Genomic DNA, 57,671 nt, shown 5'->3' with positions numbered 1-57,671 from the left:
ACAGAGGGGCAATGACAATGGCGCACGACATGCGGTGACACGCGTCTTGGCCAGTCGCCTCGTGCTCATCTGATCGCGGCTCACCGATAACTGACAAATATCAAGTCGGCTGAATGTGACGCGCTCATTCTGAAGGCCTGTTCCATGCCATTGTCCGCATGCCGAGGTGTTCCATGTCGCAACTCCAGCGCTTACTGTTGATTGCTCCCCAAGCCATGACCCGTACACCGGCATTCGACCGGGCTGCCGCATTGGCGCATGCCCTGCAATTGCCCTTGCACATTGTGGCGTTTGATTATGTCCAGGCCCTGGCGGTGGCCGGCTTCTTTGCCCCCGAGCAGATCAGCCAGGCCCTTGAAGGCTACCTGCAAGCCCATCGGCAATGGTTGACGGAGCAAACCGGGTCGATGAGTAAACTCGGCATCCAGGTCACCAGCGAAGTGGTGTGGGTCCAGCACCCCTACGAGGAGATTGTGCAATTCGTCAATGAGATGCCGCTGGCGCTGATCATCAAGGATGCGCAGGAAGAACCGGCCTTGAAACGGGTATTTTTCACGCCGCTGGATTGGCAACTGTTGCGCGACTGTCCGGTACCGGTGCATCTGGTGACCCATGCGCTCAACCCGCGTCCACGCAATGTGTTGGCGATCATCGATGTGCTGCGCAGTGAAGAGCAGGATCATGAATTCAATGACCAGATCATCGACGCCGCCGTGAAGTTGGCCGAGGTCTGCGAAGCCCGGCTGGAACTGCTGCACGTGTTTGACTGGACGTCCTTGTATACCCAGGACATGGGCTTTGGCGCACTGCCGCTGGCCACCGGAATTCATGAAGCGTTGGGAGTGGCTCAGAATGAGGCGTTTGCGGCCATCGCCGAACGCCATGGCGTGCCACCCGAATGTCGCCACTTCATGGAGGGCATGCCGGTACCGAGCATTTGTGAGTTCGCCGCCGAGCACCACTGCGATGTGATTGTCATGGGCACGGTTCAGAACAAGGGCCTGGACAAGTTACTGGGGACCACGGCCGAACAGTTGTTGCATCGGGCGCCGTGCAGCGTGTTGGCGATCAAGCCGGGCCAGATGTTGCAATCCTGAGCAATGGGGCACAAAGACGTCTATCAGTGGTTGGGCCGCGGCGGAGAAGGACATGAGCGACTTTCTGAATGCTGAGCAACTGGAGGGTCTGGATGCCTATTGGCGGGCCTCCAATTATCTGGCCGTGGGGCAGATTTACCTCAAGGACAACCCGCTGCTGAAGCTGCCGTTGTCCCTGGAGCACATCAAGCCGCGCCTGCTTGGCCATTGGGGCACGACACCCGGGTTGAACCTGATCTATACCCACCTCAATCGCTTGATCAAACAGCACGATCTGAACATGATTTTCATCGCCGGTCCCGGTCATGGCGGCCCTGCGGTGGTCGCCCAGACCTACCTTGAAGGCACGTACACCGAGTTCTGTCCGTCGGTGGAGTGCAACAGCAACGGCCTGGTTCGCCTGTTTCGGCAGTTTTCGTGGCCTTATGGCATTTCCAGCCATGTATCGGCTCAAATTCCCGGATCGATCCATGAAGGTGGCGAACTTGGCTACAGCCTGGCCCATGCCTACGGTGCCGCGTTTGATAATCCGGAGCTGATCGTCGCCTGCGTCATCGGTGACGGTGAGGCGGAAACAGGCACGCTGGCCGCCAGCTGGCATTCCAACAAGTTCCTCAATCCGGTGCGTGACGGCGCCGTTTTGCCGATTCTGCACCTTAACGGCTACAAGATCGCCAACCCCACCGTACTGTCCAGAATCAGCGAGGATGAGCTGTCAGCCCTGCTGTATGGCTATGGCTACGATCCCTATTTCGTCGAAGGCGACGACCCGATGCAAGTGCATCAGGCCCTGGCCCAGACGCTGGACACCATGGTCCTGAAGATTCGAGGCATCCAGCTCGACGCGCGCCGCTCCTCGCGATCCGCACCGCCGGAACGGCCCCTGTGGCCAATGCTGGTGTTACGAACCCCCAAAGGTTGGACCGGTCGAAGTTCGTCGATGGCCATCGAGTCGAGGGCACCTGGCGCGCGCATCAGGTGCCGCTGGCCGATTTCCAGCAACCGGCTCATCTGTGCCAGCTGGAAGAATGGCTCAACAGCTATCGCCCAGACGAACTGTTCGATGCCAACGGTGCGTTGTTGCCTGAACTGGCGGCGCTGGCACCGACCGGTCATCGTCGCATGAGCGCCAACCCCCATGCCAACGGTGGCGTACTGTTGCGAGCGCTCGATCTACCGCGCTTTACCGACTATGCCGTGCCGTGCGAAGTGCCGGGTAGCCTGCGTGCGGAGGCCACACGTGTCATGGGCACCTATTTGCGCGACGTGATGAAAAACAACCTGAGCGCCAGCAATTTTCGCCTGTTCGGTCCGGATGAAACCGCCTCGAACCGGCTGGATGCCGTCTATGAAGTCAGCGCCAAGGCCTGGATGGAGCCGCTGGAGCCGGACGACCTCAATCTGGCAGCCGATGGCCGGGTGATGGAGATCCTCAGTGAACAAGTGTGCGAAGGCTGGCTGGAGGGCTATTTGCTGACCGGACGCCATGGTCTGCTGTCCTGTTACGAGGCCTTCATCCATATCGTCGATTCGATGGTCAACCAGCATGCCAAATGGCTGAAGACCGCCGCCGAGGTGCCATGGCGCAAACCGGTCGCTTCGCTCAATTACTTGCTGACCTCCCATGTCTGGCGTCAGGACCATAACGGGTTCTCCCACCAGGACCCGGGGTTCATCGATCTGGTGGCCAATAAAAAGGCGGACGTGGTACGCATCTACCTGCCACCCGATGCCAACTGCCTGCTGTCCGTGACCGACCACTGCCTGCGAAGCCGCAACTACATCAATGTCATCGTCGCCGGCAAGCAACCGGAATGGCAATGGCTGGATATCGATGCCGCCATCCGCCACTGCCAGACGGGTATCGGTCGCTGGAGCTGGGCGTGTCGTGATGATGGCGACCCGGACGTGGTGATGGCCTGCGCTGGTGACGTGCCGACCCTGGAAACACTGGCCGCCGTGACCCTGTTGCGCGAGTACGTGCCGGACTTGCGGGTGCGGGTGGTCAATGTCGTGGACCTGATGGTTTTGCAATCGTCGTTCCAGCACCCCCATGGTCTGCCGGACAGCACTTTCGATGAGTTGTTTACGTGCGACAAACCGGTGATTTTTGCCTTCCACGGCTACCCGGCGCTGATCCATCGACTGATCTACAAACGCACCAATCACGAGAATTTCCACGTGCGCGGGTTCAACGAGGAGGGCGCGACCACCACGCCGTTCGATATGGCGGTGCTCAACAACCTGGATCGTTATCAGTTGGCACTGGACGTCATCGAACGCGTACCCCGGCTGCACGATCAGGTGCAAAGCGCGCGGTCGCGCTACTGGTCGACCATGGAGAAACACAAGCTCTACCTCATTGAACATGGGCAGGACATGCCGGAAGTACTGAACTGGCAATGGACGCCCGTGGCAGCCGCCGCAATCGAACACTCACCCGAGTAGAGGCAGATCATGAGCCAGTACCGAAAGCTGTTATTGATCATCGACCCGGCCTTGCGTCATTCCCCGGCAGTCAATCATGCAGCCGCGCTGGCCAAGGCCAGCGGCGCCAGTTTGCATATCGCAGGGTTGATAGGGCCACTGGACCTTTTGTCCTTGCTTGAACAGGGTGACCGGGAAACGGCGCGTGAGGCCTACCTGCAGGATCACCGCGACTGGCTCAAGGCGCAGACCGACAATTTGCGTACACGGGGACTGGAGGTGACGATCGAGGTGGCATGGGCCGACGACCTGCGGCAAGACATCCTGACGCATGTCGCGGAAATGCAGCCCGACCTGCTGATCAAGGAGGTTCAGCATGAATCCTTGTTCAAGCGCGCCTTTTTCACGCCCCTGGACTGGTACCTGCTGCGCCACTGCCCGATACCTGTATACCTAGTGGGCGCGAGCAGCTTCGTATTGCCGAGCAAGATTGTCGCCGCGGTGGAGGTGTCCGATAAGGAGTCGCCCGACAACGAACTCAATGAGCGAATCATTCAGCAAGCCACTGGCCTGGCCATGCAATGTGGTGCCGATCTGCATTTGCTCTACGCCTGCAACATTTCGGCGGGTTACCTGGCGGACATGGACGGTCTGACCCTTGCGGAGCTGACCAAGGCGTTGCGCAAGGACCTGGAAAAAAACTTCCTCAAGTTGGCGAGCCATTACGGAGTGGCCGCCGATCATCGACACTTCGTGATTGGACACCCCGTTTCCGCGCTGAGCGAGTTTGCCAATGAGCAGAATGTCGATGTGATCGTGATGGGAAAGGTCCAGTCCGGCGGAATGGACAAGCTATTGGGCAGTACGACCGAACACATTCTGTATCAGGTCCCTTGCTGCGTCATGGCGGTCTAGAAGCGTCGAGGAGGTGACAGAACCTCAGGGTGAGGTCTCTGTTACCTGGGTGAATACCGCAACGGGTTTGAGTGGCAGGAGCGCGGGAAACTCTTCAGGCGTCAGGGTTTCCCTTTCCAGCAGCAGCCGCGCACCAGCGTCGAGATCGGCGCGTCGGCTTTCAAGCAAAGCCTTGGCCCGTCCATAGGCCTCCTCGATCAAGGCACGAATACCGATGTCGACTTCCCTGGCCGTTTGTTCCGAGTAGTCTTTCTCACCGACACCCTGCATGCGCTCACCCAGGTAGGTTGCGCTTTGCCGCTCCAGTACCGATTGACCGAGTACGGGACTCATGCCAAACCGGGTGATAAATTGCCGGGCGATGTCCGTCGCGCGGGCCAGGTCATCGGCCGCGCCGGTGGAAATCTGGCCATAGGCAAGGTATTCGGCAGCACGCCCGGCCATCAGGACCACGATCCGGTCCTTGAGCATTTGGCAACTGATGAGAAAGTGATCTTCGGTCGGCCGTTGCAGGGTATAGCCCAGCGAGCCGATGGCACGCGGCACGATCGAGACTTTGTGCACCGGGTCCATGGCCGGCAGGCTGCTGGCGGCCAGGGCATGCCCCATCTCGTGATAGGCCACCACTTGGCGCTCTTCCGGGCGCAGCACGCTGCTCTTGCGTTCAACGCCGGCGACAATGCGTTCCACGGCGGCGGTGAAATCGTCGAGACTGACCGCGACGGCGCCACGACGGGTGGCCACGATGGCCGCTTCGTTGACCAGGTTGGCCAGGTCGGCGCCGGTGAAGCCCGTGGTAATGTCGGCTATACGCTCGCCATTGAGGCCTGGTTCCACGGTGATCTTTTGAAGGTGGACCTTGAGGATCGCCTGGCGGCCCTTGCGGTCAGGACGATCGACCAGAATCTGCCGGTCGATGCGACCGGCCCTGAGCAGTGCAGGGTCCAGCACTTCCGGCCGGTTGGTCGCGGCCAGCAGTACCGCGTGCGTTTTCGGTCAATGTAGACCGCTTGGCTCCGGCGCGATTGACATTGATCAATAGCGATCAAATCAAACGTCGGTCGCTTTAACGAACGCGAATCACCGACCACTTCTGATGTGCATGAGTCGGAACTGCCCGGGTGTATGTCTCGCGCAAGCAATTGACATAAATCAACGCAAAGGCCGTCTCGACAGAGGATTCTGAATTTGCAACGAAGGTGCCTGATCCAGCGGCGAACACGACAGTGGCCCGCGGACAGCGGCAAGCGTGCAAACCCCATGGAGTCCGATCATGAGCCAGTATCGACGGTTATTGCTGATCATCAACCCGGCCCTGCGCCAATCTCAAGCCATGAACCATGCTGCCGCCCTGGCCAAGGCCAGCGGTGCCAGCTTGCACGTCGCCGCCTTGATCCCTTCCTGGAAACTGTTGTCGCTGCTCGAAGAGGGCGATAGGGAAAAGGCTCGCGAAGGTTACCTGCAAGACCATCGCGATTGGTTGAAGTATCAGGCGAGTCAACTGCGCGATAGCGGCATCGAGGTGACTTCAGAAGTCACCTGGACCGACGACATCCAGCACGACATCCTCGATCACGTCGCAGAAATGCAGCCCGATTTGCTGATCAAGCAAGTGCAGCACGCGTCAGCGCTGCAGCGCGCGTTCTTCACCCCGCTGGACTGGCGCTTGCTGCGTCATTGCCCGATACCGGTCTATCTGCTTGGCGAAGGTGACCATGCCTTGCCGCGCAAGGTCGTGGCGGCGGTCGACGCTTCCAATACCCTGGCACAGGACAGCGAGCTCAATGAGCGGATCATCCAGCAGGCTTACAGCCTCGCCATACAGTGTGAGGCCGAGTTGCACTTGCTGTACGCCTGCGACATTTCCACCCTGTATCTGGGAGATCCGGGAGGCGGAGGCCTGACGCTTTCGGACCTCGACAGGCAGTTACGTAAAGGACATGAAAAAACCTTCCTCATGCTCGCCGACCGTTATGGCGTGCCTGCTGACCGGCGGCACTTCATTGAGGGACACCCTGTCGCGGTGTTGAATGCGTTCGCCGATGAGCAGCATGTGGATGTGATTGTAATGGGCAGGGTCCAGTCGCACGGCCTGGACAAGTTCCTTGGCAGCACGACCGAACATATCCTGTATCAGGTGGCGTGCAGCGTTTTGGCTGTCTAGCAGCGGTCGTTCGAGCCCGGGAACTGCGTCACGATATCCCCCGGTTGGCCAGGCGACTTGTCCTGCACGTTGACTTACACGCCAAACGGATAGGTTTCGTCTTCCGGCTCCAGCTGCTGGTTTTTCGGCAGGGGCAGCGCGGTGACCGGCGTGGTTTGCTCGATCCAGATCATGGCATCGAATTGTTCGGCCAGCATCGACTCGAAGTAGTGACTGAACCGCTCGCTTTCGGGGCGGTAAATCACTCCGATGGCCCGTTCCAGCAAGGGCGCGGACAGAACGCTGCGCAGCACTTTGCGCTGCGGGTCTCGCCAGTCGGTCAGAGACGCCGCCACCCCGGCCTTGAGAAACTGATGCTCCCAGCTGTCCGGTCGGGAAGGGCGGACGTCTTTGATCAACATCTCGCCGTCCCAGTCATCGGCGGCAGCGACCTGGCCTCGGTCGGTGGCCATGCCAATCAGCACGACATCGCGCCCAAGGGCGCTTCGGCACAGTTGACCGATATTGAACTGACCCTTCCAGCCCATTTCCGTGGCGGCCGCATTGCCGATATGGGAGTTGTGGGCCCAGACCACAGCCTTGGCTTGGGAGCCCCGGTGATCGAGCAACGCACGCAAGGTATCGAACATGTGCCGATCACGCAGGTTCCAGGAAGCCGTCGACCCTCGATAAATCGCCCGGTAATACTGTTCCGCCGCCATCACCACCCGTGCATTCTGCGTCGCATTGAAGAACGCTTCGTCGTCGCGGATGAGCCCGGCCAATTGTTCAGTCAGCATGGCATTGAGCTGCTCGACCACCGGCTGTTCGCAGGGCATCACACCGCCACGTTCGACGAAGTGGCCGTACAGCGCCGGATCATCCTGCCACGGCGTCAAACAGCCATAGCGTCGCCGGGCTTCATGGGCCAGACGCGGGTCGACCCGGTCCAGATAGCCCAGCACTTCATGAATGGAGTTGCGCAAGCTGTAGACGTCCAGGCCGCGAAACTCGACGCGCTGGTCAGGGACCTGTTGGTGATTGTACTGATGCAGCCAGTGGGCGAATGCCTTAACCTCGCTGTTGCGCCACATCCAGGTCGGGAAGCGGCTGAAGATGTGGCGCTTCCAGGCTGAATGCGCCACCCCCCGGACATACTGGTCGACATGACCGGCGTCCGGCCAGTCGGCTTCCACTGCCACGATATTGAAACCGTGCCGCTCGATCAGCCCCTGGGTGATCGCCGCCCGGGTTCGATAGAAATCGCGGGTTCCATGGCTCGCTTCGCCGATCATCACCACACGTGCATCGGCGTAGCGATCGAACAGGTTGGCAAAAGCGGGGGAGTCCAGCTCTGGCAGGGGTTCAGCGTATTGGCGTAACACTGGGGTTATGTGTGCCGTGTCTACGTGATGTTGCTGGCCGCGGGGCTTATCCGGCCATTTCTGCGAAGGTGAGTTCATGAGTTCATCCCCCAAGGGTGGGTTGCTGACGGCGGCAGGGCGCTCGGGGCGTACCAGACACTCACCCGTTCAAGATCGTTGCGCAGGTTCTGACACCGGGCGCCAACGCTACCAACCCTCTGTGTCCTTCTGCCTGATTATGTCTACACCGCGACCCAGGGGATTGGTTGAGATTTATCAATAAAGAGCGCAATCCCCCAGGCGAAGATAGTGATCCGCCAACGCCAGAGGTAACAGCCATGAACGTATCCAGCCTGCGGCATATGGATCGGGCACCTCATGTTCTGGCCCTTTGCCTGGCTACGCTCATGGGTTGTACGGGTACACGCGAAGAGGCGCTCCAGCAAACGTCCACTCTGTCGGGGATCGCCATGGCGGACAGCGTTTGTTCGCTGTGCCATGGGCTGACGGGGGAGTCTGTCTCGCCCATGTTTCCCAAGTTGGCGGGCCAGCAAAACGAGTATATGCAGTTGCAACTGACCGATTTCAAAAACCATGGACGTAGCGCTGCAACTGACAGCCGGTACATGGGGGGATTGTCCCATTTGACCAAGACTCAGATTGCCGAACTGGCCGACTATTTTGCGAGCCAGCGAGCCATGCAGGCTGACACCGGGACGCCAGATGCGCGAGGTGAAGTGATCTTTCGCCAGGGCTTGCCTGAGAGGGGCATCCCACCGTGCAGCGCTTGCCACGGGAAGGACGGCGGGGGCAATGGAGTGATTCCACGGGTGGCGGGCCAGCATGCCAGCTATATGAGCCATCAGATCATGGTGCTGCAGCAGACCGGGCAACGCCCCAACGGTGCTCCGATGTTGCCGGTGGATCATGCACTTTTCCAGGCCGATGCCGAATCCGTCGCCCGATACATGGCGGCACTCGGGACAAAGCAATGATTGCCCTGCGGGGGCTCCGTGATGGGCATTCAGTCACCTGAACGAGCACCGTCATCAGCGCCAGCCGGTAGGTCGCGTGTCACGGAACAAGCACGATCGCACCGTTGAACTGACCACTACGCAACAGCGTCAGTGCCTGATTGGCATCGTCAAGGGAAAACTGGGTGGTGTCGCAGTGTACGGGTGTGTGTTGCAGTTCTTTAAAAAACGCTGTGCCATCGTCGCGGGTCAGATTAGCCACAGATCGTACGCTGCGCTCGCCCCATAGCAGCCGATAAGGAAAGGCCGGGATGTCACTCATGTGAATGCCGGCGCAAATCACGCAGCCCCCCTTGACCGTGACGGCCAGCGCCAGCGGTACCAGCGCCCCGACCGGAGCGAAAATCAGGCTGGCATCGAGCAGGTGCGGAGGAGGCTGGTCCGACGAACCGGACCATTTCGCACCCAAGGATCGGGCATATGCCTGTCCTGCTGTGTCATCCGGTCGAGTGAAAGCGTACACCTGCTGGCCTCGTCCCCGTGCGACTTGAATGGCCAGATGCGCTGCGGCCCCAAAACCATAAAACCCAAGGTGGTGTGCGCCTTGTGCCATTTGCAAGGCACGAAAGCCGATCAGCCCGGCACACAGCAACGGTGCGGCCTCGGTATTGGAGAGGGACCCAGGGATAGGAAAACAAAAGCGTTGGTCAGCCACGGTGTATTCGGCGTAACCACCGTCCAGATGACATCCAGTGAACATGGCCTGATCGCAGAGGTTTTCCCGACCGGTCTGACAGAATGCGCACTGACCACACGTCCAGCCTAGCCAGGGAACCCCCACCCGCTGGCCGATGCGCCCGGGGTCTGCATGGGTGCCGACCGCCATGACTTCACCGACGATTTCATGCCCCGGCACCCGGGGCAGCACCGCTTGAGGCAATTCACCGTCCACCAGATGTAAATCGGTACGGCAGACACCGCAGGCCAGGACTTTTATCAATAGTTGATTGGCACTGGGTGCCGGAATGGGCCGGTCTTCCCGTTGCAGCGGCTGACCGGGTGCGTGTAAAACCATGACGCGCATCATGATGTCCGGTTCACCGGGATCAACAGACAGGAGGGCGATGGCAGCCGGCAATCAACTGCTTGAGGCCTTCCAGATTAAGGATTTTGACGTCACGGCCTGAAACTTCCACGAGTGCTTGATCCCGCAGATGTGCGATGCCACGACAAATGGTTTCCAGGCGCAGTCCCAGGTAGGAGCCGATTTCCTCACGGCGCATTTTCAACACGAAATCCGTCGATGAATATCCACGGATATTCAAGCGTTGCGACAGATTCAGTAAAAAAGCTGCCAGACGCTCGTCCGAGTTCATGTTGCCCAGCATCATCAGCATGTCGTGATCGCGGACGATTTCGCGGCTGAGAATCTTGTTCAGATTGTGCTGCAGGGATGGCAGCTCATGGGCAAGTTCTTCCAGGTGAGCAAAGTGGATGGGGCAGACCTCGCTATCTTCAAGGGCAATCGCATTGCACGCATGTAGGTCCGTGCTAATAGCGTCAAGGCCGAGCATTTCACCAGGAATCTGAAAGCCAGTGACCTGCTCGCGACCATCGACCGAAAGGACGCTGGTCTTGAAGGAACCGATTCGCACCGCATAAAGCGAGCGCAACGGATCGCCTGCACGGTAAAGCGTCGCGCCTTTTTTGACCTTGAAGCGCTGCACTATCAACGTGTCCAGACGCTCGACTTCCTGACCGGTCATGCCGATGGGCAGGCATAACTCCATCACACTGCAGCTCGAGCACGCAGCCTTCAGGTAATGGGGTTGCAGAGAGCGGACTTCTGGCATGAGAAGTGAGGTCAATTGGGAGGTTTCACTAAGGATAGGCGGCGTGACGACTGACACGCGCCGGATTCTCAGGATGGCGGGTTGTTATAGACGAACGGAACATTCTTTGCGCACTTTTACCCGAATGCCGGCTTGGGCATTTGATGTAAATCCACCATTGGCGTGGGGGCTTCGTACTTTTCGGCAGTGTGAAGAAGGGAAGTTTCGCACCATTGGTATTGATAAAGCAGGGTGATTTGATATTTATCAACGTCAGTCACATTCCAGCGGAGCAACCTGAGTTAACGCTGGTGCTTGATCCGGCGTGGACGCAACGGCCGAGCCCTGCGATGAGCAGCGATAGGCGTTGAAGTCCCTCTGCCTGGAGTCAGATCGTGAACCAGTATCAACGGTTGTTACTCATCACCCACCTGGCCCTGCGCCATTCTCCGGCGATCGACCATGCAGCTGCGCTGGCCAGGGCCAGTGGTGCCAAGTTGCATATCACAGCGTTGATTCCTTCGTTCAAACTGTTGTCACTGCTCGAAGAAGGCGATCGGGAAACAGCTCGGGAGCGTTACCTGCAGGACCATCGCGACTGGTTGAAGGACCAGGCCAGAAAACTCCATGACAGAGGGATCGAGGTGACCACCACGTTGGCTTGGGCTGACGACATGGAGCAAGACATCCTCGATCACGTCAGGGAATTGCAGCCCAACTTGTTGATCAAGGAAATCCAACACGACTCATCACTCAAACGCGCGTTCTTCACGCCGCTGGACTGGCACTTGCTGCGCCACTGTCCGATACCGGTTTATCTGGTGGGCGGAGTTCGTCATGCCTCGCCGCGCAAGGTCGTGGCGGCGGTTGATGCGTCTGCGGGCGACTCTGAAAACAAAGAATTGAATGACCATATCGTCCAACAGGCTTCCAGTCTCGCGGTCCAGTGTGATGCACAATTGCATTTGCTTTATGCCTATGACATTTCGCAAGACTATCTGGAGGAACTGGGCGGTGGCTTGAAACTGTCGGAGCTGACCAAATGGCGGCGCAAAAAGTCGGAGGAATGGTTCCTGAAGCTCGCCGGCCGGTACGGTGTTCCCGCTGACCGTAGGCATTTCGTACTAGGGCATCCTGTTACGGCGCTGAGCGAGTTCGCCAACAAGCATCACGTGGATGTGATCGTGATGGGCCGAGTCCAAGACCACGGCCTGGTCAAGCTTCTGGGCAGCACGACTGAACATATCCTGTACCAGGTGCCTTGCAGCGTTCTGGCAGTCTAGAGCGGACTTCTCTTGTCGGTTGGTGATTGATAATGGTCTTTCTACAATAGTTGGTGTGGTAGTGAGGATTTGATATGAACGTCTTGCTTAATGAACTGCACGCTTATCATCATGAGGTTGCTACCAAAATTACTCAGATCAAAGGATTGGTGGGTAGGGTGAGGGATGAATCTGCTGGTGCCGATGACTTCAAGCAGTTGTTCAAGATGCTGGAAGCCTTGCATGGTGATGCAGAGCGACGCCATCATGAAAATGAAGAGCTTATTCGGCGGGCCTTGCTAGCGACTGAGGCACCGATCCACCAACGGGTCAAGGATATCGAGCGGGATCATCTGGCATTTGAGCGTATTGCTGGACAGCTCAAGATGTTGGAGGACTCGACTCAGGAGGGAAGAGTGATCGCTGACACTATCGATGACTTCATCAGGAAATACTACGATCATATGGAAGCTGAGGAGAGTATTTTCTTTCCGATGGCTGATAAGTGGCTATCAGACATCCAGTGGGAGGAAACAAAGCGTCAATGGCATTAATCGGAATTCTTATCGTCCACTTTTAGTTGGATTGGGCTGCGATTTAGTATTTTGCGAGACGCCCTCAACTCTGCCCCGCCGGCTTCCTGGCAGGGGCAGGGCAGCCTGAGAATCAGTCGCCTTTGATTGGCACGACTTTATCCGCTTTCATGGCTTCGGGCTTTTTCGGCAGCGAGATGCTCAGCACGCCCTTGCTGAAACTCGCGTCGATCTTCTCGGCATCGACACCCTTGGGCAAGTTGAACACCCGCTCGAAGGAGCCGTAGTGACGCTCGCTGAGGTGATAGCCCTTCCTTTTTTCTTCCTTGTCCTCTTTCTTTTCGCCCTTGATGATCAGGCTGCCGTTGGACAGTTTGATCTCAATGTTTTTCTGATCCATGCCAGGCAGTTCAGCCGTGATTTCGAAGCTATTGTCTTTCTCGGTGATGTCCACGGCAGGCAGGCTGTGGCCGATCAGTTCCCGTCGCCAGAGCGGCTCGACATCGAACAGCCCGCGACCGAATGGCGACAGCCCCGAGCCGCGATTGAAGTCTTCGAACAAGTGATCAACCTGCTGCCGGAGTTTTTCCAGGGGGCGCCAAAGGTCTGTTGCCACCGGATGCTGACTGGCTTTGTCGTCGCTATGAACCGGCACTTTTTTTTTCGTTGTTGCTCATTTTGATTTCTCCTCTTGGGTGATAGAGATGGATCGCAAACACCCGCTTGGCGGTCCACCACGACAGAACAAACACGCGGCGCTGGCCCTTACAAAGCCAGTGTCCCGGACCACAGCATCCAGCCGGCGAAGGCTGCCGCCGTCCAGATAATGATCAGCAGTCCCGTCTCGGGGCCGCTGAGCGGTTGCCCCTGACGAGCCTTCATGGTGGCCAGGTAAATCAATGAACCCGGGGCGTATAGCAAAGCGCTGAGCAACATGTATTTAGGCCCGGCGGCATACAGCAGCCACAGGCAATACAGCGTGGCGACCGAGGCGATGGCCATGTCGCGTAGTTGCAGGGCACGGTGGCCGGCATAGGTCTGGCCCTGCCAGGTCAGTTTCAGGGCATACAGACCGCTGAACAGGTACGGCAGCAGAATCATCGAGGTGGCCAGGGAGATCAACGCGAGGTAGCTGGCGCTCGAATACAGGGTCAGCAACAGGAACAGTTGAATGCAGCCGTTGGTGATCCATAGCGCGTTGGCCGGCGCCCCTTGCCTGTTTTCCACGGCAAGCGCGCCCGGCATGACCTTCTCCCTGGCCGGTGTGAACACCGATTCCGCCGCCAGCAGCGTCCAGGCGAGCAGGGCGCCACCCACCGAAATAATCAAGCCGAGGCTGATCAGCACCGCGCCCCATGGCCCGATGGCAACTTGAAGCACGCCGGCCATCGAAGGGTTTTTCAGGGCGGCCAGTTCAGGTTGTGTGAGAATGCCCAGTGAGAGCAATGACACTGCAATCAACAGCAACAGGGTGATGACAAAGCCGATGACCGTGGCGCGGCCGACATTGGCCCGCTCCGCCGCGCGGGCGGAGAACACGTTGGCGCCCTCGATCCCGATGAACACCCAAACGGTGACCAGCATGGTGCTTTTGACTTGGTCGAGGGTGCTGCCCAGCGCGGGCGAGCCCCAGAAATCGACACTGAAGGTTTCACGCTGGAAGGCTGCGATCACCAGGCCGATGAATAAAAGCAACGGCACGATCTTGGCCACCGTCGTCAACGCGTTGGCACGCGCTGCCGTGTGCATGCCCCTGAGAATCATCCAGTGCAATGACCATAGCACCACGGACGCACCGGCAATCGCCGCTTTGTTGTTGCCTTCGCCGAACAGGGGGAAGAAATAACTCAGCGCGGCGAACAAAATCACCAGGTAGCTGACGTTGCCGATCCAGGCGCTGATCCAATAGCCCCAAGCTGAATTGAAGCTGAGGTACTCGCCACCCAGGGCGCGGGCGTAGGCGAACACGCCGTTGTCCAGCGCCGGCTGGCGGTTGGACAAGGTCTGATACACCAGTGCCAGCGACAGCATGCCGACACCGGTGATCAGCCAGCCAATCAGGATCGCCCCGGCCCCCGCACTGGCCGCCATGTTCTGCGGCAGGCTGAAAATGCCGCTGCCGATCATCGAACCGATCACCAGGACAATCAGCAGGCTCAAGGACAGGCGCTTGGGTTCCACCTTGCGCAAACTGCCTGCAAGTGGGTGGCAGTCGGCGGGAGTACCGGTTGGGTGCCTTGCAGGTGCGTAGCCATGGGAGCCTCCACGAAACGAGAGTTTCTACACTCATCGAATGCGATGGTGCGAATGCTGACTCTAATTTCTGCGTGAACGTCCAACGCCTGGTTGATTTAGATCAGAAAGAGCGAATACAGCCGATTTATCCGGGCACAGCCCTGACCTCTGTTGTGTCCAACGCCTCAATTGCTGCGTTTCGGCGGACACGAAAGACATTCGGGTCCTAAGCTCCACCTCGATGAGCGGCAGATGTTGTTACAGCGAGCCATGCAAATCGCTTTTTGAGGAACTTACTTCGATGCTCAGTAAGTGGCTGGACCCCCTACTATTGCTGCTCACCGCACTGACGCTGCTGGCCGGCGGCGTTGCGCATGTCGCGCACAAACCCGATTGGGCATCGATGTGCTGGGCCGCGGGCAGTCTGGTGATGTCCGCGGTGCTGCTCATCGAGATCGTCAGGCGCCTGGCCCGGCGCGAAGCCGGTGTGGACCTGATCGCGCTGCTGTCGATCAGCGCCGCCCTGGTCTTTGAGCAGACACTGGTGGCGGCGGTGATTGCCTTGATGCTGGCGACCGGACGAACCCTGGAGTTTTTCACCAAGCAACGCGCTGACCGTGAGCTTCGTGCGCTCATCGACCGGGCGCCACGTTTTGCCTGGCTGCAGGAGGAGGGCGGCTTACGCAAGATCCCCGTTGAGCAGGTCCAGCCGCATCAAACATTGCTGGTGCGGCTGGGGGAGGTGATACCGGTCGATGGTCGCCTGCTGAGTCCTGCGGCCATTCTCGACGAATCTGCGCTCAGCGGTGAGTCGTTGCCCGTAACCCGTCGAGAAGGTGAGCAAGTGCACAGCGGCGTTTCCAACGTGGGTGCGCCCATCCTGCTAAGCGCCACGCGAACGGCCGCGCAGAGTACCTATGCGGGCATCGTGCGGCTGGCCGAGGCGGCACGTCGTTCGCGCGCACCTTTCGTGCGCCTGGCCGACCGCTATGCCTTGTTCTTCATCCCACTGACGTTGCTGATTGCCGGATTGGCCTGGCAGGTAAGTGGCGATCCCTTGCGAGCGCTGGCGGTTCTGGTGGTGGCCACGCCTTGCCCTTTGATTCTGGCGGTACCGATTGCCTTCATGTCAGGTATTTCGAGGGCCGCGCGGCGCGGGATCCTGATCAAGGACGGCGCGACCCTGGAAGCGCTGGCCGGGGTCAAGCAGGTGTTTCTCGACAAGACCGGTACGTTGACCAGCGGCCATGCCCGCCTGCAGTCGATAGAGGTCAACGGGCTGGGCGATCCGCAGCGCCTGCTTGGCCTGGCCGCTTCGCTGGCGCAGGCCTCGACGCACCCCATCTCCCAGGCCATTGTTGAAGCAGCGCATCAGCGTCAGTTGCCGCTCAGCGTTCCGCAGGAAGTAGAAGAAAGCCCAGGCTCTGGACTTTGTGGGCGGGTCGATGGCGTGCGAGTGCGTTTCGGCACGTTGTCTTTTGCGCACAAAGAAGCCCCAGTAACCGACTGGGCCGCCGCCATGCTGCGCCACATGGACTACCTGGCGTGCAGTGGAAGCTTCATCGACGTGGATGGGAAACTCGCTGGCCTGCTGGTTTTCTCGGACAACGTTCGGCGCGAAACTCCGCAGACGCTGCGTCGACTGCGCAACAGAGGTATTGAAAATATCGTCATGCTCACCGGGGATCGCCTGGAAACCGCGGAGATGATTGCGCTGTCTGCCGGGATTGACGAGCTGCGTGCGGGGTTGACCCCCGAGGATAAAGTGCGTGCTGTACAGCAAGGTTGCCTGCGCACTAGCACATTAATGGTCGGTGATGGCATCAACGACGCCCCCGCGCTGGCGGCGGCCAATGTCGGCGTGGCCATGGGGGCCAGCGGTGCCACTGCTTCTGCACAAGCCGCGGGTGTCGTGCTGCTGGTGGATCGGCTGGATCGGCTGGTCGAGGCGCTGGACATTGCCCGACGCACCCGCTACATCGCGCGCCAAGGTGTGCTGGTCGGCATGGGACTGTCGTTGCTGGCCATGGCGGTGGCGGCCCTCGGTTACCTGCCGCCGCTGATCGGCGCTGTGGTGCAGGAGGGCATCGACGTGGTGATCATCCTTAACGCCTTGCGGGCACTGGGGCCATTGTGGGGGCTGAGGAAACAAAAGCTTACCGCAGAGCATATCGATCGCCTGCAAGATGAACACCAGCAACTCTCCACCGTACTGAGCGATCTGCACCAACTGGCCAATGACTTTGCCCAGCGCCCACTTGCGCAGGCACAGACCGACTTGCTGGAACTGGTCGACAAGTTACAAACATCACTGGCGCAGCATGAGCGCGAAGATGAAAACACACTGTACCCGCTGCTGACGCGAAGCATGCCGGGCGAGGACCCGCTGTCAGCGATGAGCCACGTTCACCGGGAGATTTTTCGCCTTGTCCATTTGCTGGCGCGCATGAGCAGCGACTTCAGTTCCGCCCCCGCAACGGCACCTGCTGATGAGATTCAGCATCAGCTGATTCGTCTGGATACCCTCGTGCGACTGCACTTTGATCAGGAGGAGGAACTGTTTCGTTATCTGGATTGGCGCTAGGAATTCAAGCAAGCCATTTCGACGGCACGTTGAGCAGTTGCGACGGTGGCTCGAGTTGATTCAAAACGATCTCAGTCAAGCTCGGCAACGCGCCGCAGCGCAGGTGCCCATTAGTTTTTCTTCTTGATTAGCTTTCCTATGTAGTACTTGAGGCTAAAACGATCTTTAGGCCTTGGCAAGGTAGCCACCACTTTTTGTTTCGTGCAGCCCGCCACCGGTGAAATAGGGGTCGGGTATCAAGCCCTGAATGCCCGTCAGTTTTTCAAGAAACTGCAACATGGGCGCGGAGTTAAAGGCGTTGAAAACAGCCTTCAGATAGGGCGTGCATTCGTTGGGGCTGATTTGGCGTTTACTTTGACCTTTATAGCCACGTTCGTAGAGCATTTCGTTGGCGGTTGGCTCGACTGGATAGTTCGAACAAATATTTGCAATCAGGTCTTCCGGTAGAAAGTTATCGATGACGATGTGTGGAAATGGGGTGGCCTGGACGTAGTTATTTGCGGATAATAGTCGCGCCTGTACAGAGCTGTCGCTTGTTATTATGCTCGCCAAATTTACCTGATCAGAAATCATACCTTTATTAAGTCGCTGGGCAGCTGATGAATGTCTATCGCTAGTATAGTCCTGTGGCGAGTAGCGAATACGACTTTAATCGTGCGAGATAGGCACTATGTAGCTAAATGTTTTTGAAGTGTTTTTTTGCACTTATAGATCTATTAGAGAAAGATTCTTGAAGGGAAGTGAGTTGGGTTGCCGTGCAGCGTCAAATGCATCGTTACTTCATGCGGCGTATCGCACCTGTATAGACTGAAAACGTCATGAATGGAGGTGAGTGACGCCATCAATTCGACTTCCTGGCTATCACATTATTTTGAAACAAGGCAGCGTTTCAATCGGTTGAGTCTCCGGCATGGCAGTGCACGAAACGTGGATGGCAGGCAGGGGAACGCTCGCTTCATTAGGTGTTTTTGGAGGACGCCCCCGCTAGACCACTGCGCCAAACAAGTACCCCACCAAGGCCGTAATGCCCATGGCCAGAGCCCCCCAGAAGGTCACGCGCCAGGCGCCGGTCATGACGTTGGCCCCGCCAGCCTTGGCGGCAATGGCGCCCAATGTCCCGAGAAACACCAATGACATGCCCGATATCCAGGGCACCACGCTGTGCTCCGGCGCGACAAACGTCACCGCCAGAGGCAGCGCGGCACCCACCACGAAACTGGCGGCGGAGGCGAGGGCAGCCTGCAAGGGTTTTGCGGTGAGGGTGGCGCTGATGCCCAACTCGTCCCGGGCGTGAGAGCCCAGTGCGTCATGGGCCATCAATTGATCGGCCACTTGATGCGCCAGTTCGGGTGATACGCCGCGATGCATGTAGATATTGGCGAGTTCGATGTGCTCGGCTTTCGGGTCGCTTGCCAGTTCTGCCCGTTCGCGGGATAGATCGGCCCGCTCGGTATCGGCTTGGGAATGCACGGAAATGTACTCACCAGCGGCCATGGACATGGCGCCGGCCATCAACCCCGCCATACCGGTGACCAGCAAAGTGGCGTGGCTGGCGTTGGCGGCCGCGACGCCGATCAGCAGGCTGGCGGTAGAGACAATCCCGTCGTTGGCCCCAAGGACGGCGGCGCGCAGCCAGCCGATACGATCGCTTCGATGTGCCTCGGTGTGCCTGTGCATGAATTTCATTGTTTAAGGGGACTCCCTGTCATTAGGCGGTTCACGTCGGACGGGTTCCGGGCGGGCCGGCAATCGGCCGTCATCGGGCTTCAATTTGCGCCTGCAACTGGCCGCCGACAATGGATATTTCTTTGAACTGTTGCCCCTCGCGCAGCACGAACAACGCATCCATCCCGCGTTCCTGAGCCAGGCGTGGGCCCTCGGTTTCCCCCAGGACCATCAGCGCCGTGGCCCAGGCATCGGCGAGCATGCACGAGGCCGCCACCACGGTGACGGCGGCGAGCGGGTTGCACAGCGGCGCGCCAGTGGCCGGGTTCATGGTATGAGCATAGGAATGACCGGCCACATCGACCCAATGTCGATAGTCCCCGGAGGTCGCGATAGCAGCAGCGCCAAGTTCCATCACGCCCATGACTTCACGCACGTCCCGGCTGGGCTTTTCCAGGGCCACGACCCAGCGCTGGCCGTCAGGTTTGACGCCCCGGCGCGCATTTCGCCATCGATGCCGACCAGGTAGCGGGTGATGCCCAAACCCTCCAGGCAACGGGCCAGTTCATCAACGCCAAAACCTTTGGCGATGCCACTCAAATCAAGGTTCAGCGGCGCACGTTTGCGCACCTGATTGCGTTGCGGCTCAACCACCAGCGCGGCGCTGGCTAACAGCCGGGCGCGCGGCGCAATGGTGCCGATCGCCTGCTCTGTGACCGTCTGCTCCCCGGGGCCAAACCCCCAGGCGTTAACCAGATCACCGACAGCGATGTCGAAGGCGCCGCCGGATTGCTGACTGACACGCAGTGCCGCGGACAGCACCGTGGCCAACTCTTTGGGCACTGACACCCACACCTGCTCGGGGGCGGCGTTGAGGCGGTTGAGGTCCGAGTCGGGTTTCCAGGTGGACATTTGCTGGTCCACCCGGGCCACGGCGCTCGACAGGCGCTGACCAATTTCGTCGGCATCGATCCCGGCCCCGGCATAAAACAGGGCGGTGTAGCGGGTGCCCATGGTTTCGCCATTCAGGCTATAGCGCTGCAACTCAGTAGACGTCTTCACGGTAGCGTCCTTGTGCCTTGAGAGTCAGCACACTCAGGTTGAGAGGCGCCAACACTTCATCGAGGGCCTGCATCACGCCTTTGGCCATTTCGCGACTGCCACACACCAGCACCTGGGCACCTTTTTCAATCAGTCGGCGCAAGGCCAGGGCATCGCCGATCAGCCGGTCTTGCACGTAGCTGCGGTCCTGGACCTGAGAGAAGGCGGCGCGCAGTGCCGTGAGGCGACGGTCCGACAAGTATTGGTTGAGCTCCGGTTCATAGAGAAAGTCCGAGGCCGGGTTGCGTCCGCCCCAATACAAGTGCATCGGGTGTCGGGCCTTGTTGTTGCGGATAAAACCGGCCAGAGGACCGATGCCGGTACCGGCGCCGATCAGGATCACCGGGTGCGTGCCCGAAGCCGGACGAAATTGCGGGTTGGGCTGGATAAAGGCTTCGATCTGCGCGCCGATGTTCAGGCCATGAAGGAATTCCGAACACACGCCACCGTTGTGTTTACGCACACAGATCTCCAGCACGCCATCCTGGGAGCCGCTGGCCAGCGAGTAGAAACGCGGGACCGGGCTGCCGGGGGGCACAATCCCGACCAGGTCGCCGGCCAGAAAACTTGGCAGCTCGCCGCAGGCTTTGAAGCGCAGGATGTGGGTTGGCGCAATTACCTGTTCGCCATAGGCAATCCGCTCTGTCAGCTGCAATTGATGCGTACGCGGCTGCTGCGGGGTGTGAACCAGCACCAGATCCTGCCCCAACACTTCGCCCAACGCATGACCCCAGCGCGCAAACTCCTGAGAGGACTGGCGGTTGACGGTTTCCAACCCCAGCAATGGCGAGCCACCGGCCTGCAACATCGCGTCCTGCACCTGATGGGCGTACTGACAGAACATGCGCAAACTGACGGTCGCCCAGCCCCAGCACCGCAAAGGGCAGGCCGGGCTTGAGGCCGGTTTTGGCCAGCCGCGCCAGGAACTGCGAAGCCGAGGCCGGCGCATCGCCGTCACCATGGGTCGCGGTGAGGATGAACACCCGTTGGGCTTTGCGGTAATCGCCCACCCAATCATTCATCGCCGCGCTGTGCACCTGATGGCCACTCTGGTGCAAGGCGTCGTGCAAGGTTTTGGCAAACCCCCAGGTGCTGTTGTTTTCACTGCCCACCAGAATCACGATATCGGCGGAGTGGGCAGGGCTGTTGTGGCGGATGTTCGGGCCAGCCTTGCGCCGGCGCCACCACAACAGGATGCCGGTCACGCTCATCAACGGCACGCAGAGGGCGCAGAGCCCGAGCGGCAGGCCCAGCCACCAGAGGCCTTCGCCGGTGTGCAACTGGTAGATCAATTCATAGAGGTTGTGCATCGAGTCGTGGGCTTGATAGGACAACAAGGCGCCGCTGGCCTGATCCACGTAGCCGTCGCCCTGGGCCGTGCGCAGGGAAAACACATCACTCGGGTTGCCGGGGCTCGGGTAGACCAGCTCGCGCAGGTCGTTCAGGTCGGTGGCCTGCAAGGCTTTCAGCTTCGCCACCGGCAAGGCCGGGCCGGCGCTGACGTGGGCGGGGAAGGCGGGTTCACTTTGACTGCCGTCGGCGATAAAACCAAAAGTGGTGGCGGACATGTAGAGCCCGCTCAATGCCGACAGCAGCAGCCCGAGCAAGGCCAGTCTCCCGACCTCAGCATGCCAGCGCTGGCTGAAGGTGCCCCGCAGTGGCCGCAGCAGGTTGCGCCAGCCACCCAGGCGCCGGGCCAGCAATAGCGCACCGGACACCGACAGCAACAGCATGAACAGCGCGCCGGACACCCGACACCCCATGGCCCGGCGTGCCAAGAAACAGCGAGCGGTGAAGGTCTTTCACCCACCGTGAGAACGCGGATGGCTCGTAAGGTGCGAGGCTTTTGCCGGTCAATGGGTCGACCTTTTCAGCCCCGGCCTGACCGTTCTGGTTGTAGTAGACGATCACCGTGCCGGACGCTGTGCGCTGGATCTGCTCCACGCCCGGAAAGTGGCTGGCAACGCGCCCGGCCAGTTGGCCGACGTTGAGTTGTCCGGCAGGGGTGGACGTGCTGTGCAGGCGTTCCAGCGCCGGGTCGACAGACAGGATCGCGCCGCTGACGGCCAACAACATGACCAACAGGGCGGCGATCAGGCCAGGTAGGGAATGGAACTGACGAAGCATGTTCAGCCTCCGGAAATGGGGGTGCTACAGATCGTAAGTAAAGGACTCGACGTAGGTACTGCCGGTCGCTGGCTTGCCGGCGCCCTTGGACGTCAACGGCACGCTGACATCGGCGCGGGCGTCGCGTTTGTCCTCGACGGCGCTGTCGATGCGGATCTGATACCCGGCATCAATCAGGGTGTCTGCCAGTTCGACGCTGACTTTGAGCGTGCGCCCACTGCCGACACTGGCGCCGCTGACCCCGTCAAACTCGCTCGGGTTCATCCCGCTGCCACGGGCCCAGTCGCCCAGGTGCTTGTAGTACTTGGCCTTCTTGCCGGCCACCCACAGGGTTTTCTGGTACTGGCCGTTGGCGTCGGTCACATAGATCGCCAGGTAGGCATCATTGCCGCTGTAGTCCTTGAGCTGGGTGGTCAGGGTCACTTCCCGGGCCTGGGCCAGACCCGGCAGGGCAATGGCGCCGGCAAGGCAGGTGGCTGCGATGATCTTTTTCATGAGGGTGTCCTTTTGATCGTTAGGTCGAGAGCCTGGACCTGCTTGCTGACAACAACCTGAAGCGCAGGAAAAACTCATCGACAGGAGAGGCGTCATTCGGTGAGCGGGCTGCCGAGGTAATCCCTCGCATCGCCGTCGTCGCGGAAATGGATCTCGAGTGTGCGCAGGCGTAGCGAGGCCGGTGAGTAGCTGGCTTCGATGGCATTGCCTTTACGGTCCAGGCCCTTGAGCTCGTAACAACCGTCGTCGACCTTGATGCGTTGCACGCTCCAGCCGTATTGCCGCTCGACCTGCTGACGCAAGGTGTCGCGCGGTTGCCAGTCGCTCACCGGGTCGCTGCAATCGTCATCGGCCAGGGCGTAACCACTGAGCAGCAGGCTCAACAGCGTGGCATGGGCAATAAAACCTGATTTCATGATCTGTCTCCTGCCGAGGTCGGCGTCTGTGGCATACCCTAAAGTGCATTCCTGACAACCAGCTGAATCTTCAGATTCACGTCAGGTAAGGCGATTAAGGTGCTGCACGACAACCATCACAGGAGGTGCCAGATGCGGGTTTTATTGGTCGAAGACGCAGCGGGGTTGGGGGAAGCGGTGCGCGAACAGATCGCCGATGACGGCCACGCCGTCGATTGGGTGCAGCGTCTGGACCATGCGCGCAACAGCGTGCGCACCACGCCTTATGACCTGATCCTGCTGGACCTGATGCTTCCGGACGGTCGCGGGCTGGATTTTTTGCGTCAGCAACGCTCGGCAGGGGACGTGACTCCGGTGATTATCCTGACTGCCCAGGATCAGATCTCCGATCGGATTGCTGGCCTCAATGCTGGCGCCGACGACTACCTGGTCAAACCGTTCGACCTGTTTGAACTCTCGGCCCGGGTGGCGGCGGTGGCCCGGCGTTACAGCGGCAATCCCAATCCGCAGATCAAGCTCGGTGATTTGCAGGTCGACATGAGCGCCCGCACCGTGCAGCGGGCCGGCGCGACGGTGGACCTCACGGCGCGAGAATGGGCGCTGTTCGAGGCCTTTGTGCAGCGCCCCAGCGCGCTGCTGTCCAAGTCGCAACTGGAAGAGCGGCTGTATGCTTTCGGCGCGGAAATCGAGAGCAATACCATCGAGGTCTATATCAGCCGTCTGCGTAAAAAACTCGGGCGCGACCTGATTGAAACCGTGCGGGGCATGGGCTACCGGTTGATGTCCGCATGAAGCCGTCGTCAAGCCTGCAAAAGCGTCTCGGCCTGGGATTGACGTTGGGCACCACCTTGCTGTGGCTGGCGGCGACCGTCGGCGCCTGGCTGGTGGTGCAACATGAATTGAACGAGGCGTTCGACAGTGCGCTGGAAGAGACCGCGCAGCGCATCCTGCCCTTGGCCGTGCTGGAAATCAGCAACCGGGAAGAACCCCGTGAGGCGCAACATGTCGCCACCCTGAAAATGCACAAGGAATACCTGACGTACCTGGTGCGCGATGCCCAGGGTCAGATCCTGATGCAGTCTCACGACGCCAACCCGAAGATCTTCAACCAACAACCGGCCGAAGGCTTTTCAACCACAAAAAAATACCGTCTGTACGGCGCGAGTGCGCTGCGTGAAACGGTGTTTATCGAGGTTGCCGAACCGCTGGAACATCGCCGTGAAGCGGCACGGGAAGCCTTGCTGGCCTTGTTGTTGCCGTTATTGGCGCTGATTCCCATCAGCCTGTTAGGCACCTGGATGTTTGTGCGCATCAGCCTGCGCAGCGTATTGGCCTATCGTCGTGCCGTGGAGGCTCGCGGGGTGGGTGATCTGTCGCCGATCAACGGGGCGCAATTGCCGGCGGAAATCGCTCCTCTGGCGGAGGCGGTCAATCATCTGCTGGAGCGCTTGCGCAAGGCCTTGGAGACCGAGCGCAGCTTTACTGCCAACAGCGCTCATGAACTGCGTACGCCACTGGCGGCGACCCTGGCGCAAATCCAGCGACTGCACCATGAGGCGCCCGAGGGCCCGTTGCGAGTGCGTGCGGCGAAGATCGAAAACGCGTTGCGCGACCTGGCGCGGCTCTCGGAAAAGCTCATGCAACTGGCCAAGGCCGAAGGCGGTGGGCTGTTGTCCGAAACGCCTCAGGACCTGATTCCGTTGCTGGCCCATGGGGTTGACGAGTGGAACCAACGCAGCGGCCAGCGAATTGCGTTGCAGTTGCCCAGCCAGGCTTGCGTGTACTCGACCATCGACCCGGACGCCTTCGGCATTTTGCTGCGCAACCTGATTGAAAATGCACTGAAGTACGGCGCGTCGGATCAACCGATCGAAGTCAGCCTCACCGAACAGGCCCAACTACGGGTCATCAATGGCGGCCCGGCGGTGCCAGCGTCGGTATTGCAGCACCTGACCGAGCGCTTTGTGCGAGGTCACAGTGAAATCAGCGGTTCAGGCTTGGGCTTGGCGATTACCAAAACCATTGTGCAGGGCGTCAACGCGAGAATGAATTTGGTCTCGCCAGCAACAGGTCGTCGGGATGGCTTCGAGGTGTGCATCTGGTTACCGCTCGCATCAACTATTGAAGTCTGAGGTCGCCTTGGCGCGCGCTCGCGTGCTCGACGTGAATCAGTCCACCCTGACTTGCGATCAGCCTTGTCTTGTTGCTTTTGAAAAGTATGACTGTTTTAGTGTTGAAAGGCGCGTAAATGCGAGCCGTTCTCTACCGCACTTTTAGTAAGTAAGGTAACAACTAATGGATCCAATAAAATAATCGAAACCTCATCTAATTCATCGGGCCAGTTCTCATGCGGCTTACCGGGGAAGTTGACGATTCAAGACGGGCGCGAGTTGCATTCCTTGATGTGCCGTTTGTCGGTGGCCTACTCAAAAAATGAACATCCGGGCCTTTGTGCCCTCTGATTCTTCAGCACGTCGCCATGACCTGCTCCTGCAGCCGCAGAAAAGAAGTGGAAAGCGAATCTCATATGCATTGAATGCAAATCGGCATTTGTTTACCTGAAATTCAGCAGCCAAGACATAAACCGGTTATTGATTCGTCCGTCGAGTCAATGGGTTTGCCGTGCCAAGTCTTTGATTTGGCTAATCTTGCATGAGTGCAGACTGCACGGGGTTTTGAACTTGAGTTAATACTCCGTTGAATTAAGGGTTTGTGCTAACGAATAAGTTGGAGAGAGTGCCGTGACAATAAATACAATCATGAGTCTGCTCGAAAATAAAGAATGCATGGAATTTGTTCGGCTGGGTGTTATTTACACGCACTTGGTCGCGTGTTGTGTGGCCATAGGTTTGGTATTGACCAGCGATATTGCAATGGTAAAGGATCTATCAAAGGGGAAAGTATTCACGGTGCATGATGATGCTCACATGGAAAGCCTCCAGCAGACTGTCATCGTTGCATTGATTGCGTTGTGGGTAACCGGTGCCGCTGTTGTAGGCATTGATTATCTGGACAAAGGAATGGATTATTTTATGAATCCAAAACTTCAAGCCAAAGTGATTATTGTCGTGTTGTTGACCTACAACGGCATCTTGTTGCACCGCCTGGTATTGCCGGCACTGCAAAAGGCTGGCTCCTTGCTCAACCTTGGGTTCAGCGCACGGATGCTGGCGTTGTTCTGCGGCTCGTTGTCGGCAGTGTCCTGGATGTATGCGGCCATGTTGGGTGTTGGACGCCCATTGGCCTGGAAATATTCCCTTGCTGAACTGTTGATGGCTTATCCGGTACTGATTGCGCTGGGCTTCCTGACGATGCTGGCGTTGACTGAGCGAGCGAAACAACAGGACTACTCCGTGCGCCTCAGCGGGTAAGTAGTAAGCGCATGACGCTTGAAACCTTCTCCCTATCCGGCACGAGTCTGATGTCCAAAACGTCAGGAGTGGGCACGCATCGGGATCCTGTGTGGCCCGATCATGGTGCTGTGGTTTGTGGTGTTGGGCGCGCTCGGAATCTTCGGCATTTTGCAGCGGCCCGAAGTGTTGCAAGCGCTCAACCCTGTTTGGGCGGTGCAATTTTTCGTGGTACATCCGGGAATGGGTGTGGCGATTCTGGGCGCCGTCGTGTTGGCATTGACCGGTGCTGAAGCGCTGTACGCTGACATGGGCCACTTTGGTCGCAAACCGATTTCCCGTGCATGGTTCATTCTGGTGTTGCCCGGGCTGGTGCTCAATTATTTTGGCCAGGGTGCCCTGATCCTGGAGAATCCGGAGGCGGTGCGCAATCCGCTCTATCTGCTCGCGCCGACCTGGGCACTGCTGCCGATGGTCGCGCTTTCCACACTGGCGACCATCATCGCTTCCCAAGCAGTAATCTCTGGTGCTTTCTCCCTGACACGCCAGGCCATCCAGCTCGGCTACGTCCCTCGGATGTTTATCCAGCACACTTCCAGCCAAGAGCAGGGACAGATTTACATCGGCACGGTCAAATTGCCACTCAATAGGGTGATAGAACTGGGGACTCAGGTGGAGATGTGAGGACGAGCACGACCGCCTTTGCAGCCCACTCCCTCTGAAGCACCCAGTTGGTAGAGTTGGCAAAACTGCTGCCAACATCTTCGGGTTAAAGAGAAAAGAGTTCTTCGGCAATCTCGTTCACTACGCTATCTATGGAACAACGGTCCACACTCCGTTGTAAAAGGGGATGCCATGAGTAGCGCAGTTGAGACTGACAATCGTCGCATCGCGTCTGCATACCTCGAAGAAGTCGAAACGATTGTCCATAGGCTGGATTCTGACATTCGTGCGGGCTTGTCCAATGCGCAGGCTCAAATGCGCCTGTGCCGTGACGGGGCCAATGAGTTACGCACTCAACCTGTAAAACCCGCCTGGCATTACTTGCTCGCGCAATTTCGGGATCCGCTGGTTTATCTGCTGCTTGTCGCAGCGACCATTACCTTGGTCATCTGGTTCCTTGGAGAGGGGCGAGAATGGCCTGTTGATGCGGTGGTCATCACGCTGATTGTGCTGGCTAATGCGCTTTTGGGGTTCTTCCAGGAAGCCCGCTCGCAACGAGCGGTTGCGGCATTGGCCAAACTGACTCAAACCACGTCCTCCGTCATTCGCGACGCAGTGTTGTCGCGCATCCCCAGTCACCAACTGGTGATCGGTGATCTGCTGGTGTTATCCGAGGGCGACTCGGTGGGTGCCGATGCCCGACTTATTCAGGCCAATGCCTTACGGGTACTGGAAGCATCGCTGACTGGAGAAAGTGAAGCAGTCTCGAAAAATGCAGCACGTTTGCGTACCGAAGTGCCTTTGGCAGAGCGCTCCAACATGGTGTTCAAAGGCACCGCCATCGCCCAGGGTTCGGGGCTCGGCGTCGTCACTGCGATCGGTATGGCGACTGAAATCGGTGCGATCGCTCATCTGCTCGACGTCACCCAGGAAGAGGTCACGCCGCTGCAAAAGGAAGTGCGCGAAATAGGGCGGATGCTCGGTATTGCTGTTCTGGTCATCGCTTCGGTTGTCGTCATCGCTGTGCTGATGCTCACGGATATTCACAGTGCTGACGACGTATTGCGGGTTCTGCTGTTGGGGGTGTCTCTGGCGGTGGCCGCGGTGCCTGAAGGGCTGCCTGCCGTTCTGTCATTGGTGCTCGCTTTCGGTGTGCAAAGGATGGCTCGCAACAAAGCCATCATCAAGCAACTGTCCTCGGTGGAAACCCTGGGGTCGGCATCGGTCATCTGCACCGACAAGACTGGCACGCTGACTCGTTCCGAAATGACCATCCAGCAAACCATGACGGCATCCGGCAAAGCGGCGGTCAGCGGTGTCGGTTACGCCCCGCAGGGCCAGATACATCACCAGGACCAGCCCATGACTTGCGGCCCGGTGCACAGCGAAAATGTCCTGTTGTTACGCGGCGGAAGCCTGGCAGGCAATGCCGCGCTTGCGCAGCAGGAAGATGGCACCTGGGTGATTCAGGGTGATCCGACCGAGGGTGCCTTTCTGGTGGCTGAGCGCAAACTGGATGCACCTGCACGCAGCATCGAACGCTTCGAACGCGTGGCAGAAATACCGTTTACCTCCGATCGCAAAATGATGTCGGCACTGGTCATCGATCACGAGCACAGCGATGAGCAGCTGCTGATCAGCAAGGGGGCGCCGGATGTACTCCTTCAACATTGCACACAGGTTCAAGTCGGGATGGATGTCGTGCCACTCACCGACGACCTTCGTGCAAAAGCCTTGGCCGATGTGAATGAGTTGTCGGGGGCCGCGTTGCGCACACTTTCCGTGGCGTACCGTCCTTTGGCGGCCGGTGAAGCTGTTGCGGCCGGTGAATCCCTTGAGGCAGGGCTTATTTTCATCGGTACGGTCGGCATCATCGACCCACCCCGCAAAGAAGTCGCACCGGCCATTGCCGAGGCCCATCGAGCAGGCATCCGCATCATTATGATCACCGGCGACCATCCGCGAACGGCGGCCCGCATTGCCGAGGATCTGGGCATCATCCAGGCCGGTGCCGGTGCGTTGACAGGTGCCGATCTGGATAAGCTGGACGATGAGGCTTTGGCCGAGGCGGTTAAATCGACCTCTGTTTACGCCCGTGTTGCACCATCGCATAAGTTGCGGATTGTCGATGCGCTTCAGGCGCAGGGACATGTGGTGGCGATGACCGGGGATGGTGTCAATGACGCACCCGCACTTAAGTCTGCCGATATCGGCATTGCCATGGGCATCACCGGCACAGAGGTGACCAAGCAGGCAGGGAAAATGATTCTGGCTGACGATAACTTCGCGACCATTGTGTTGGCCGTTCGCGAAGGGCGCGGGATTCTGGACAATATTCGCAAGTTCCTTCGTTACTTGCTGTCTTCCAACATGGGTGAAGTACTGACGGTCTTTCTTGCCGTCGTCGGGGCCGGCGTCGTCGGCCTGGTGGATGAGGAGGGCGGGATCATCCTGCCGCTGCTGGCCACCCAGATTCTGTGGATCAATCTGATCACGGATGCGGCGCCTGCCATTGCCATGGGCATTGACCCGCACAATGATGACGTCATGACGCGTAGCCCGCGCAAGCCTACGGACAGAATCATCGATACACGCATGTGGCTGGGCGTGCTGCAGGTGGGGCTGGTCATGGCGTTGGCGACTTTGTTGACGGTCGACTGGATGCTGCCAGGAGGGTTGATACCGGGGACCGATTCGCTGGATACGGCGCGCACCGGTGGTTTTACGGTCCTTGTATTGGCCCAGCTATTTAACGCACTGAGTGCTCGCTCGGAGTCAGCCAGTGCATTCGTCGGGCTGTTCGCCAATCGATGGCTCTGGGGGGCAATTGCCCTGGCAGTGGCCTTGCAGATTGCAGTGGTGCACTGGTCGCCACTCAACAAGGCTTTCAGCACGAGCGCATTGACGCTGAGCCAGTGGGGGTTTTGTTTGGCAATGGCCAGTGCGGTCTTGTGGTTTAGCGAATTGCGCAAACTTGTTTTGCGGTTGAAGGGCCCTGTATGAAAAAAGGATACGTGCCAAAGGTGCTGACAGTTCAGCATGGTCCATACGGAACAACTCCTGGCCCGGCGTTGCGCGTTGATTGAGCCCGATAATTCTGGCTTGTCACTACGGTATCGCATAGACCTTGAACAGCTTTTTGGCCGTGTCGCTGGCACCACCCAGGTATTTGTCGAATGCCTGCTCAATCTCGCCGGAGCGATACATTTCACTCAGTGCGGTGTCGACCAGCAAGCGGAAATTTTCATCGTCTCGATCCACCGCCATTGCAGTCGGCGCGTACTCAAAAATGCGATCCAGCAGAACCAGATTTCCTGCGGAGTGATGTGTACTGAGGAGGTTCTTGAGCATCATGCGTTCCGCGAAGAAGGCATCGGCTTTGCCTTCGGCAACCCGTTCAAGGCCTGCGTCAGTGTTTTCTGCGGTGACCAGAGTGGCCACCACACCCAGTAATCGCATCTGCTGACGGATCCAGGTCTCGGTAACTCCGCCAGCAGTGGTGGCATAGGTTTGGTTGGACAGCCCGCGATTGACAGTCGCTCGCCAGGTTGGCCCGGTACGAGCCACCTTGCCGTTAAGCACATTGAGCAACGCCTCTGATGCATCCTTGCGCACCACGACCGAGAGGCCGGCCGTGTAGATCGGTACCGAGTAGCTCACAGCCTTGCGCCGCTCCAGTGTGGGAGGGGTCGGCGTACAAAGAATGTCGATCTTCCCGGAGCTGACGGCGCTCATCTCGTCGGTGACCGTGACGGGCTGGTAACGTATTTGCAACCCGGGCAAACCCAACTCGGTCTTGACCTTGTCGGCGATTTTCAGACAGAGATCGATGGCATAACCGCTGGCTTTATCGGCAGCCTGGACGCTAAAAGGTGCAACGTCCGGCAGGTAGCCGAGGGTGAAGGTATTGCTCGCCCGCACGCGTTCAAGCGTATTGGCGTCAGCCAGTACCGGTACCAGCGTGAGCAGGCAAACGAGCAGCAGGTTGTTGGCTTTGGTCAGTTTCACGTTCATATCCTGGTTCCCCGAATTCAGAGGTTTGTGCAGTCCTGAAAGCAACGGTCAAGGGTTGTCGGCCCGGGTCTGAGCGGTTGGAGATGGGTCGACGAAACGTTTGGCGAGGAAACCGTAGAGCAGGTAGCCGAACACCAGGACGAGGGTGCCGCCGAACACGGCGTCTCTGCCGCAGGCATACAGGGCATACAAGGAATAGGCCACGGCAACCAGTAACAATATGGTGTTGCGGGTGTATACGCCGGCACTGACGTTGGCTTTGTACATCATGACCAGCAGGCCGGTGGCCGCCGTCACATAGGGAATCAGGTTGGTCACTGCCGCCAGGCTGACGAGTTTTGCGAATTGGGCACTGGCGTTGGGCGAAATGGTCGATAGCGCCAACAAGGTCTGCAACACACCACAGACCAGCATTCCGACTATAGGGGCGTTCCGTGCGCTGACCTTGCTGAACAGTTTCAGGAACATTCCTTGGTCAGCCGTCATCTTGGCGGTTTGCGCCAGGGTGAACTGCCAGCCCAGCAGCGAACCGACACAGGCCATCACCGCCAGCGCCATGATGATGTTGCCGACCGTGGGGTTGAACATGTGTGCATAGACGAGCGCGAAAGGGGCCGATGAGTTGGCCAGTTCGGCATTGGGTATGATCCCCTGAATAACCGTGGTCGACAGCACATAAACCACTGCCGCACCCAGCGTGCCAAACAGGCAGGCCAGCGGCACGGTGCGTTTGGGATCTTCCACTGCATCGGAGGCCTGTGCCGCCGACTCCATACCGAGGAAGGCCCACAGGGTCAGGGGAATCGCCTTGCTGATGGCTTCGGAGATGGGCAGGTTGTTCGGGTTCCAGGCGGCAGCCAGCACATCGGGCTTGAACCAGAACCAGCCGATGATGCTCAAGCCGGCCACCGGAATGATCACACCCCACACGGTAATCGCACCGATCTTGCCCGTGATGCCGGGGCCGCCAAAATTGGCCACGGTGGTCAACCAGAGCAAGCCGACTGTTCCGACAAACAGCGGAATGGCGCCACTCCCCAGCCACGGCACGAACGATGTCATGTACCCCACTGCGGAGATGGCGACCGCTACGTTGGCGATGGCCAGCGAAAGGAAGTACAGATACGAGCAGAGGAAGAATCCTGATTTGGCGTGCGCCTCTTCGGTGTAGGCGGATAACCCGCCTGAGCGCGGACAGTAGATGCCGCACTGGGAAAAGCAGTAAGCAATGGCCATGGAACCGACGGCAGTGACGATCCATGACAGCAATGAAACGGCCCCGAGTTGGGCCATGCTCGTCGGCAACATGATGATGCCTGAGCCCATCATGTTCACCGTCACCAGTGTGGTGAGCCCCATGAGGCTCATTTTCTTGCTTGAGTCGGCCATCGGAAACTCCTTGATCTGCTCAACGCATTGACCCTGAATCCGGCGCTTGACTGCTTGTCGTCGGGTTAGGGGCTAAACCTGGTTTTTGACCACATAGACCTTGTAGGTTGGCCGACCCTGGTTATCACGCTCGATTTCCACGCCATGATTGTCATGCTCGAAACCCGGGAAGTGGCCATCGAACAGTTCCATCGCCAACAGGTAGTCGACGATGGCCTTTTTATCGGCGCCGGCTTTTTCGCCGGGCATCATCAATGGAATACCCGGCGGATAAGGGACGATCTGCACGGCTACGGTGCGATCGATCATGTCTCGCACGGCGATTTGCTCAATGTCGCCTTTCACCAGCCTGGCATAGGTGGCTCGAGGCGAAACGACCGGGTCCGGCAGCAAGGTGTAGGCCGCATCCATGTTGCGTAGCATCTGCGAGCTGATCATGTCCTGGTGCATGGCTTCGGCGAGGTCCTTGAGCCCCATGCCGCTATGGCGCTCGACATGGTTGTCGACCAGATCGGGCAGGACTTGCTCCAGCGGTGAATTGCGCTCGTAATGTTTCTTGAATTCCATCAGGCCGGCGATCAGAGAGCCCCATTTGCCTTTGGTCACGCCGAGGCTGAACAGCACGAGAATGGAATACGGCTCAGTCTTCTCAACCACGATGCCGCGACTGGAGAGGAAGGACGACACCAGCGGCGCGGGGATGCCACTGTTCTCCATTTGACCGTCGAGCCTCTGGCCAGGCGTCAGCACCGTGACCTTGATCGGGTCCAGCATGCAGTAGTCGGCGCCCAGGTCACCGAAGCCATGCCAGCTGGCCGCCGGTTTGAGCACCCAGGCATCGCCATGGCGTAAAACTTCAGGGTCGAGTTCGGCAAAAGGTACACCGTTGACTTCATCGGGTTGCCAGACCCCGAACCACCAATCCTTGCCATTGCGCTCACGGATTTCGTCGCTCAGGCGAGCCATGGCCTGGCGAAAGGCAATGGCCTCGTCGATGGATTCATCGGTAAGGTAGCCCCCTGCGTCGTCCATCATTTTCGACGAAACATCGATCGAGGCGATGATGCTGTACTGCGGTGACGTGGAGGTGTGCATCATGAAGGCTTCGTTGAACAGAGCCGGCTTGACCTCAACCTTGCCCGAGCGGACATGGATCATCGAGGCTTGTGAAAGCGCCGCCAGTAACTTGTGGGTGGAGTGGGTGACGGTGGCGTCGTCCGGATGGCGTTCGCCACGGTGCATGCCATAGCGGCCTTCGTAGAGTGGGTTGAAGCGCGCATAGGCATACCAGGCTTCGTCGTAGTGGATGCGGTCGACGCTCTGGCTCAGCTCGCGGGTGGTGGCCTGCACGTTGTAGCAAAGGCCATCGTAGGTCGAGTTCGTCAGCACCGCGAGTACCGGGCGGGCCTGCTTATTGGTGGCCAACGGGCTGTCAGCGAGTTTGCCGGCAACGGCAGCCGGGGTCAGTTCCGAAAGGGGCACCGGCCCGATCAGGCCCCGCGCATTGCGCCTTGGGCGTAGGTACAAGGGCACCGCCCCCGACATATTCAACGCATAGTTCAACGACTTGTGGCAGTTGCGATCAACCAACACGGCATCGCCGTCGGTCACCGCTGAATGCAGGACGATCTGATTGCTCGCCGAACTGCCACCGACCGAGAAAAAGGTGAAGTCGGCACCGAACACGCGCGCAGCGAATTTTTCCGCGTCATTCACCGGGCCCGAGTGGTCATTCAACGAACCCAATTCGCCGACTGAAACACTGAGGTCGGAGCGCAGCATCTGCTCGCCGTAGAAGTCGAGGAACGTACGCCCGACCGCGGTCTTCATAAATGCCGTGCCGCCGGTATGGCCAGGGGTGTGCCAGGCTGGACACTGCGCACCAGGATGTTGTCGTCGGTTTCCAGGGCATTGGCCACGATCAACACGGTCTCGAGTGGGTGGCCATCGTATTCGGCGTTGTTGCGCGGGAGGTCGACAACGCCATTTACCGGCAACAAAGCGTCTTGCAGTTGCTTATAGATGTCGGCTTGATCGAGAGCGACAAACGCTCTGGAAGTGCGAAAGCAATCATGAACCGAGTTGCTGGCGGCGATCTTTAAGTAGTGCACAACATCACCTCCAGCTGGCGCACGAGCACCTGCTTTTAATGGCGGTAAATATGCGGGTTACTTCAAAAAACCCTGATTAAAATAACTGGCAATGTTGGTGGGTGTAGACCATCATGATCAGTCGGTATTTTTTTCTCCAGTACCCTGGTAATCCTTGTGTATCAAGCGTGATAGAGCGTTTTTACCGAGCCAGATACAGCGTGCTGATCGAGCGGCTGACTATTAGAAAACGTTCCTGGCGACAGAGAATTATTCCCAGTCGCTCCCAGAGAATGAGGTGCATTAATTCTTGAACTCAATCGCTCAACGAATGACTCAGCTGCAGCAAGGCTGCGGAAACTTGCAACCCACCGATCCATGTGAACCCACCAGAGATTCTGCACAGGATCTTTTTCAAGATGAATGTTCATTTTCGGCGCTCGGCGATACAGGGTTTCAATCATCCTGACCTGTGCGGAGTCATCCTTTGTTCATCCAAGTACGATGACGGTAGCCATTCGTGCTGTTGATCTTTCTGTTTTTTAGTCTGTACTCGAACAACCGGCAAACTGTTGATAAAAATCAACCCTTCTGGACTGTTTTCAATAGCTCAATACCGCGTGTCGGATTCCTGCACGGGTGCCGCATCAATTGAATATTGGCCGGCGGCATTCTGAGCATGGTCTTTTTTCGCTGACAGTTGCCGTCAACTTGTCCGCTTTGGTCACCCAACCACCACCTGTCGCCTTGTAAACATCGATCATGGCGGTGAACACCGAACCCCGGGTCTGGGTGTAATTCAACTCGGCATCGAACAAGCTACGTTCGGCATCCAGGACTTCAATGTAGCTGGTGTATCCATTGTCGTAGCGCAGTCGTGCAAACCTGGTGTAAGTCCGCAGCGCGTCGACCTGACCGGCCTGGGAAGCCATCTGCTCACGGGATTTGCTCGCCGCGACCAACGCGTTTTCCACATCCCTGAAGGCTGATTGAATCGACTGTTGGTAGACCAGCAAGGTTTGTTGTTGAAAGGCCTCGGTCTGTTGGACTTGGCCGGCGATCCCGCCAGCGGTGAAAATAGGCATGCTCGCGGCGACACCATAGGACCAGGCGGCGGCCGGTCCGGTGAATAAATTCGAGAGTTGGTTACTGACTGAGCCCAACAGCCCGGTCAGGGATATCGTCGGGAAGTACAGCGCCTTGGCGGCACCGATTTGGGCATTGGCGGAAATCAGGTTCAGTTCGGCCTGACGTAGATCGGGGCGTCGCTCCAGCAAGTCCGAAGGCAACCCGGCGGGGACCGAGGGCAGGGTCAGTTGCGTCAGATCACGGCCTCTGATGATAGGTCCCGGATTGCGTCCAAGCAGCACCGCCAAATTGTTTTCCTGTTGCGCCACCTGGGACTCGAATTGCGATACAGAAGCTTGGGTGCGCTGGAATTCGGAGAGGTTTTGCGCCAGTTCCATTTCGGAAATGGTGCCGGCGCCAAAGCGCAGTTTAAAAATTCCGTAGGAGTCGCCACGGGCCTTGGCGGTGGTGCGGGCGATTTCCAGTTGCCGGTCAAGATCGCGAAGTGCGATGTAGCTGGATGCCACCGAGGACACCAGGCTCAGAATGACCGTACGCCGACCTTCCTCCGAGGCCAGCAAGTCAGCACGCGCCGACTCATTGAGCCGTCGTAAACGACCCCAGACGTCCAACTCCCAGCTCACATTGAGGGTCGCCTGGTAGTTTTTGTAAATCGGGTCGACGCCGGAATCCAATGGCACCGGGCCGTTGTCGCGCGGAGCTCTGGAGCGACTGCCTTGCGCCCCGACGCCGATTTGCGGAAACATCTGCGAGCGCACCACTCCGTAACGCCCCTGGAATTCCTCGACCCGGGCGGCGGCAATCTTGATGTCTTTATTCTCGGCCAGCGCACTGCGGATCAAGTCATTCAGGACCGGATCCTTGAACTGTTCCCACCACAGGGTGTTGGACAGATTGTTGGCCTCCTGGTCCGCATAGCGATAGGCAGCGGGTGCGTCTGTGGCAGGGCGCTGGTAATCCGGGCCGAGCATACAGCCCGTCAGGCCCAGACAAATCAACAGCGGGAGATGAAGTGTGCGCATCTCAATCCCCCTCATGTCTTTGTAGAGGGACGCCGCCGGGAATCTCACCAGACGACGTTAATGAAGGCGGCGGGGTTGTCTGTTTGACCGCGCCTTTTTTCTCAGTCAAACGTTCGACGAGGTAGTAGAAGAGAGGGATAAAGAAGATGGCGATGACGGTGGCCGCCAGCATTCCGCCGATCACACCTGTACCGATGGAGTGTCGACTGTTTTCCGATGCCCCGACGGCAATGGCCAGCGGAACGCAACCCAAAATGAACGCCAGTGACGTCATCACGATGGGCCGCAAGCGCTCCCTGGCGGCAGTCATTGCAGCATCATAGGCGGACATGCCGTTTTCCCGGTTCAGTACCGCAAACTCGAAAATGAGGATGGCGTTCTTGGCGGCCAGGGCCACCAGCATGGTCAAGCCGATCTGGAAGTAGACGTCATTGCTTAACCCCCGGATCAGAACGGCAAGCAGTGCACCGAACAAGGCAAAGGGCACCGCCAGCAATACGCCGACGGGCAGGGACCATTTCTCGTACTGAGCCGCCAGGATCAGAAACACCATGATCAGGCCGAAGATGAACACCTGGGAGGAGGCCCCCCCGCTTTTTTTCTCCTCGAAGGCTTCGCCGCTCAAGGCCAGGGCGTAGTCGTTGGTCATGATTTCAGCGCTGATTTCTTCCAGGGCCTTGAGCGCTTGGCCGGAACTGTAGCCGGGTGCCGCGTTGGCGGTGAGTTTGACCGCCGGGAAGTTGTTGAAGCGGGTCAGCAGGTCGGGACCAGTGACGTAGCGGGTGGTCAGCAGGGCTTTGAGCGGCACCATCCCAAGGTTTTTACTGCGCACGTAAATCTGCTGCAAGTCTTCGGCCTTGAGCCGATAGCTCGGTTCAGCCTGCAGAATCACCTGCCACAGGCGGCTGAATTTATTGAATTGAGACACATAGAGAGAGCCAAACATGGTTTGCATGGTGCTGTAGACGTCTTCCACCGGCACCCCCAGCGTCTCTGCCTTTTCCCGGTCTACGTCGACCAGCAATTGCCGGGAAAACACGTTGAAGGTGGAGGTAATGGCGCCGAGTTCCGGGCGCTGTTTGGCTTTTGCGACAAGGGTGCCGACCATCTCAGCCAATTGGTCGACGGTGGCGTCGCCCTTGCTTTGCACCCATACCTCCATGCCGCCTGTGGTGCCCAGGCCGGGAATGGACGGCGGATTGACCGGAAGAATAATCCCGCCCTGTACCGTGGAAAAAGCGCGGGCGGCTTTCTGAATGACCGCAGGGGCACTTTGTTCCTTGATTGTTTCCGAGTCCTTGTAGCGCTCCTCGAAATCCTTGAACCCGACGAAGAAGGCGCCGGCATTGTTCTTGTTCTGGCCGTCGAGCAGGCTGTAGCCGTTAACGATGGCGACGCCCTCGACGGCTTCGTCGTTCATGAAGAAGTCACTGGCTACTTTGCCCACCTCGCCGGTGCGATCCAGGCTGGCGGCATCGGGCATGATCACCGCCCCCAGCAGATAACCCTGGTCTTCCGGTGGCAGGAAGGCACTGGGAATGCGCTGCGCCATCAGCAGAATCAGAACGATCATGCCGGCAAAGAGTAACAACGCCAGGACAAAGCGCTTGATCATAAACGCCACCGAGCGCGAGTAGCCCTCGGTCATGCGTTCGAAGCTGCGCTCGAACCAGCGGAAAAAAGCGTTCTTTTCGCCGTGTTGGGGCTTGAGCAGCAGGGCCGCCAAGGCCGGCGAAAGCGTTAAAGCCACAAGGCCGGAGATCACCACGGAGATGGCGATGGTAATCGCAAACTGTTTGTAGAGTTGGCCAGTGATTCCCCCCATGAATGCCACCGGGATGAACACCGCGCATAGCACCAGCACGATGGCCACCACGGGACCGGCCACTTCATCCATGGCGCGTTTGGCCGCCTCCTTGGGGTTCATCTTGTGCACGTGCATATTGCGTTCGACGTTTTCAATCACCACGATGGCGTCGTCCACCACGATGCCGATGGCCAGCACCATGCCAAACAGCGTCAGCATGTTCACCGAAAACCCCAGGGCCGACATGCCGATAAAGGTGCCGACAATGGACACCGGCACGGCGAGCACCGGGATCAGCGTGGCGCGCAGGCTTTGCAGGAAGATGAAAACCACCACGACCACCAACACCAGCGCTTCGAAAAAGGTGTGTATCACCTCGGAAATCGACGCGCGGGTAAACGCGGTGGTGTCCATCACGATTTTGTATTCGATCCCTTCGGGAAAGGTCGTCTTCATTTGCGCGAGGGTCGACGTCACGGCTGCCGAGACGTCGAGTGCGTTAGCACCCGGTTGTTGATACACCGCGATCAATGTGGCGGGGCGTCCCTGATAGGTGCTGCGCAGGGAGTAGTCTTTTTGCCCGAGCTCGGCTCGACCAATGTCCTTGAGACGAACAATGGCAGCCCCGTCATTGCTCGCGCGCAAGATGATGTTCTCGAACTCCGCAGGTTCAGTCAGGCGTCCCTTGGTGGTCACGGCAAAAGACTGTTCCACGGCCTGGCCCGTCGGGGATTGACCCACACGGCCTACGGCGAATTGCTGGTTCTGGTTGGTGACCGCTTTCTGCACGTCAGCGGCGGTAATCCCCAACTGGGCCATTCGATCGGGTTTGAGCCAGATCCGCATGGCGTAGTCCGGCGTACCAAAAATACTGGCCTGGTTGGCGCCCGGAATACGCTTGATCGCATCCAGAATGTAGAGGTTGGCGTAATTGGCGACATAGGTGCTGTCATAGCGGTCGCCAGCAGAGTACACAGCTAGAACCATCATGAACGCCGAGGATTTCTTCTGCACCTGAATACCCTGGCTCTGCACTGCGGAGGGCAATTGCGGCAGGGCCAGATTGACCCGGTTTTGCACGTCCACTTGGGCAAGCGAAGGGTCGGTACCAATTTCGAAGAAGACGTTGAGGGTCATGTTGCCCGTCGCCGAGCTCGACGAGTTCATGTAGATCATGTTGTCGGCGCCATTGACCTGCTGCTCGATAGGCGCTGCCACATTATTGGCCACGACCTGTGCATCGGCACCCGGGTAGGTCGCTGAAACCGTAATTTGCGGTGGCGTGATATCCGGGTACTGGGCGACCGGCAATTTAGCCATCGCCACTGCGCCAGCCAAGGTGATGATGATCGAGATCACCGACGCGAAGATGGGGCGATCAATGCAATAGTGCGAAATGCTCATGGGCTGCGCCCAGTGTCTTGCGCCGATTTGGCAGCTGTCGGTTTCGCCGTTGTCTCGCCTGCCTGCGCGGAGGGAGGGGGGGAGATGATATTCAGCGGCCCGCCGGGTGTCACTCTGATCGCACCGTCGACCACTATGCGTTCGCCCGCTTGCAAGCCTTGGGTAATGAACCAGTCATCGCCATGCCAGTCACCCACTTCGACAACGCGTTGCTCGGGCTTGCCCTCTGCATTTATTACCCAGACGAAGTGGCTCTTGGCACCCTCCAGTACTGCCTTCTGCGGCACCACAATGGCGTTCGGCCTGGAAGCTCCGATTGCCCGCGCCCGCACGAATTGGCCTGGACGCAGTTGGCCGTTCGGGTTGGCCACCACGGCGCGGACCAGAAAGGTGCCGGTGTCCTGGCTATAAGAGGGCGCGGCAAAATTCAGACGACCACGGTCAGGTACCACTGAGCCGTCGGCCAGCACCACTTCTACGACAAACTCACTGCGCAGAGGGAATATGAGGTGCCCGGAGGCAATCTCGTCGCGGTACTTGAGCGTCTCGTTTTCCGAAAGACTGAAGTTGACGTAGATCGGGTCCATCTGTGAAACGGTGGTCAGCAGCCCGGACTCACCTGGCGTGACGTAACTGCCTTCCTGCTTTTTGGCAAAGCTTGAAAGGCCGGTGAGGGGAGAGCTTATGGTGGTGTAACTGAGGTTCAACTGCTCGGTTCGAACCGTGCCCTCGGCGGCAAGCACGGCGGCCCGAGTCTGACGCTCATCGCCGACGGCATTGTCCAGATCCATCTTGCTGACCGCATTCTGCGCCGCCAGGGGACGGACACGGGCCAGTGTGGCCTTGGCCACTTCCCAGCGTGCCTGTTGTTGAGCCAATTGGCCCTGCGCCGACAGCAATGAGGCTTCAAAAGGCTTACGGTCCATTTGGAACAGCGTTTGCCCGCTTTTCACCAAATCGCCTTCGGTGTACAGGCGCTTTTCCAGGAAGCCGGCAACCCGGGCGCGAATCTCCACCTCGCGGGAACTCTGTGTTTGGGCAACGAATTCGAACGTCACCGGAGTGGTGCGCGCAGTGACCGTCATGACCGTTACATCGGGTGCTTGACTCGCCAGGGTAGGGGGCTCTTTGCCGCAACCGGCAACCAGGCTTAATACCCCTATCATCATGGCGATGGGCAAGCCGACGAGCTGTCTGACAAGGTTCGTGTTCCCGCCCATACCCTGCTCCGTGATGGTTACTTGAACAGAAGCGTAGCCGCTCTCATTACAACGCTAGCAACAGCAGAAGGTGGAATTTCTGACAAATATCAATGAACACGTCAAGCCAGTCGGGAGACCCATGGATTGGCACTCAAGCCATGAAGTAGGACGCTGAGTAAAACAGTACGGACCGCGGCAGCTATCAATGTACGACTGGCTTGTAGAGGGTAGTCCAATATCATGACGGCGAAGACGATGCTCGCCAGGCCCCGCGGGCCGAACCAGCCGATGAACAGGCGGGTTTCGAAATCGAAGCGAGTCGCTGCCAGGCGATGAGCACAGGCAGTGTGCGAATCATGGTCAGACTGAGTACTGCATACAGCCAGATGCTCAGGGTGAAACTCGCCTAATGCTTGTGCTGTGGCAAAGCAAAGAATGGCTAACCCGGGCAGTGTCAGTTGTGACCACATGGGTGTTTACCAATGGTGTTTTCCGGAGTAACGCTGCAACAGCCAGGCGATAAGCGTAAGAGCGACACCGGCGACTGCACCGATGCCCTGCTCCTCGATAACCAACTGCACTGCCAGCGAGAGGGGAGACTGCGTCTGCTCTTCGACCAGCAAAGGTTTTTTGAATCGGCTGGAATTCTGTTACAGACTATCCGGATCCCCGAAGAACATCTGAATCCGCGACCTCAACCACCGCTCCCCCGGATCATTGTCCTGGGACCCGCGCCACGCCATGTGCAGCTCAAAACTGCGCACTGGCAATGGCGGATCTTCAGCCCGCACACCGCCCGCCGCCGTCAGCGCTTCAGCCGTGTAATCCGGCACGGTGGCGACAATGTCGGTGCCGCTGAGCAGTGTGCTCAGGCCGTTGAACTGCGGGACCGCGAGCACCACGTGGCGTTTGCGCCCGAGCTTTTCCAGTTCTTCGTCGATAAAGCCGCTCAAGTCCCCGGCGAACGACACCAGCGCGTGGGGTCGCGCGCAGAAGTCATCCAGGCTCAATGGCCCCGCACGGTGTCGGCGCGCAGCAGCTTGGGCATGCTGCGGCGCAGCACCTTGCGCTTGGCGTTGGCCGGCAGGTCGGCGGTGTAGCTGACGCCGATGGAAATTTCGCCCGAGGCCAGCAGGCTCGGCATCAGGATGTAGTTGGCCCGCCGCACCACCAGCACAATCCCCGGCGATTCGGCGCGCAGGCGCTTGAGCAGCATCGGCAGCAGGGCGAATTCGACATCGTCCGACAGGCCGATACGGAAGACCGCGGTGCTGGTCGCCGGGTCGAATTCCGCCGCACGGCTGACGGCGGTGGAGATCGAATCCAGGGCCGGAGAGAGCAGGGCGAAGATCTCCACCGCTCGCGCGGACGGCTCCATGCCGCGCCCGGTGCGCACGAACAACGGATCGTCGAACAGCCCGCGCAGGCGCGAGAGCGCCGCACTGATGGCCGGCTGGCCGAGGAACAGCTTTTCCGCAGCGCGGGTCACACTGCGTTCGTGCATCAATGTTTCGAATACGATCAACAGGTTCAGGTCGACACGACGCAGGTCATTACGATTCATCTGGAGTCCTGGCAGAGTCTAGGCTTGACGAGAGCGGCCATTTAAGAACAATGGCCGGCATGAATCTTACGGGGAAAGGCTGCTACTCTGCACCGAATAATTCAGTTTCGTTGGAACGGCGACCATAACCGTTGATCCAGTCGATGCTGCGGAATCAATGACAGGCATGTCGACTATTAATAGCCGCTGATGGTCTTGGGTACAAAGCCCAGATAGAGTTCAGGGCATTAGAGGTTTCTTTTGACGAGGTTTGCGATGTCACGCACGATCCGTTTTCACAAGTTTGGTCCGGCCGAGGTGCTCAAATGCGAAGAGCATGCGGCCGCTCTGCCTGCGCCGGGCGAAGTGCAGGTGCGCGTCGAAGCAATTGGCATCAGCTGGTACGACATCCTCTGGCGCCAGAACCTGGCGTCGTCCCATGCTCGCCTGCCTTCAGGGCTTGGCCATGAAATGGCCGGCGTGGTCACGGCGCTCGGCGAGGGTGTCGATGACCTGGAAATCGGTGACAAGGTCGCCAGCTTCCCGGCCGAAAGCCCCAACGACTATCCGGTCTACGGCGAACAGATCGTGCTGCCGCGCTCGGCGCTGACCCGTTACCCGGATGTCCTCAGTCCGATCGAAGCCAGTGTGCATTACACGCCGCTGTTGATCGCCTATTTCGCCTACACCGATCTGGCACGGGTCAAGCCCGGGCAATTTGCCCTGGTCACCGACGCCAGTCACTGTGCCGGACCTTCGTTCGTCCAGTTGGGCAAAGCCATGGGTGTGCGGGTGATTGCCGCGACCAAGACGGCGGATGAACGGGAATACCTGCTGTCCCTCGGTGCCGAGAAAGTCATCGTCACCGAAGAACAGGATCTGCTGATGCAAATCAACAAGATCACCGATAACCGTGGCGTGGACGTGGTATTCGACGGACTCGGCGGCCCACAGATGTCCTTGCTTGGCGATGTGCTTGCACCTCGTGGCAGCCTGGTGCTCTACGGCCTGCAAGGGGGTAACCAGACACCATTCCCGGCCTGTGCAGCGTTCCAGAAGAACATTCAATTCTTCGTGCACTGTATCGGCAATTTCACCGGCAAGCCGGAGCTGGGCATCATTCAGGACCAGGTTGCGCTGCAACGGGCCTTGCGCGATATCAACCAGTTGACCGCAGACCGTGTGCTGCTGCCGCTCAAGACCCGGGTGTTCCCGTTTGCCGAGTTTGTCGAAGCACATCGCTACATGGACGAATGTCCTTGTCGCGAACGGGTCGCCCTCCAGGTCGAGCCTGCGTAACTCCCCAAAAAAAGAGTCCGTGCCCGCACGGACTCTTCGTTGCTGCTTCCCAACCTCACACCTGAGACTTCCCATCGCCTTGTCGGTGGGTCAGTTCAGCAACTGAACTGGTTTTTGCTCTCAATCTGTATCTTCTAATCAGCTTATAAGCCCTGATAATTGAATGATTACTTTCATCTCAAGGAATGAGTCATGGCCGGTTCTCGGGCTGATACTTTTCAATACGCCTCATTGATGCATGTTCGAGCAATAGCGGCTCGTAAAGCAGTTACCCAAAAAGCATGGGTAACTTCCTTCTTTATTTCTTGTACTAAATGTCTGTGGGACGCTGTCGGACATTTCCTAGGACGTCCAGCGTTGCCGTACGGCACCGTATCTACCGGGCTTCGCGGCATTCAGTGCTTGGTCAACGCTCGGGCAGTCGTCACTCACTGCAAATAATTGCCAAAAATTTAAGTGTTAGCATTTTGCAATAAAGCCCGGCTCTTCAAGCACGGGCTGGCGATCCATTGCACCGTGCCTATGTCTGTTTATGCACTGTCGAACTTACGCGTACCAGGTAAATGAAGATGACCAATATCCATGATCAAGCGATGACCTATGTCTATCAACAAGTACTGCAACGATTGCTGAGTTTCTTCTCGCGCGCCGAACGCACCGCATTGCAGCTGCTGATTCAGAGGCTGGTGGTGGCTGCGGGGGGGTTAGAGCGAATTGGCGAGTACAAGGTGCTGGCGATCCAGTCCGGATCACGTGACAGTTGCTACACCCTGGCGCTGCTGCGTGCTGCACAACTGAGTATCGCCGGCCGCGCGCCCGCGACGTTCCAGCTGCGTGTCGCCACCCTGCGCCTGAACGGCGACAGCGCCACGGCCCTGGAAAACATCCACCGCAGCCACAGTGCATTGTTCCTCTATGACGATTCACGGGTCGAAGTCCTGATGGTCGAAAACCGGGAGGTCCTGCCGTTCAATCACCTGGCGCCGATCTCCGAAGCCGGGCGGGAATTCCATCGGCTCAACCTGCTGATGGTCGGGCATCGTCGAAGCTCGAACGGACCGCTTGATCTGTGGGACGACGGGTACCTGGCCACCGGCGAGTTCTATGGGCAAATCGCCCGCTGGGACCGCGGGGTCGATGCACTGGTCAGCAGCGACAGCCCTCGCCAGCAAAAACGTTTTATCGAGGGGTTGAGGCGTGCGGCGGCGAAGGCCGGGCTCGGCCCCTCGAATCACCACGAACCCGGCTACGAAGGGCTGTTCACGCTGCTCGATGAACTGGGCAGCGACAGCTATCGCCGGTTGTATCCCGAGGACGACCGGGCTGCATGGCGACCCGCCGAGCATTTTGAAGCCTGCCGTCGCACGACCTATATCGACATTCACGATCTCTTGGTCAGCCCTCTGGAAGAGCGCTGGCCGCTGCTGACCGAGTTTCTCGGGTTTCAACCGGACGAGTTGTCGGCTCAGCTGCGTGACAACGATTACGTCAGCCTGTCTATCTGCGCACACCTGCAGGGGTTGCAAGCGTATTTCATGCATGCTCGCAGCTACGAGTCGGGCGTCGCCGACTACCTGCAATGGGCCTTGGTCATGATGCGTCGCAAGCAACTTCCCCAGCGATTGGGCGAGCAGGCGGTGGCGGCGTTCGGCAACCCGGCGACCTCGGCCGAGCAGCGCGCCCGGGCAGCGGCCGAGGCCCAGAAAAATCTTGGTTTGAGCGAGGCGCAACTGGTGTGCCTGCTGTTCGCACCTTTCAGCGATAACGGCGCAGCCCTTGAGCGCTTCCTGCGCCAGTGCCACCCCGGCATGGCTCGTGGCGATGCTTGATGCACCGGGCCATGCAGGGCAATCCGGTGCCGGAGCAAATCGCGCAATGGATGGTCGATGTCAGCGGGCTGCCGGTCAGCCTGATCGGCACGCTTTATCGCCTGGGCTCGATACCTGACCCGGTGCCCATGCAGGCCACCCTGTATGACGATAACTGCGCCGTGGGGGGCGAATGGTCGGCGGGACAGTGAAAGGACCAAGAGAAACCGACTTCGCCTATCAGGCGGTATACCGTTACCTGACCAACCTGATCGAGGCGCCGGCCAGCGACACACGGGTGCGCCTGCCGTCGTTGCGCCAGTTGGCGGACCGTCTGAGCGTGTCGATCTCGACGATTCAGTACGCCTACTCGCTGCTGGAGAAGGAAGGGCGGGTGTATTCGGTCGCCAAATCCGGTTATTACGCGTTGCCCGTGTCCTGCGTCATCGTGCCCGGCAGTGGTCATGACCTGCTCGAAACGGTCTATGTCAATGCCAGGCGTCCCGGCATGCTGGTCTTGAGCGCCGATGAGCCGGCGTTGTTGCAACCCCTGGACCGGCCGTTGCTGTTGCTGGAGCGGGAATTGCTGCGCCAGTATCCGCGCCAGCCGCAATCGTCTTCGCAGCCGTGCGGGGAGCTGGAACTGCGTGCGGCGCTGGCGGCGCGCTATACCTCCTCGCCACTGCGCTGCTGGCAAGCCGATGACGTGTACATCGGCGCAGACCTGCGTGGCGTCCTGGAAATATTGATCGCGGTGCTGTGCCTCAAGGACGCCACCGTGGTGGTCGAGTCGCCATGCGACTGGGGGATTCTGCGCCTGCTGCAGGCCGCTGAGGTGGAGGTGATCGAGCTGCCGCTGCAAGCCTGCGGCGGTCTGGACGTCGAGCGGCTCAAGGTGTTGCTGGAGACCAGGCCGGTGCGCCTGGTGATGCTTTCATCCGCCATGAACATGCCGCGCGGCAGCCTGGCGCCCGACGACAACCGACATGCCATCGCGCGGCTGCTGGCGGAGCATGGGAGTTGGGTCCTGGAAAACGACTGCTACGGTGAACTCGGATTCGAACCGGGCGGCCTGCGGTTTCGCGATCTGCTGGACCCTGACCGGCTGCTGGTGTTTTCCACGTTCGAAAAGATCATCGGGCCCGAGGCACCCTACGGCTACCTGCTGTCGCGGCATCTGAAGGTTGAACTGCAGCGACAGTTTTTGCTGCGCTCGTTTCGCCTGTCGCCGATTCGCCAGAAAGCCATCGCCCGCTTGTACGTCAATGGCCGTATCGACCACCATCTCCAGGTATTGCGGCGGTTGCTCAAGGATCGCAAAGTGCAGATGACCCAGCTGCTGCAGGAGCGTCTGGGCGATGCCTTGCAGTTCGTCGATCCCCAGGGTGGCGCGACGATCTGGGCCCGCTCGCTGCGCCAGGTCGATGTGCATCGAGTGTTTCAGCGGCTGCTCAAGCACCAGGTGGTGATCGCCCCGGGAGAACTGTTCAGTCTGCAGGGGTTGCACTCGCAACATCTGCGCCTGAGCCATACGTTCGGCGGCGACCATGATCTCGCCGCCGTACTGGGTCTGCTGGGGGATGCATTGCGTCTGGAATCGATCGACTGACCTGTTTTTGGCGAAGCCGGCGCGTTTTATAGCGTCGCTTGCGGGATCGTTAATATCGCGCTGCGGTCAAACTGCCAGTAAACTGCGCCAATTCCTGACCCACTCTATTCCCGAGGTTTTGCAATGACACTCAGTCCTTTTGCGGGCAAACCGGCACCGGCAGAACTGTTGGTCGACATCCCGCGACTGGTGACGGCCTATTATACCGGCCAGCCTGATGCCGCCATCTCCACCCAGCGCGTAGCCTTCGGCACGTCCGGGCACCGAGGCAGCTCGTTCGACTTGAGTTTCAACGAATGGCACGTGCTGGCGATCAGCCAGGCGATTTGCCTGTACCGCGAAGCCCAGGGCATCGATGGCCCGCTGTTCGTCGGTATCGACACTCACGCGCTGTCCACCCCGGCCGGGGCCAGCGCCCTCGAGGTGCTGGCCGCCAACGGCGTGACAGTGATGATCGCCGAAGGTGACGAATACACCCCGACGCCGGCCATTTCCCATGCGATCCTCTGCTACAACCGCGGGCGCACATCGGGCCTGGCGGATGGCATCGTGATCACGCCGTCCCATAACCCGCCGCAAAGCGGTGGCTATAAATACAACCCTACCAATGGCGGCCCGGCCGATACCCACATCACCAAGTGGATCGAAGCCAAGGCCAACGAACTGCTCGGCAACAAGCTGGCCGGCGTCAAGCGCATCAGCTACGAGCAGGCGTTGAAGGCGGGCACCACCCATCGTCACGATTACCTCAACACCTATGTCGCCGACCTGATCAACGTGATCGACTTCGATGCCATTCGCGATGCCGGTTTGCATCTGGGCGTCGATCCGCTGGGCGGAGCAGGGGTGCGCTACTGGTCGGCGATTGCCGAGCATTACCGTCTGGACCTGGAAGTGGTCAATAAAGAGGTGGATTCCACGTTCCGCTTCATGACCGTCGACTGGGACGGGCAGATCCGCATGGACCCATCGTCGCCTTATGCGATGCAAGGCCTGATCGGCCTGAAAGAACGCTTCGACGTGGCATTTGCCTGTGATCCCGATCACGATCGCCATGGCATCGTGACCCCGTCCGGCGGCCTGCTGGCGCCGAACAACTACCTGGCGGTGACCATTGATTACCTGTTCCAGAACCGACCGCTATGGCGCGCCGATGCCGCCGTGGGTAAGACCGTGGTCAGCAGCGGCTTGATCGATCGCGTCGCCAAGCGCCTGGGTCGGCGACTGTACGAAGTACCGGTCGGCTTCAAGTGGTTCGCCGAGGGGCTGTTCGACGGTTCACTGGGCTTTGGTGGCGAAGAAAGCGCCGGCGCTTCGTTCCTGCGCAAGGATGGCAGCGTCTGGTGCACCGACAAGGACGGCTTGATCCCGGCCTTGCTGGCAGCGGAAATGACCGCCCGCACCGGTCGCGACCCAAGCCAGGCCTATCGCGCCCTGACCGATGAACTGGGCGAACCGTTCTCGGTGCGGGTCGACGCCAAGGCCAATCCAGCGCAGAAAGCCTTGCTGGGCAAGCTGTCGCCGGATCAGGTAACCTCGACCCAACTGGCGGGCGAAGCCATCCAGAGCATCCTCAGCCATGCGCCGGGTAACGACCAGGCCATCGGTGGCTTGAAAGTCATGACCGAGAATGGCTGGTTCGCGGCGCGGCCGTCGGGCACGGAAGACATCTACAAGATCTACGCCGAGAGCTTTGTCAGTGACGAGCGCCTCAAGCAGTTGGTTGCCGAAGCTCAAACCCTGGTGGATGGTGCCATTTCTGTGAAATAAGTGAGGGCCTCATCGCGGGCAAGCCCGCTCCCACAGTGATCCAGTGAACACAGATTCTGTGTCGAACATGATCCCCTGTAGGCGCTGGCTTGCCAGCGTAGGCGTCGGAACAGTCACCACCATAAATTCGGCTAAACAAAAAAGGGCGACCCATCACGGTCGCCCCTTTTTTTACCCTGCATTCAAACGATCAAGCCAGATCCACCAACACGATTTCACTGTCCTCGATCGCCGTCACCCGCAACACCTGCTCGTCGACCACCGCCACCCCGTCTCGAGCTTGTGCACGCAAGCCATTGACTTCAATGACCCCGGTCGCGGGAACCAGGTAGGCGCGGCGTCCGTTATCCAGGCGATACTCGGCGGATTCGCCGGCCTTCAGGTTGGCGGCCACCAGTCGAGCATCGGCACGGATCCGCAGGCTCTGATCGTCGCCGGACTTGCCGCTGGCCAGGGTCACGAATCCTTCGCGCTGGCCTTTGGGGAAAGGCTTGGCGCCCCACGACGGTGCCAGACCGGATTCATTGGGGATGATCCAGATCTGGAAGATCCGGGTCGCGGTGGCTTCCAGGTTGTACTCGCTGTGGGCGATGCCGGTACCGGCGCTCATGACCTGAACGTCGCCCGCTTCGGTACGACCCTTGTTGCCCAGATTGTCTTCGTGAGTAATGGCGCCTTCACGGACATAGGTGATGATTTCCATGTCCCGGTGCGGGTGTTTCGGAAAACCGGTACCCGGGGCGATCACGTCGTCGTTCCATACCCGCAGGTTGCCCCAGTTCATGCGTTTCGGATCGTGGTACTCGGCGAACGAAAAGTGGTGGTGGGCATCCAGCCAGCCGTGGTGGGCACCGCCCAGGGAGTTGAAGGGTCTGAGTTCAAGCATGATCGTCTCCGCAAAAGGTGGTTGATGGCGAGCATCATCTGCCAGGTACCGATCGATAAAAAGCGTAAAAAATGCCTGAATACAATCGAATCAGTCGATGTTTTAACGGCTCGACGGGTTCTTATCCAGCTTTCAGTTCAGCGCATAAGCCAATGACCTGTAAGCATTTCACTAGAACTCAAGGGCAAATGCAGCCACCATAGTCCGCAACAGCCTCACACCCTGGAGTCCGCCCGCGTGCCGCAACACACCCCCGATCTTCCTCCCGAACTTCGCCCGCTGGCCGAGATGCCATGGCTCAAGCGTCTGGCCGCCCGGTTCTTTGGCCATGGCCTGACGCGCCTGCGCGCGCAACATCGCGCGTCCTGGCTGCACGGCCAGGCTGACGGCTTTCGTAGCGGGCATAGCGCCGGCGTCGATTACGGCTATCAGGAAGGCAAGCTTGAAGGGCTTGAGGAGGGCCGGCAGGTATTGCTGATCCGCGATTCACGCGCCACCGAGCATCGCCCGCCCGGTATCGACGCCAATCTGTTCGACGACTGGCGCCTGCCACTGAGTGCAGAATTGAAGAAGCGCATGAAGGCTGACGTTGCCCGGTTGCTGGCGCCGCACGCCCAGCCCAGCACCGCCCAGTGGAAGATGATCTTCAGCGACACCCCCTCGACCTCGGTGATCGCCGGGGCGGGCGCGGGCAAGTCGACCACGCTGGTGCTGCGGATTTTGCTGCTCAGCCACTATCTGGGCTTCGAATTGAGCTCGATGACGGTAGTGACCTTTACCCGTGAGTCGCGCAAGGACTTCATCAACAAGCTGGTCGAACTGTTTGCGCTCTGGGGGCGGGCGCTCAGTCTCAAGGAGGCGCGGGATCTGGTGCGCACGTTCCACTCGCGCATCCTGCCAATGGTTCGCAGCCTGCCGGGCTTCGAGCGGCTGCAAGCCTTTGAAAACCTCAGCAACCGTGTACAAACCGGCGATGAGGAAGTCGACAGCAATCCGTTCGACCTGCGCATCAATGATGCCCAGCGCCAGCAGCTCAACGCCTGCTATCACAGCCTGCATACCCGGGATGAGCGTTTTCGTGAACTGATCAAGCCTTTGTCGCGTCATGCCTTGCAACTCAAGGAGCTGGAGCGTGATCACCCGGACGTGCAAAAACGCATGGCCGTGACCGAACTGGCGGCCAAGCGTGATGAAGAGCTGTGCGATGTCATTGAAGACCTGTGGTTCCGCGCCGGTGCCTGGCCGATCAACGGCATCGAGCCCAATCGCCAGACGTTCGATATCAACGGCGCCACCTTCCATTGCCACGGCTATATTCCGAGCCTGGACGCCTGGGTGGTGCTGGGTTTCGATCCCCGGGAAAACCCGCAAGTCAGTCGTCCGAACGCCAAGCTTTCGGTTCGCGCGGAATGGGCTGTTAAACGCACCCTATTTCAAGCTTTCTGTCGTAAACCGTTGATATGGCTAGATAGTTATGAGTCGTCGAGGCGAGTGTTGGCGTCGCTTGCCGGCGATGCCAGCGCCGGTCCCGGCTTCGACTACAAGGTCAAGGGCGAGCTTGCTTCGGCACCGCTGCTGGATTGTTTCGTGGCGGCGGCGGGGTTTATCGAGAACCTCGGGCTGGATGTTCCGCACGCGGTAGGGCAAATGAGTTTTGCCAAGGATGACCCGGACCGGTTTTTCTTCGAGGCTTTAAGCCTGTTCTGGCGAGCACTGGAAGACCACCTGCTTGACCAGAAACCGCCGGTGATGACCTACAACCGGATGTTCGCCTTGTTCAGCGAGCACTCGCCGGAAAATCTGAAACTGCTGAACGATGAGCTGCTGCGGCCGATGTCGCACCTGATGATCGATGAATTCCAGGACGTTTCGCCGCAGATCGTCTCCTGGATCCGCGCCAGCCTGACCGAGATCCGCAGTCGCGGGCCAGCCATGCATGTGGGGCGTGGTGCGCAACATTCGTCGTTGCTCTGTGTTGGCGATGACTGGCAGTCCATCTATGGCTGGCGCGGCAGTTCGCCGAGCTATTTCATGGAATTCAGCAAGGAATTCCCGTCACCGGGCACGACCAGGGTCATGCTCAGCGACAACTACCGCAGTCACCAGCACATCATCGATGCCGCCGAACATATCGTGCGCGCCGCACCGGCGATCGCGGGCAAGAAGGCCAAGGCCAGTGGCGAACCGAAGGCGTTGCTGCCGGTCAATGTGCTCGATCGGGATGATCAAGGCATGGCCGCACGCTTGATCGAGCACTACAGAAAGGGCGATTCAATCTTGATGCTTTATCGAAAAAGTAGCGATAAAGCATTGATAGAACAGCATATTCAACCTGTAGTTAATGTAGATTCTAGCTTGCCCCATGACGCGCGACGGCTCAAACAGTTGACCTACCACAGTGCCAAGGGGCTTCAGGCGGACGCGGTATTCCTGCTGGGGGATTGTCAGCACCTGACCTGTTCACCCTACAAGAACCAGGTCTACCGCATGGCGGGTCTGGGCAAGGCGGGCGACAGCGAAGCGTATGACAATGCGCAGAAAGACGAAATCCTGCGCCTGGCTTATGTCGGCATCACTCGGGCGGTGAGTCACTGCTACTGGTACGTCGACGGTCAGGACACCCAGGCGGCCAACATGCCCAAGGCCTCCGACCGGATCGGCAAGGGCAAGGCCTTCTTCGTCGATCACCGCCAGGGCAAGACATCGGCGTGAACCTCAAAGCCCCAGCCCCAGGTGGACGCAACCCCCCCTGTAGGAGCTGGCTTGCCAGCGAAGACGTCCGCACGGCCGATGATGAAGGCGCCTGACCTGACGCTTTCGCTGGAAAGCCAGCTCCTACAGGGCGGCGGTTGCCAGCATTGCGGAGGTCTTCTCTGCAGTGCTGCGATCCGACAAGCCCGTTCATTGAACGCATTTCCCCTGTAGGAGCTGCCGCAGGCTCGGGCCGCGTTCGGACGATCTTTTGATCTTGCCCCACAAAAAAGCCCACATGATGTGGGCGTGTTGTGGGTGATTCAGCCTTCAGGCATAACTCCTGAGGGCCATCGGCGGAATGAAAGCCTCGAGCTCATCCTCCACCGCTTCGATTATTCGCTCTACATCCGCCGCATTCATGACCGTCGCGCAGGGGATGCCGGCGATGGCGATCATGGTCTCGCCACTGGCACGGTCAAACAGACGGGCAATCATACTGCCCGGCGCATCCATGCTCGCCTCGAAACCCATGGGATGAAAATGCCAGCGCATCAGCTGGCAGGCGTTGGGAAAGGTGACTTTGTTATTAAACCCTTTATTCATGTGTAGCCCGCCTTCTTCATCGAGCGCTTCCGTTAGCTCATGTTAGGTGGGAAGAGCCTTCATTGGCTCAACCGGTGACGCCCTTAAAAGTAGCATCTGCTTGTGAAAATAATGTGGATTTTTCAGGCCGTTTAGCGATTGGTTCAGTTTTTTTTGACGCAAGTCACCCTTGGCTGATTTTTTCAGGCCGGGGTCGGCAGGGTTTGGCCATTGTCGTCGGGGCGGAATTTCGGCAAGCTCGGCTTTTTTTCGTCGAGTCTCTTATGCATGCCGATGATGATGGTCCGTTGCAAACCCAGGCTACGGGCGAGACGGTGATGCGTTACCACCTGCGCTGGAAGCACCGGGATCTGGACGGAGTCATGGCGCTGTTTCACCCCGATGTGCAATACAACGACTTTTTCCAGAACCGGGTGATGGGCCTCGACGAATTGCATGAGTACGTGCGCGGCAGCATGCCACGGGATCCGGATGAAGCCCTGGAGCACTCCGACCGTATTCGTCTGGACGGCAACACCGCGTTCATCCAGTACCGCATCACCCTGCGCGGCGGCGAAGGCCTGGTGTCGTTCCGGGCCAGCGAGGCGATCACCGTGCGTGACGGGCTGATCTGGCGAGTCAACGAATACGCCTCCCTGGTGCATGAGCAGCCCGCCAGCAAAACCGCCGGCAGTCAGCGCCCGGCTGTCAGTCGGCTCGGTCTGTCGCCACGGCAGCTGAGTTTCATGGCGCAAGACCTGCAACAGTATTTCCAGAAGCGCCAGCCGTATCTGGATCCCGAACTCGACCTGCAGCGGGTGGCCGGGGAATGCGGCTACAGCCGCAATCAGATTTCCTATCTACTGAATCAGGTGCTTGGCCAGAGCTTCTACCAATACGTCAACCAGGCGCGACTGCGACATCTGCTCGCGGCGCTGGAGGGTGCCATGCCGCCGTTGCGCATCGACGAACTGGCCTTTGCCGCCGGCTTCAATTCCCTGTCGGCGTTCTATAAATGCTTCCGCCAGCACACCGGCCTTTCGCCGAACGCCTATGCCAAACAAATTTCTCTGCGTGCACGCGCGCAAGACAGCCTCTAGGTCCACGCACTAGGATCGACGCCATCGAAGTTTGAGTGGCGGAGTCTGGCATGTCGGCGTGGCGCACTATCAGTTTGTGGATGGATCAACTCGACGAGCCCTTGCTGGCGCGTCCTGCGCTGGAACGGGATCTGGATGTCGACGTGGCGATCATTGGCGCGGGGTACACCGGCCTCTGGACCGCGTATTACCTCAAGCGCCAGGCGCCCGGGCTGAACATCGCCATCGTTGAAGCGCAGACCGCCGGTTTTGGCGCCTCGGGGCGCAATGGCGGCTGGTTGATGGGGAACCTGTTGGGCGAGGGTCGCTTACTCGCCGACTTGTCGCCCGAGCAGTGCCGGACTTCTGTCGATCTGTTGCACGGTATTCCGGATGAGGTGGCGATTGTCCTCGATCGTGAAGGCATCGACTGCGATTACCGCAAGGGCGGAGCCTTGTATTGCGCCGCCCGCTATCCGGAGCAGGAAACCAGCCTGCGCCATTACCTGGACGCGCTTTACCGCCAGGGCCTGACCGAAAACGATTATCGCTGGCTCAACCCCGAGCAGCTGGCGCAACAGATTCGGATCTCCAAGCCTTATGGCGGGATCTACGCGCCGCACGTCGCAACTATTCACCCGGCCAAGCTGGTGCGGGGGCTGGCCCGCACGGTGGAGCGGATGGGCGTGGCAATCTACGAGAACAGCCCGGTCACGCACTGGCAGTCGGGAAGCCTGCGCACGGCGAAGGCCGGGGTGCGCTGCCAGTGGATCGTGCCGGCGGTGGAAGGCTATGCGGTCACTCTGCCGCCGTTGGGGCGCTATCAGTTGCCGGTGCAAAGCTTGATCGTCGCCACTGAACCGCTGCCCGCCGCGACCTGGGATGAAATCGGCCTGAGTCGCGGCCAGGCCTTCAGCGAAAGCAGCCGCCAGGTCACCTATGGCCAGCGCACGGCGGACAACCGCCTGGTGTTCGGTGCGCGCGGCGGTTATCAGTTCGCCGGCAAGCTGCGCCACGACTTTGATCTGACCCGCAGCGAAGTCGAGTTACGGCGCTATCTGTTCGGCGAACTCTTCCCTCAACTCAAGAGCGTGCAAATCACCCATGCCTGGGGAGGCAACCTGGGCATGTCCCGGCGATTCAAGCCGCACATGCTCTGTGACCGAGCCAGCGGCATTGCCTTGTCCGGCGGTTATGGCGGGGAGGGGGTGGGCGCCAGCAACCTGGGCGGGCGCACGTTGGCCGATCTGATTATGCAGCATGACAGCGAGCTGGTGCGCCAGCCGTGGGTCATCCCCCAGGGCGGTCTCGAGGCGCTCAAGGCCTGGGAGCCGGAACCCTGCCGCTGGCTCGGCTACAACGCGATCATCCGCATGCTTCGTCCACGAAGACCAGACCCTGGCCAATCCGGCTACCGCGCCGTGGCGGCGCAAGCTCGCCAGCGGCGTGGCGGGGTTCATGGAAGGTTTCATGCAGTAAACGGCGCGCTCTTCATTTAATAGCTTTATCGACAGGTACTCCCATGGGCATTACACAATTCAAGAACACCGCAACCCTGCAGCTGGAACAATCGAACCCGGTCGCCGTGCCATTGGGCACACCGGTGGCGGTGGCCTCGACCACCAGTGTCGAACGCGACGACGGCGTCGAAACCGGCGTCTGGGAATGCACGCCGGGTCGCTGGCGCCGGCAGATCGTTGCCCAGGAATTCTGTCACTTCATCCAGGGACGCTGCACCTTCACCCCGGATGATGGAGAAACCCTCTACATAGAAGCCGGCGACGCACTGATGTTGCCTGCCAACAGCCTCGGTATCTGGGACATCCAGGAAACCGTGCGCAAGACCTACGTCTTGATTTTTTGATCCGCTGATTGCCTGCAACCACTCCAATAAAAACAACACAAGCCCTACAGGAATCGACTCATGATCCGAAAGACCCTGACTCTGGCCCCCTTGGCACTCGTAGCGACCCTCGGCCAGGCGGCCGAAACCGTCAAGATCTACAACTGGTCGAGCTACATCGCCCCGGACACCACGAAAAACTTCCAGAAAGAAACCGGCATCGGGTTCAGTTACGACGTTTATGACAGCAACGAAACCCTCGATGGCAAGCTGATGACCGGCAACTCCGGTTACGACGTGGTGTTCCCGTCCAATCACTTCATGGCGCGGCAGATTCAGGGCGGGGCGCTGAAGACGCTCGACAAGAGCCAGTTGCCGAACTGGAAAAACCTCAATCCTGTATTGCTCGACGCTTTGCGGACCAACGATCCAGGCAATGAACACGGGTTCCCGTACCTGTGGGGCAGCACCGGCATCGGCTACAACATTGCCAAGGTCAAGGCGGTATTGGGTGATGACGCGCCAGTGGATTCCTGGGACCTGATCTTCAAGCCGCAGTACATGGAAAAACTGCAGAAGTGCGGCGTGGCCATCCTCGACAACGGCCCGGAACTGCTGCCGGCAGCGTTGAACTACCTGGGGCTGCCGCATCACAGCAAAAACCCGGACGACTATAAAAAGGCCGAAGCGCTGTTGATCAAAGTCCGGCCGTACGTCAGCTACTTCCATTCGTCCAAGTACACAGGCGACCTGGCCAATGGTGACATCTGCGTGGCCGTCGGTTTCTCCGGCGACATCCTGCAAGCGGAAAGTCGTGCCAAGGAAGCCAACAACGGTATCGAGATCGGCTATTCGATCCCCAAGGAAGGCTCCGCCATCTGGTTCGACATGGTCGCCATGCCTGTTGATGCCCCGGATGAAAAGGCCGGTTATGCCTTCATGAATTACCTGTTGCGGCCGGACGTCATGGCCAGCATCAGTAATCATGTGCGTTACGCCAACGGCAACCAACAGGCCGACGGCCTGATCGACCCGGCGATCAAGAACGATACCAAGGTCTACCCGAGCCCGGAGATGATGGGGAAATTGTTTGCGCTGGAAGCGATGCCGCTGAATGTCGACCGGATTCGCACGCGAGTCTGGAACAAGATCCGGTCGGGGAGCTGAGAAAACACCTCGCCTGATACACAGCCTTCGTGCAGGAGCTGGCTTGCCAGCGAAGGCGGCTGATCGAGCCTTGCAGCGCCCATGCCGGCGCCTTCGCCAGCAAGCCGGCTCCTACACAGGGCTTGGCGTTCTCCGCAAACCATCGGTACGCAGGTAATCGTGTAGGAGCTGGCTTGCCAGCGAAGGCGGCC

At 59.1% G+C, this 57,671-nt stretch carries 38 protein-coding genes and 9 pseudogenes; 22 read left to right on the top strand and 25 right to left on the bottom strand.

The features are described from left to right. Nucleotides 1–173 precede the first annotated feature (173 nt). The 3 genes and pseudogenes from BZ163_RS27065 to BZ163_RS27055 all read left to right on the top strand — a co-directional run bounded on the left by BZ163_RS27065 (nt 174) and on the right by BZ163_RS27055 (nt 4,439). Nucleotides 174–1,097: a universal stress protein gene (locus tag BZ163_RS27065; RefSeq protein ID WP_128873444.1), complete on the top strand. Its 924-nt coding sequence runs from the start codon at nt 174–176 to the stop codon at nt 1,095–1,097. A gap of 52 nt (nt 1,098–1,149) precedes the next feature. After that, nucleotides 1,150–3,545 (top strand): annotated as a pseudogene (locus tag BZ163_RS27060) (phosphoketolase). Between the two features lie 9 nt (nt 3,546–3,554). Beyond that, a complete protein-coding gene (locus tag BZ163_RS27055) occupies nt 3,555–4,439 on the top strand; it encodes a universal stress protein (RefSeq protein WP_128873443.1) in 885 nt (294 codons plus the stop codon). Nucleotides 4,440–4,463: 24 nt separating this feature from the next. Here the strand turns inward: BZ163_RS27055 and BZ163_RS27050 are convergent. Continuing rightward, nucleotides 4,464–5,435 (bottom strand): annotated as a pseudogene (locus BZ163_RS27050) (AAA family ATPase); the annotation flags it as partial. A gap of 277 nt (nt 5,436–5,712) precedes the next feature. Between BZ163_RS27050 and BZ163_RS27045 the strand changes: the two are divergent. Beyond that, nucleotides 5,713–6,603 (top strand): universal stress protein, encoded by an 891-nt coding sequence (locus BZ163_RS27045; RefSeq protein WP_128873442.1) that lies wholly within the window; start codon nt 5,713–5,715, stop codon nt 6,601–6,603. A gap of 74 nt (nt 6,604–6,677) precedes the next feature. On the opposite strand, the gene BZ163_RS27040 is transcribed toward BZ163_RS27045, so the two are convergent. Beyond that, a complete protein-coding gene (locus tag BZ163_RS27040) occupies nt 6,678–8,045 on the bottom strand; it encodes an erythromycin esterase family protein (RefSeq protein ID WP_128873441.1) in 1,368 nt (455 codons plus the stop codon). Nucleotides 8,046–8,284: 239 nt separating this feature from the next. On the opposite strand from BZ163_RS27040, the gene BZ163_RS27035 reads away from it, so the two are divergent. Further along, on the top strand, nt 8,285–8,941 hold the full coding sequence (locus BZ163_RS27035; protein WP_128873440.1) for a c-type cytochrome: 657 nt from the start codon (nt 8,285–8,287) through the stop codon (nt 8,939–8,941). 79 nt (nt 8,942–9,020) lie between these two features. On the opposite strand, the gene BZ163_RS27030 is transcribed toward BZ163_RS27035, so the two are convergent. Together BZ163_RS27030 and fnr are read right to left on the bottom strand one after the other, a co-directional pair. Then, nucleotides 9,021–10,004 carry a zinc-dependent alcohol dehydrogenase family protein gene (locus BZ163_RS27030; RefSeq protein ID WP_128873439.1) on the bottom strand — a complete coding sequence of 328 codons (984 nt, stop codon included), beginning with the start codon at nt 10,002–10,004 and terminating at the stop codon, nt 9,021–9,023. A 22-nt stretch (nt 10,005–10,026) separates the two neighbouring features. Continuing rightward, nucleotides 10,027–10,773 (bottom strand): fumarate/nitrate reduction transcriptional regulator Fnr, encoded by a 747-nt coding sequence (gene fnr / locus BZ163_RS27025; protein ID WP_128873514.1) that lies wholly within the window; start codon nt 10,771–10,773, stop codon nt 10,027–10,029. Nucleotides 10,774–11,147: 374 nt separating this feature from the next. Between fnr and BZ163_RS27020 the strand changes: the two genes are divergently transcribed. Then, the gene (locus BZ163_RS27020) at nt 11,148–12,035 is read left to right on the top strand and encodes a universal stress protein (protein WP_128873438.1); all 888 of its coding nucleotides are present in this window, start codon (nt 11,148–11,150) and stop codon (nt 12,033–12,035) included. A gap of 74 nt (nt 12,036–12,109) precedes the next feature. Further along, complete coding sequence (locus BZ163_RS27015) at nt 12,110–12,568, top strand: hemerythrin domain-containing protein (RefSeq protein ID WP_128873437.1); 459 nt, start codon at nt 12,110–12,112, stop codon at nt 12,566–12,568. Nucleotides 12,569–12,680: 112 nt separating this feature from the next. On the opposite strand, the gene BZ163_RS27010 is transcribed toward BZ163_RS27015, so the two are convergent. Together BZ163_RS27010 and BZ163_RS27005 are read right to left on the bottom strand one after the other, a co-directional pair. Continuing rightward, complete coding sequence (locus BZ163_RS27010; RefSeq protein WP_128873436.1) at nt 12,681–13,202, bottom strand: Hsp20/alpha crystallin family protein; 522 nt, start codon at nt 13,200–13,202, stop codon at nt 12,681–12,683. A gap of 110 nt (nt 13,203–13,312) precedes the next feature. Continuing rightward, on the bottom strand, nt 13,313–14,674 hold the full coding sequence (locus tag BZ163_RS27005; RefSeq protein WP_256579152.1) for a basic amino acid/polyamine antiporter: 1,362 nt from the start codon (nt 14,672–14,674) through the stop codon (nt 13,313–13,315). Nucleotides 14,675–15,083: 409 nt separating this feature from the next. Between BZ163_RS27005 and BZ163_RS27000 the strand changes: the two genes are divergently transcribed. Beyond that, a complete protein-coding gene (locus BZ163_RS27000; protein WP_128873435.1) occupies nt 15,084–17,366 on the top strand; it encodes a heavy metal translocating P-type ATPase in 2,283 nt (760 codons plus the stop codon). Nucleotides 17,367–17,543: 177 nt separating this feature from the next. On the opposite strand, the pseudogene BZ163_RS26995 reads toward BZ163_RS27000, so the two are convergent. The 6 genes and pseudogenes from BZ163_RS26995 to BZ163_RS26970 all read right to left on the bottom strand — a co-directional run. Continuing rightward, a pseudogene (locus BZ163_RS26995) lies at nt 17,544–17,864 on the bottom strand (2OG-Fe(II) oxygenase); the annotation flags it as partial. Nucleotides 17,865–18,350: 486 nt separating this feature from the next. Then, nucleotides 18,351–19,052: a VIT family protein gene (locus BZ163_RS26990; RefSeq protein WP_128873434.1), complete on the bottom strand. Its 702-nt coding sequence runs from the start codon at nt 19,050–19,052 to the stop codon at nt 18,351–18,353. A gap of 70 nt (nt 19,053–19,122) precedes the next feature. Continuing rightward, nucleotides 19,123–20,093, bottom strand: a pseudogene (locus tag BZ163_RS26985) (FAD:protein FMN transferase). Next, nucleotides 20,077–22,259, bottom strand: a pseudogene (locus BZ163_RS26980) (PepSY domain-containing protein). The pseudogenes BZ163_RS26985 and BZ163_RS26980 overlap by 17 nt, the downstream one beginning before the upstream one ends. A 24-nt stretch (nt 22,260–22,283) precedes the next feature. After that, entirely contained in the window at nt 22,284–22,754 is a 471-nt protein-coding gene (locus BZ163_RS26975; protein ID WP_077182690.1) for a DUF2271 domain-containing protein, read from the bottom strand. 92 nt (nt 22,755–22,846) lie between these two features. Further along, complete coding sequence (locus tag BZ163_RS26970; RefSeq protein ID WP_128873433.1) at nt 22,847–23,170, bottom strand: PepSY domain-containing protein; 324 nt, start codon at nt 23,168–23,170, stop codon at nt 22,847–22,849. 132 nt (nt 23,171–23,302) lie between these two features. Here BZ163_RS26970 and BZ163_RS26965 point away from each other — a divergent pair, with 132 nt between their 5' ends. The 5 genes and pseudogenes from BZ163_RS26965 to BZ163_RS26945 all read left to right on the top strand — a co-directional run bounded on the left by BZ163_RS26965 (nt 23,303) and on the right by BZ163_RS26945 (nt 30,186). Next, a complete protein-coding gene (locus BZ163_RS26965) occupies nt 23,303–23,962 on the top strand; it encodes a response regulator transcription factor (RefSeq protein WP_064677633.1) in 660 nt (219 codons plus the stop codon). Further along, nucleotides 23,959–25,302 (top strand): HAMP domain-containing sensor histidine kinase, encoded by a 1,344-nt coding sequence (locus tag BZ163_RS26960; protein WP_128873432.1) that lies wholly within the window; start codon nt 23,959–23,961, stop codon nt 25,300–25,302. The genes BZ163_RS26965 and BZ163_RS26960 overlap by 4 nt, the downstream gene beginning before the upstream one ends. 609 nt (nt 25,303–25,911) lie before the next feature. Then, nucleotides 25,912–26,541, top strand: a complete 630-nt coding sequence (locus BZ163_RS26955) for a hypothetical protein (protein WP_128873431.1) — start codon at nt 25,912–25,914, stop codon at nt 26,539–26,541. 72 nt (nt 26,542–26,613) lie between these two features. Beyond that, nucleotides 26,614–27,165 (top strand): annotated as a pseudogene (locus BZ163_RS26950) (KUP/HAK/KT family potassium transporter); the annotation flags it as partial. 210 nt (nt 27,166–27,375) lie between these two features. Further along, the gene (locus tag BZ163_RS26945; RefSeq protein WP_128873430.1) at nt 27,376–30,186 is read left to right on the top strand and encodes a cation-translocating P-type ATPase; all 2,811 of its coding nucleotides are present in this window, start codon (nt 27,376–27,378) and stop codon (nt 30,184–30,186) included. A gap of 105 nt (nt 30,187–30,291) precedes the next feature. Here the strand turns inward: BZ163_RS26945 and BZ163_RS26940 are convergent, their stop codons facing one another. From BZ163_RS26940 to BZ163_RS36020, 11 genes and pseudogenes are all read right to left on the bottom strand, one after another. Further along, the gene (locus BZ163_RS26940; RefSeq protein WP_128873429.1) at nt 30,292–31,197 is read right to left on the bottom strand and encodes an amino acid ABC transporter substrate-binding protein; all 906 of its coding nucleotides are present in this window, start codon (nt 31,195–31,197) and stop codon (nt 30,292–30,294) included. A 48-nt stretch (nt 31,198–31,245) separates the two neighbouring features. After that, the gene (potE, locus tag BZ163_RS26935; protein ID WP_128873428.1) at nt 31,246–32,586 is read right to left on the bottom strand and encodes a putrescine-ornithine antiporter; all 1,341 of its coding nucleotides are present in this window, start codon (nt 32,584–32,586) and stop codon (nt 31,246–31,248) included. Nucleotides 32,587–32,658: 72 nt separating this feature from the next. Continuing rightward, nucleotides 32,659–34,416 carry an arginine decarboxylase gene (locus BZ163_RS26930; RefSeq protein ID WP_256579144.1) on the bottom strand — a complete coding sequence of 586 codons (1,758 nt, stop codon included), beginning with the start codon at nt 34,414–34,416 and terminating at the stop codon, nt 32,659–32,661. Further along, nucleotides 34,413–34,697 (bottom strand): hypothetical protein, encoded by a 285-nt coding sequence (locus tag BZ163_RS26925; protein WP_128873427.1) that lies wholly within the window; start codon nt 34,695–34,697, stop codon nt 34,413–34,415. The genes BZ163_RS26930 and BZ163_RS26925 overlap by 4 nt, the downstream gene beginning before the upstream one ends. Before the next feature lie 161 nt (nt 34,698–34,858). After that, a complete protein-coding gene (locus BZ163_RS26920) occupies nt 34,859–35,107 on the bottom strand; it encodes a hypothetical protein (RefSeq protein ID WP_128873426.1) in 249 nt (82 codons plus the stop codon). 216 nt (nt 35,108–35,323) lie between these two features. After that, a complete protein-coding gene (locus BZ163_RS26915; protein ID WP_128873425.1) occupies nt 35,324–36,787 on the bottom strand; it encodes an efflux transporter outer membrane subunit in 1,464 nt (487 codons plus the stop codon). A 1-nt stretch (nt 36,788) separates the two neighbouring features. After that, complete coding sequence (locus BZ163_RS26910; RefSeq protein WP_128873424.1) at nt 36,789–39,998, bottom strand: efflux RND transporter permease subunit; 3,210 nt, start codon at nt 39,996–39,998, stop codon at nt 36,789–36,791. Then, the gene (locus BZ163_RS26905) at nt 39,995–41,083 is read right to left on the bottom strand and encodes an efflux RND transporter periplasmic adaptor subunit (protein ID WP_371916835.1); all 1,089 of its coding nucleotides are present in this window, start codon (nt 41,081–41,083) and stop codon (nt 39,995–39,997) included. Before BZ163_RS26905 ends, BZ163_RS26910 begins: the two co-directional genes overlap by 4 nt. A gap of 236 nt (nt 41,084–41,319) precedes the next feature. After that, nucleotides 41,320–41,670 (bottom strand): cation:proton antiporter, encoded by a 351-nt coding sequence (locus BZ163_RS26900; RefSeq protein WP_256579143.1) that lies wholly within the window; start codon nt 41,668–41,670, stop codon nt 41,320–41,322. Between the two features lie 180 nt (nt 41,671–41,850). Continuing rightward, nucleotides 41,851–42,390, bottom strand: coding sequence for a LysR substrate-binding domain-containing protein (locus BZ163_RS36025; RefSeq protein WP_256579151.1), 540 nt, complete (start codon nt 42,388–42,390; stop codon nt 41,851–41,853). A gap of 230 nt (nt 42,391–42,620) precedes the next feature. Further along, nucleotides 42,621–42,704: pseudogene (locus tag BZ163_RS36020) on the bottom strand (LysR family transcriptional regulator); the annotation flags it as partial. Between the two features lie 315 nt (nt 42,705–43,019). Here BZ163_RS36020 and BZ163_RS26890 point away from each other — a divergent pair. The 4 genes and pseudogenes from BZ163_RS26890 to pgm all read left to right on the top strand — a co-directional run bounded on the left by BZ163_RS26890 (nt 43,020) and on the right by pgm (nt 49,229). Continuing rightward, complete coding sequence (locus BZ163_RS26890; RefSeq protein WP_128873422.1) at nt 43,020–44,042, top strand: zinc-dependent alcohol dehydrogenase family protein; 1,023 nt, start codon at nt 43,020–43,022, stop codon at nt 44,040–44,042. 569 nt (nt 44,043–44,611) lie between these two features. Then, nucleotides 44,612–46,062: pseudogene (locus BZ163_RS26885) on the top strand (hypothetical protein). Next, nucleotides 46,059–47,459: a PLP-dependent aminotransferase family protein gene (locus BZ163_RS26880; RefSeq protein ID WP_128873421.1), complete on the top strand. Its 1,401-nt coding sequence runs from the start codon at nt 46,059–46,061 to the stop codon at nt 47,457–47,459. Before BZ163_RS26885 ends, BZ163_RS26880 begins: the two are co-directional and overlap by 4 nt. 123 nt (nt 47,460–47,582) lie before the next feature. After that, entirely contained in the window at nt 47,583–49,229 is a 1,647-nt protein-coding gene (gene pgm, locus BZ163_RS26875) for a phosphoglucomutase (alpha-D-glucose-1,6-bisphosphate-dependent) (RefSeq protein WP_128873420.1), read from the top strand. Between the two features lie 190 nt (nt 49,230–49,419). On the opposite strand, the gene BZ163_RS26870 is transcribed toward pgm, so the two are convergent. Further along, nucleotides 49,420–50,115 (bottom strand): pirin family protein, encoded by a 696-nt coding sequence (locus BZ163_RS26870; RefSeq protein WP_128873419.1) that lies wholly within the window; start codon nt 50,113–50,115, stop codon nt 49,420–49,422. A gap of 237 nt (nt 50,116–50,352) precedes the next feature. On the opposite strand from BZ163_RS26870, the gene BZ163_RS26865 reads away from it, so the two are divergent. Continuing rightward, a complete protein-coding gene (locus BZ163_RS26865) occupies nt 50,353–52,827 on the top strand; it encodes a UvrD-helicase domain-containing protein (RefSeq protein ID WP_128873418.1) in 2,475 nt (824 codons plus the stop codon). A gap of 309 nt (nt 52,828–53,136) precedes the next feature. Here the strand turns inward: BZ163_RS26865 and BZ163_RS26860 are convergent, their stop codons facing one another. Further along, nucleotides 53,137–53,412, bottom strand: a complete 276-nt coding sequence (locus BZ163_RS26860; protein ID WP_128873417.1) for a DUF1652 domain-containing protein — start codon at nt 53,410–53,412, stop codon at nt 53,137–53,139. Nucleotides 53,413–53,675: 263 nt separating this feature from the next. Between BZ163_RS26860 and BZ163_RS26855 the strand changes: the two genes are divergently transcribed. From BZ163_RS26855 to BZ163_RS26840, 4 genes and pseudogenes are all read left to right on the top strand, one after another. Further along, nucleotides 53,676–54,491: an AraC family transcriptional regulator gene (locus tag BZ163_RS26855; RefSeq protein WP_128873416.1), complete on the top strand. Its 816-nt coding sequence runs from the start codon at nt 53,676–53,678 to the stop codon at nt 54,489–54,491. 50 nt (nt 54,492–54,541) lie between these two features. Then, nucleotides 54,542–55,949, top strand: a pseudogene (locus tag BZ163_RS26850) (NAD(P)/FAD-dependent oxidoreductase). Nucleotides 55,950–55,992: 43 nt separating this feature from the next. Continuing rightward, nucleotides 55,993–56,334: a cupin domain-containing protein gene (locus tag BZ163_RS26845; protein WP_128873415.1), complete on the top strand. Its 342-nt coding sequence runs from the start codon at nt 55,993–55,995 to the stop codon at nt 56,332–56,334. Nucleotides 56,335–56,394: 60 nt separating this feature from the next. After that, complete coding sequence (locus BZ163_RS26840) at nt 56,395–57,480, top strand: polyamine ABC transporter substrate-binding protein (protein ID WP_128873414.1); 1,086 nt, start codon at nt 56,395–56,397, stop codon at nt 57,478–57,480. Nucleotides 57,481–57,671 lie beyond the last annotated feature (191 nt).

It is taken from the genome of Pseudomonas sp. VI4.1 (assembly GCF_002029345.1).
Lineage (GTDB): Bacteria > Pseudomonadota > Gammaproteobacteria > Pseudomonadales > Pseudomonadaceae > Aquipseudomonas.
This window is presented reverse-complemented; position numbering and strand designations above follow the sequence as displayed.

Excerpts from the sequence above, each read along its gene's own strand:
- BZ163_RS27065 (WP_128873444.1), top strand. The coding sequence starts at position 174 with ATGTCGCAACTCCAGCGCTTACTGTTGATTGCTCCCCAAGCCATGACC.
- BZ163_RS27055 (WP_128873443.1), top strand. The coding sequence starts at position 3,555 with ATGAGCCAGTACCGAAAGCTGTTATTGATCATCGACCCGGCCTTGCGT.
- BZ163_RS27045 (WP_128873442.1), top strand. The coding sequence starts at position 5,713 with ATGAGCCAGTATCGACGGTTATTGCTGATCATCAACCCGGCCCTGCGC.
- BZ163_RS27040 (WP_128873441.1), bottom strand. The coding sequence starts at position 8,045 with ATGAACTCACCTTCGCAGAAATGGCCGGATAAGCCCCGCGGCCAGCAA.
- BZ163_RS27035 (WP_128873440.1), top strand. The coding sequence starts at position 8,285 with ATGAACGTATCCAGCCTGCGGCATATGGATCGGGCACCTCATGTTCTG.
- BZ163_RS27030 (WP_128873439.1), bottom strand. The coding sequence starts at position 10,004 with ATGCGCGTCATGGTTTTACACGCACCCGGTCAGCCGCTGCAACGGGAA.
- fnr (WP_128873514.1), bottom strand. The coding sequence starts at position 10,773 with ATGCCAGAAGTCCGCTCTCTGCAACCCCATTACCTGAAGGCTGCGTGC.
- BZ163_RS27015 (WP_128873437.1), top strand. The coding sequence starts at position 12,110 with ATGAACGTCTTGCTTAATGAACTGCACGCTTATCATCATGAGGTTGCT.
- BZ163_RS27005 (WP_256579152.1), bottom strand. The coding sequence starts at position 14,674 with ATGATCGGCAGCGGCATTTTCAGCCTGCCGCAGAACATGGCGGCCAGT.
- BZ163_RS27000 (WP_128873435.1), top strand. The coding sequence starts at position 15,084 with ATGCTCAGTAAGTGGCTGGACCCCCTACTATTGCTGCTCACCGCACTG.
- BZ163_RS26990 (WP_128873434.1), bottom strand. The coding sequence starts at position 19,052 with ATGAAATTCATGCACAGGCACACCGAGGCACATCGAAGCGATCGTATC.
- BZ163_RS26975 (WP_077182690.1), bottom strand. The coding sequence starts at position 22,754 with ATGAAAAAGATCATCGCAGCCACCTGCCTTGCCGGCGCCATTGCCCTG.
- BZ163_RS26970 (WP_128873433.1), bottom strand. The coding sequence starts at position 23,170 with ATGAAATCAGGTTTTATTGCCCATGCCACGCTGTTGAGCCTGCTGCTC.
- BZ163_RS26965 (WP_064677633.1), top strand. The coding sequence starts at position 23,303 with ATGCGGGTTTTATTGGTCGAAGACGCAGCGGGGTTGGGGGAAGCGGTG.
- BZ163_RS26960 (WP_128873432.1), top strand. The coding sequence starts at position 23,959 with ATGAAGCCGTCGTCAAGCCTGCAAAAGCGTCTCGGCCTGGGATTGACG.
- BZ163_RS26945 (WP_128873430.1), top strand. The coding sequence starts at position 27,376 with ATGAGTAGCGCAGTTGAGACTGACAATCGTCGCATCGCGTCTGCATAC.
- BZ163_RS26940 (WP_128873429.1), bottom strand. The coding sequence starts at position 31,197 with ATGAACGTGAAACTGACCAAAGCCAACAACCTGCTGCTCGTTTGCCTG.
- potE (WP_128873428.1), bottom strand. The coding sequence starts at position 32,586 with ATGGCCGACTCAAGCAAGAAAATGAGCCTCATGGGGCTCACCACACTG.
- BZ163_RS26930 (WP_256579144.1), bottom strand. The coding sequence starts at position 34,416 with ATGAAGACCGCGGTCGGGCGTACGTTCCTCGACTTCTACGGCGAGCAG.
- BZ163_RS26920 (WP_128873426.1), bottom strand. The coding sequence starts at position 35,107 with ATGAACATTCATCTTGAAAAAGATCCTGTGCAGAATCTCTGGTGGGTT.
- BZ163_RS26915 (WP_128873425.1), bottom strand. The coding sequence starts at position 36,787 with ATGCGCACACTTCATCTCCCGCTGTTGATTTGTCTGGGCCTGACGGGC.
- BZ163_RS26910 (WP_128873424.1), bottom strand. The coding sequence starts at position 39,998 with ATGAGCATTTCGCACTATTGCATTGATCGCCCCATCTTCGCGTCGGTG.
- BZ163_RS26905 (WP_371916835.1), bottom strand. The coding sequence starts at position 41,083 with ATGACGGTCACTGCGCGCACCACTCCGGTGACGTTCGAATTCGTTGCC.
- BZ163_RS26900 (WP_256579143.1), bottom strand. The coding sequence starts at position 41,670 with ATGTGGTCACAACTGACACTGCCCGGGTTAGCCATTCTTTGCTTTGCC.
- BZ163_RS26890 (WP_128873422.1), top strand. The coding sequence starts at position 43,020 with ATGTCACGCACGATCCGTTTTCACAAGTTTGGTCCGGCCGAGGTGCTC.
- pgm (WP_128873420.1), top strand. The coding sequence starts at position 47,583 with ATGACACTCAGTCCTTTTGCGGGCAAACCGGCACCGGCAGAACTGTTG.
- BZ163_RS26870 (WP_128873419.1), bottom strand. The coding sequence starts at position 50,115 with ATGCTTGAACTCAGACCCTTCAACTCCCTGGGCGGTGCCCACCACGGC.
- BZ163_RS26860 (WP_128873417.1), bottom strand. The coding sequence starts at position 53,412 with ATGAATAAAGGGTTTAATAACAAAGTCACCTTTCCCAACGCCTGCCAG.
- BZ163_RS26855 (WP_128873416.1), top strand. The coding sequence starts at position 53,676 with ATGCATGCCGATGATGATGGTCCGTTGCAAACCCAGGCTACGGGCGAG.
- BZ163_RS26845 (WP_128873415.1), top strand. The coding sequence starts at position 55,993 with ATGGGCATTACACAATTCAAGAACACCGCAACCCTGCAGCTGGAACAA.
- BZ163_RS26840 (WP_128873414.1), top strand. The coding sequence starts at position 56,395 with ATGATCCGAAAGACCCTGACTCTGGCCCCCTTGGCACTCGTAGCGACC.